We start from the raw sequence: 57258 nt of genomic DNA on the forward strand, positions 1-57258 counted from the left end.
GGACGTCGAGGCCGTCGAGGAAGGAGGCGAAGTCGGCGCGGTCGCGGGCGGTGATCGGCGGTGTCGCGTTCTCGTTCCAGAAGGCCATCGCGGCCTTGTTGCCCTCGCCGCCGAGCTCCGGCTCCAGAGTGGGATGCGTAAGGACCAGGAAGCTGCCGGAGGGGACGGCGTCCATCAGGGTCCGCACGATCGACCGGGCCTCGTCGGTGTCGAGGACGAAGTTGAGGATGCCGAGCATCATCACCGCGACCGGACGGGAGAGGTCGAGCGTCGCCCCGGCGGCCGCCAGGATCCGCTCCGGGTCGTGGGCGTCGGCGTCCACGTACTCGGTGACGCCCTCCGGCGCGCTCGTCAGGAGCGCACGGGCGTGGGTGAGGACGATCGGGTCGTTGTCGACGTAGACGATCCGGGCGTCGGGGGCGACCCGCTGGGCCACCTCATGGGTGTTGTCGGCGGTCGGCAGGCCCGTACCGATGTCGAGGAACTGCCGTACGCCGGCCTCGGCGGCCAGATGGGTCACCGCGCGCCCGAGGAACGCCCGGTCGGCGCGCGCCACTTCGCCGATGCTCGGGTAGAAGGCGGTGACCTGGTCGCCGACGGCGCGGTCCACCGGGTAGTTGTCCTTGCCGCCCAGCCAGTAGTTCCACACGCGGGCGTTGTGGGCGATGTCGGTCCGGATCCGGTCGTTCACGCGCGGGCCTTTCGCAGGACGTCGGCGAGTGTGTCGACCCGGTTCGTGGTGACGGAGTCGACCCCGTTCATGATCAGCTTACGCATGGTGCGGGTCGTGTCCGCCGTCCAGGCCGAGACGAGCAGCCCGTCCCGGTGCACCCGCTCGGTCAGCTCCCGACTGACCAGGCCGAAGCGGTAGTTGAGCCACCGCGGCCGTACCGCGTCGAGCAGCACCGGCCGGGGCGGTGCGAGCGAGGTCCACGTCAGGGCGATCTCGGCGGCCGGGTCCGCGGCGCGCACCTGGAGCATGGCGACGGCCCCGGCGCAGTAGTACACCCGCTCCCCGGCGCCGCACTCACGGACCGTGCCCACGATGGTGCGGACCGAGTTCTCGTCGCCGCCCGGCAGGTCCAGCATCAGACGGCGTTCCCCGGCGGTGAGCAGCGCCTCGCGCAGGGTCGGCACGCCGCCGTACGTCAGCTCGCGGACCTGCTCGTACGTGAGCGAGGCGAGCGGCCGGTCGTGGCGCCAGAGGCGCTTGAGCGTGTCGTCGTGGAGGAGGACGGGCACCCCGTCCTTCGTCAGCCGGACGTCGACCTCGACCGCGCCCGCCCCCCGCTCGATCGCCGAGCCGATCGAGCGGAGGGTGTTCTCGCGGACGCGGTACGGGTCGCCACGATGGCCCACGACGAGGACGGGCGGCCGCCCCGACGCTTCCCGGGCCTCCTTGGTTTCCCAAGCTTCCCGGGCTCCCCAGGCCTCCCCGGCTTCCCGGGCGGCGGTCGGGTCCATGGCGGTGTCGGAGTCCATGGCCCCCATTCTCGTCGCCGTCAGCGTCCGAGCCAGTCGTCGGTGTACGCGTCGATCTCGGCGGCGATCCGGGCCTTGCCGGGCGCGTCGAGGAACGAGGCCTCCACCGCGTTCTTCGCGAGGGCGGCGACACCGCGCTCGTCGAGGCCGAGGAGCCGGGCCGCGACCGCGTACTCGGTGTTGAGGTCCGTGCCGAACATCGGCGGGTCGTCGCTGTTGACCGTGACGAGGACGCCTGCGTCCACCATCCGCCGGATCGGGTGTTCGTCCAGGGTGGCGACGGCGCGCGTGGCGATGTTCGAGGTCGGGCAGACCTCCAGGGCGATGCGGTGCTCCGCCAGGTACGCCAGGAGCGCCGGGTCCTGGACCGAGCTGGTGCCGTGGCCGATGCGCTCGGCGCCCAGGTCGCGGATCGCGTCCCAGACCGTCTGCGGGCCGGTCGTCTCGCCCGCGTGCGGGACGGAGTGCAGACCGGCCGCCCGCGCCCGGTCGAAGAACGGCTTGAACTGCGGGCGCGGCACACCGATCTCCGGGCCGCCGAGACCGAAGGAGACGAGGCCCTCGGGGCGTAGGCCGTCGGTCGTGGCGAGGCGCGCGGTCTCCTCGGCGGAGACCAGGCCGGCCTCGCCCGGGATGTCGAAGCACCAGCGGAGGACCGTGCCGAACTCGGCCTCGGCGGACTTGCGGGCGTCCTCGATCGCCGCCATGAAGGCACGCTCGTCGATGCCGCGACGGGTCGAGGAGTAGGGGGTGATGGTCAGCTCGGCGTACCGGATGTTCTGCCGGGCCATGTCACGGGCGATCTCGAAGGTGAGCAGCCGGACGTCCTCGGGGGTGCGGACCAGGTCGACGACCGACAGGTAGACGTCGATGAAGTGCGCGAAGTCCGTGAACGTGAAGTAGTCGGTCAGCGCCTCCGGGTCCGTGGGGACCTTGGAGTCGGGGTGCCGGGCCGCCAGTTCGGCGACGATACGGGGCGAGGCGGAGCCCACGTGGTGGACGTGCAGCTCGGCCTTGGGCAGGCCCGCGATGAAGGGATGGAGGTCGGTCATCGGATCATCGTAGGCCGGGCGGTTCCCCCCGAGGGGTGAGGCCTTAGCATGGCGGGACCATGATGGGGGAGGCCCATGTCTGACAACCGAGACCAGTCGCGGGACGGGTACGACCCGACGGACCCGTGGGCTCCGCCGAACCGCGACGGGGTGGAACTGAGCAAGCCGGTGACGCCGTCGCCGGTGCACGACCAGCAGACCGTCACGTCCATGCCACTGACGCCCGACACCGGCGCGGTTCCGCCGCCGCCGGTGGCGCCCGGCGGCCCCGCGGCCACGCCCGGCGCGTACGGCTACCCGGCGGGGGGCACGTCCGGCGGGTACGGCTACCCGACGGCGCCGACGCCGCCGGTCACCGCGGCGTCCTCCGGGTACGGCTACCCCGGATACCCGTCGTCGTACGGAAGCCAGCCCGGCTGGCAGCAGGCCCCGTCCAACGGCATGGGGACGGCCTCGATGGTGCTCGGCATCATCGCGGTGGCGGGCTTCTGCCTGTACGGCCTGGGAGTGATCCTCGGCGTCCTGGCGCTGATCTTCGGCATCATCGGCCTGAAGAAGGCGGGCCGGGGCGAGGCGACCAACCGGGGCATGGCGCTCGCGGGCGTCATCCTCGGCGCCATCGGCACCCTGGTCAGCGCCGTCTTCCTGGGCTTCGTCATCTGGGCGGTGGCACAGGAGTCCTCGTCCTACGACTCGGGGGCCGACGAGGACCCGTTCGCGTCGAGCCTGGTGGTCGAGAGCGACCGCTGAGACCGCACGCCCCAGAGGGCCCCGCACCGGAACCGGTGCGGGGCCCTCCGCGTCTCACGCCCTCGCGGCTCACACGCGGGCCTCCGTGTCTCCCGCGCGGGGTCCCTCCGCTTCTCACGCGCCCCGCAGCCGCTCCCGCGCCTCCATGAGCGCGAAGCCCAGGAGGTTCAGGCCGCGCCACCGGGACGGGTCGTGGGCGCCGGAGTCGTCGGCCGCGAGGCCGATCCCCCAGACGCGGTCCAGGGGGCTCGCCTCCACCAGGACGCGGGTGCCGGTGCCCAGGAGGTACGCGCGCAGGGCCTCGTCCGAGGAGAACTTGTGGACGCTGCCCTCCACGACGATCCCGAAGCGCTCCCGCTCCCACACCGTCCCGTCGAAGTCCCTCACCAGCCGCCCGGCCTTCTTGGCCTCGGCGGGGGTACGGGCGGTCAGCGCGGCCCGCTCGGCCTCCGCGTCCCCGAAGAGGCGGGCCTTGGCGGCCATCATCCAGTGCTCCGCCGTCGCGTAGGAGACGCCGTCGACCACGAAGGGCGCGGGCCACCACTGGCTCAGACAGCTCGCGGAGAGCTGTCCCCCGGGGTGCGGACGGTGGCCCCAGAAGTGCAGCCACTTCACCTTGTCACCCCTGTTGACCTGCTGCGTCAGCTCCTCGATCTTGTTCATGCACGCGAGTCTGGCAGCCGCCACGGACACTCCGTACGGAGATATTCGGGGCGTCTCGACACATGGTCGACCGATTCCGTCGCGTAACCAAAAGGCAACAACGGAATCCCTTGTTGGCATGCCGTCCCTCTGTCAGGATCGGCACTCAATTCGAGCTGGAACAACGGAGAGCGTCATGGGCAACCGCTTCCAGGTGACGGGCCGCTTCGCGGACGGCGCACAGTACATCGGCGGTCGGCTCCGCGCCGGAACGTCCGATCAGGAACACCAGGTGATCGATCCGGCGACCGGGGAGAGCGTCTACACGTACACGCTCGCCTCCACCGCCGACGTCGACGAGGCCGTCGCCGCCGCCAGGGCCGCGTTCCCCGGCTGGGCGGGCGCCACCCCCGGCGAACGCTCCGACGCGCTGCACCGCTTCGCCGCCGTCCTCGCCGAACGGGCCGAGGACTTCGCCCGCGTGGAGTCCCTCCAGTGCGGCAAGCCGCTCAAGCTCACCACCGAGTTCGACGTGCCCGGCACCGTCGACAACACCGCTTTCTTCGCGGGTGCCGCCCGCCATCTCCAGGGCCAGTCGGCCGGCGAGTACAGCGGCGACCACACCTCGTACATCCGGCGCGAACCCCTCGGTGTCGTCGGCTCCATCGCCCCCTGGAACTACCCGCTCCAGATGGCCGCCTGGAAGATCCTCCCGGCCATCGCCGCCGGCAACACGATCGTCCTGAAGCCCGCCGAACTCACCCCGCTGACCTCCCTGATGTTCGCGCAGGCCGCGACGGACGCCGGCATCCCCGACGGCGTCGTCAACATCGTCAACGGCGCGGGCCGGACCGTCGGCGAACACCTCGTCGGCCACCCCGACGTCGTCATGACCTCCTTCACCGGCTCCACCCCGGTCGGCAAGCGGGTCGCCGAGATCGCCACCGCCACCGTGAAGCGCCTCCACCTCGAACTCGGCGGCAAGGCCCCCTTCGTGGTCTTCGATGACGCCGACCTGGAGGCCGCCGCCCACGGCGCCGTCGCCGCCTCCCTCATCAACAGCGGCCAGGACTGCACCGCCGCCACGCGCGCGTACGTCCAGCGCCCGCTCTTCGACGCCTTCGTCGCGCGCGTGGCCGAGCTCATGGAGACCGTGCGCCTCGGCGATCCCTTCGCGCCGACCACCGACCTCGGCCCCCTCGTCAGCCACCGGCACCGCGACAGCGTCGCCGCCTTCGTCGAGCGCGCCCGGGGATACGCCACCGTCGTCACCGGCGGCGAAGCACCTGGGGGAGACCTCAAGGACGGTGCGTACTATCGTCCGACCCTGATCACCGGCGCCGCGCAGGACAGCGAGGTCGTGCAGTCGGAGATCTTCGGCCCCGTCCTGGTCGCCCTGCCCTTCGACAGCGACGACGAGGGCATCCGGCTCGCCAACGACACCCCCTACGGCCTGGCCGCCTCGGCCTGGACCCGTGACGTCTACCGGGCGGGCCGCGCCACCCGGGACATCAAGGCCGGGTGCGTCTGGGTCAACGACCACATCCCGATCATCAGCGAGATGCCCCACGGCGGCACCAAGGCCTCCGGCTACGGAAAGGACATGTCGGCGTACTCCTTCGAGGAGTACACGCAGGTCAAGCACGTGATGTTCGACAACACGGCGGTGGCGGCGAAGGACTGGCACCGCACGATCTTCGGGGACCGATAGCAGACCGTCGCCCGACCAGCGGCGAACCATCCCGAAAGGGCACAGCGCATGGAGCAGTACGAGCCCGAAAGCCTGTCCGCCGCGCAGCTGGCGGCGATACGGCGCAGCATGACGAGCGGCCGGGGCGCCCTCACCCGCCGTTCGATGCTGCGCGCGGGCGGCGTCGGAGCGCTCACGGTCGGCGGCCTCGCCGGTCTGACCGCCTGCGGCATCCCGCCGGCCAAGCGGGAGGGCCAGGGCCCCGCCTCGATCGACGTCTCGGCCAAGGAGAAGAGCATCGCCTTCTCCAACTGGACCGAGTACATGGACGTCAGCGAGGACGAGAAGTCCCGCCCCACCCTGGAGGCGTTCACGAAACGCACCGGGATCACGATCAAGTACACCGAGGACATCAACGACAACGTCGAGTTCTTCGGCAAGATCAAGCCGCAGCTCGCGGCCGGCCAGGACACCGGCCGTGACCTGATCTGCGTCACCGACTGGCTCGCCGCCCGCATGATCCGGCTCGGCTGGGCGCAGAAGCTCGACCCGGCGAACCTCCCCAACGCCTACGCGAACCTCTCCAGCCAGTTCCGCCGCCCCGACTGGGACCCGGGCCGGTCCTACTCGTACCCGTGGACCGGCATCTCCACCGTCATCGCGTACAACGCGAAGGCGACCGGCGGGAAGAAGGTCGACTCGGTCACCCAGCTCCTGGACGACCCCGCCCTCAAGGGCCGCGTCGGCTTCCTCACCGAGATGCGCGACTCCGTCGGCATGACCCTGCTCGACATGGGCAAGGACCCGGGGAACTTCACCGACGCCGACTACGACGCGGCGATCGGACGCCTCCAGAAGGGCGTCGACAAGAAGCAGATCCGCCGCTTCACCGGCAACGACTACACCTCGGACCTCGACAAGGGCGACATCGCGGCCTGCCTCGCCTGGGCCGGCGACATCATCCAGCTCCAGGTGGACAACCCGGACATCAAGTTCTCGATCCCGTCCGCCGGTTACATCACCTCCAGCGACAACCTGCTCGTCCCCGCGCAGGCCCGGCACAAGACGAACGCCGAGAAGCTCATCGACTACTACTACGAGCTTCCCGTCGCCGCCCAGCTCGCCGCGTACATCAACTACGTCTGCCCCGTCGACGGGGTGAAGGACGAGCTCGCCAAGATCGACCCGGAGCTCGCGAGCAACACGCTGATCCTCCCGGACAAGGCCATGGCCAAGAAGTCGCACGCCTTCCGCTCGCTCACCAGCGCGGAGGAGACGGCGTACGAGGAGAAGTTCGCCAAGCTCATCGGCGCCTGAGGCCCCCGTCGTCCACCTCTCTCACTCCCCTGGGACCACAACCCATGACTGACAAGACTGCTCACACTGGAAAGAACACGGGCGGCGGCGACGTCCGTCTCACCGGGATCAGCAAGACGTACGGCTCCTTCACCGCCGTCCACCCGCTCGACCTGACCGTCCCGCAGGGCTCCTTCTTCGCCCTCCTCGGCGCCTCCGGCTGCGGCAAGACCACCACGCTCCGCATGATCGCCGGTCTGGAGGACCCCAGCACCGGCACCGTCTTCCTCGGCGACACGGACGTCACCGACCTCCCGCCGTACAAGCGGCCGGTCAACACCGTCTTCCAGTCCTACGCGCTCTTCCCGCACATGGACATCACCGAGAACATCGCCTTCGGTCTGCGCCGGCGCGGCATCAAGTCGGTGAAGAAGCAGGTCGACGACATGCTGGAGCTCGTCCAGCTCGGCGACAAGGCCCGGCACAAGCCGCACCAGCTCTCCGGCGGCCAGCAGCAGCGCGTCGCCGTGGCCCGCGCGCTCATCAACCACCCGCAGGTGCTGCTCCTCGACGAGCCGCTCGGCGCCCTCGACCTCAAGCTGCGCCGGCAGATGCAGCTGGAGCTCAAGCGGATCCAGACCGAGGTCGGCATCACCTTCGTGCACGTCACCCACGACCAGGAGGAGGCCATGACGATGGCCGACCAGGTCGCGGTGATGAACGGCGGCCGCGTCGAGCAGCTCGGCGCCCCCGCCGACCTCTACGAGAACCCGAGCACGACCTTCGTCGCCAACTTCCTCGGCACCTCGAACCTCATCGAGGCCGAGGTCGTCGCGACCGGTTCCGACGTCATGGTGACGGCGGGCGGCGGCACGCTCCGCCTCCCCGGCGACCGCTGTACCTCCGCCGTCCGCCAGGGCGGCAAGGTGCTTGTGGGCGTCCGCCCGGAGAAGATCTCGCTCGCGCACGCCGACGACGCGGGCTCGATCGCCGAAGGACGCAACCGGGTCACCGGCCGGATCGCCGACTCCTCGTTCATCGGCGTCTCCACGCAGTACGTGGTGAACAGCCCGGCGGGGGCTGAGCTCCAGGTCTACGAGCAGAACATCGAGAGGGACGCGCGACTCCGCCCCGGCGCCGAGGTCGTCCTGCACTGGAACCCGGCCCACACCTTCGGCCTCGACGCGGCCCAGGACATCGACGCGGGCGTGGAGACGGTGGAGGACGCCGCATGACCGCGACCCTGGTGAAGGACGCGCCCCCCACAGAAGAACCGGTCCTGCGCACGCCCTCCACCCGCAAGCGGCTCGTCCCCTACTGGCTGCTGCTCCCCGGCATCATCTGGCTGCTCGTCTTCTTCGCGCTGCCGCTGGTCTACCAGGCCTCGACCTCGGTGCAGACCGGCTCGCTGGAGAAGGGCTTCGAGGTCACCTGGCACTTCCGGACCTACTGGGACGCCTTCCAGGAGTACTGGCCGCAGTTCGTCCGCTCCCTGCTGTACGCCGGGACCGCGACCCTGCTCTGCCTGTTGCTCGGCTACCCGCTCGCGTACCTGATCGCCTTCAAGGCCGGCCGCTGGCGCAACCTGCTCCTCGTCCTCGTCATCGCGCCCTTCTTCACCAGCTTCCTCATCCGGACCCTGGCCTGGAAGACGATCCTCGCGGACGACAGCGTCGTCGTGGACGTACTGAACACCCTCCACGTCCTCGACGTGACCAGCTGGATCGGCTGGACCGAGGGCGACCGCGTCCTCGCCACCCCGATGGCCGTCGTCGCCGGCCTCACGTACAACTTCCTGCCCTTCATGATCCTGCCCCTCTACACCTCCCTGGAGCGGATCGACGGACGGCTCCACGAGGCCGCGCAGGACCTGTACGCCTCCCCGGCGACCACCTTCCGCAAGGTGACCTTCCCGCTGTCGATGCCCGGCGTCGTCTCCGGCACCCTGCTCACCTTCATCCCGGCGAGCGGTGACTACGTCAACGCCGAACTCCTCGGCTCCACCGACACCAAGATGGTCGGCAACGTGATCCAGTCGCAGTTCCTGCGGGTCCTCGACTACCCGACGGCCGCCGCGCTCTCCTTCATCCTCATGGCGATCGTGCTCGCCATGGTCACCGTCTACATCCGCCGAGCGGGAACGGAGGATCTGGTCTGATGCGCTGGATACGACGCAACCTCGTCGTCATCGCGGGCCTGCTGACGCTCGCGTACATGATCCTTCCGAACCTCGTGGTGATGGCGTTCTCCTTCAACAGGCCGAAGGGGCGCTTCAACTACTCCTGGCAGGAGTTCTCGCTCGACGCCTGGAAGGACCCCTGCGGCGTCGCCGACCTGTGCGAGTCCCTCTCGCTGTCGCTCCAGCTCGCCGCCTGGGCGACGGTCGGCGCGGTCGTCCTCGGCACGATGATCGCCTTCGCCCTGGTCCGCTACCGCTTCCGGGCGCGCGGCGCGATCAACTCGCTGATCTTCCTGCCGATGGCGATGCCCGAGGTCGTCATGGCCGCCTCGCTGCTCACCCTCTTCCTCAACATGGGGATCGAGCTGGGCTTCTGGACGGTCCTGATCGCCCACATCATGTTCTGTCTGTCGTTCGTCGTGACGGCGGTCAAGGCCCGGATCATGTCCATGGACCCGCGCCTCGAAGAGGCGGCGCGCGACCTCTACGCCGGGCCCACGCAGACCTTCCTGCGCGTGACCCTGCCCATCGCCGCACCCGGCATCGCCGCCGGCGCGCTGCTCGCCTTCGCGCTCTCGTTTGACGACTTCATCATCACCAACTTCAACGCGGGCTCCACCGTCACCTTCCCCATGTTCGTCTGGGGCTCGGCGCAGCGCGGAACCCCCGTACAGATCAACGTCATCGGCACCGCGATGTTCGTCCTCGCGGTGCTGATGGTCATGGCCGGACAGATCATCACGAACCGGCGCAAGAAAACAGCAACAGCCTGAGCGAAAGCCTGAACGAACAGGCAGCTCAGGCACCGAAGGAGTTGGAAACCATGGCCCCAGCCGCCATGCGTCTCGCTGCACGATCTCTCTCCGACGCCCAGCCCGTCCCCTTCTGGCTGGAAGACCCGGGCAAGCCCGGCGCCCTGCCCGCCCTCACCGGCACCGAGACGTGCGATCTCCTGGTCGTCGGCGGCGGTTACAGCGGACTGTGGACCGCGCTCCTCGCCAAGGAGCGCGACCCCGCCAGGGATGTCGTCCTGATCGAAGGCCGCGAGGTGGGCTGGGCCGCCTCGGGCCGCAACGGAGGCTTCTGCGCCGCCTCCCTCACCCACGGCTTCGGCAACGGGCTCGCCCGCTGGCCGGGCGAGCTGCCGAAGCTGGAGGAGCTCGGCGAGCGCAACCTCGACGCCATCGAGGAGGCGGTCGCCCGCTACTCCCTGGACTGCGACTTCGAGCGCACCGGCGAGATCGACGTCGCCACCGAGCCGCACCAGGTCGAGGAACTCACCGAGCTGTACGAGGAGATCGACCGGCTCGGCCTCGCGGACGGCATCGAACTCCTCGACCGGGACGCCGTCCGCGCCGAGGTCGACTCGCCGACCTTCCTCGGCGGCCTCTGGGACCGCCGGGGCGTCGCCATGCTGAACCCCGCCAAGCTGGCCTGGGGCCTCAAGCGGGCCTGCCTCGACCTGGGCGTCCGGATCTTCGAGAACACCCCCGGGCTCGAACTCGTCTCCGTCGGCGCCGGCATGGGCGTCCGCACCCCGTACGGCCGGGTCGTCGCCCGCCGGGTCGCGCTCGGCACCAACGTCTTCCCCTCCCTGGTCAAGCGGGTCCGCCCGTACACCGTCCCGGTCTACGACTACGCCCTGATGACCGAGCCGCTCAGCCCCGAGCAGCTCGCCTCCGTCGGCTGGAAGAACCGGCAGGGGCTCGGCGACTCCGCCAACCAGTTCCACTACTTCCGCATCACCGCCGACCACCGGATCCTCTGGGGCGGCTACGACGCGGTCTATCCCTTCGGCGGCAGGCTCAACGCCGAGATGGACCACCGCCCGGAGACGTACCTCACGCTCGCCGAGCACTTCTTCCGCTGCTTCCCGCAGCTGGAGGGCCTGCGCTTCAGCCACGCCTGGGGCGGCGCGATCGACACCTGCTCCCGCTTCTCGGCCTTCTTCGGTACGGCGTACCAGGGCAGGGTGGCGTACGCGGCCGGGTTCACCGGCCTCGGCGTCGGCGCCACCCGCTTCGGCGGGGACGTGATGCTCGACCTGCTCGCGGGGGAGCGCACCGAGCGCACCGACCTGGAGATGGTCCGCTCCAAGCCGCTGCCGTTCCCGCCCGAGCCGATCGCCTGGGCCGGCATCGGCATCACCAAGTGGTCGTTGGCGCGCGCCGACGAGCGCGGCGGGCGGCGCAACCTGTGGCTGAAGGCCATGGACCGGCTGGGCCTGGGCTTCGACAGCTGAACCGGTGATGTGACGTACGTCACAACTGTTGGGTAGCTGAAACCGCGTAAGAGGTGACGCCGTCACCGCTCTCTCCGTACGGACACCGTGTCCTACGGAAGGAGACCGTTGCGATGACTGGTACGGGGGCCTCGGGCGCCAAGAGCGCGGTGGAGTGGCTGATCTCGGTCGCACCCGATCCCGACGCCTGCCGGTGGGAGTGGGAGCGCAACCCGCACGGGGTCGCGCTGCTGCCCGCCGGCAGGCGCTGGGACGTGCTGATCCTGTCGGCGGAGCTCGGCTATCCCACGCTCGACGTGCTGACCCGCCTGGTCGACCGGCCGGGCCCGGTCCTCGCCGACTTCGGCGACGCCCGCGTCGGCTTCTTCGTCGCACCGGGCACCGCCACCCGCTGGCTCGGGACCGGCGTCCGCGGCGCGGGCGCCGGGACCTGGATCGTGGTTCCGTACCCGGGGCGTGCGACCGGCGCGGTCCGCTGGCTGGTGACACCGGACGGCGCGGGCACCCTCACCGACGCCGCCCTCCTCGAACTGGCGATGCACGAGGCGGCGGGGCAGCTGGCGAGGGGGGAGCGGGGAGCCGACGGGGGCTGAACGGAGGCCAGGTCCGTACAGAGGTCTTGACCACTTGATTGGTCTGGACCATGCTGTGGCGCGCTCGCACCTCGATTCCCCCACCCCCGGAGGCAGTTGTGGAACGCGCCAGACCTCTCACCCTGCTCCTCGCGGGCGCCCTCGCCGTCGGCGGACTCGCCGCGCTCACCCCAGCGGCCCAGGCCGCCGACACCGAACTCGCCCGCAACGGCGGCTTCGAGGCCGGCCTCGACGGCTGGACCTGCACGGCCGGCAGCGGCGCCACCGTCTCCTCACCCGTGCGCAGCGGTACGAAGGCGCTCCAGGCCACCCCCGCGGGGAGCGACAACGCCCGCTGCTCCCAGACCGTGACCGTGAAGCCCAACTCCACGTACACGCTTCAAGGCTGGGTGCGCGGCAGCTACGTCTACCTCGGCGCCTCCGGTACCGGTACCACCGACGTCTCCACCTGGACGGGCTCCGCCCCCGACTGGCAGAAGCTCGCGACCTCGTTCACGACGGGAGCCTCGACGACCTCGGTCACGATCTACACCCACGGCTGGTACGGAACCCCCGCCTACCAGGCCGACGACCTCTCCCTGTACGGCCCCGGCGGCGACGCCGTCCAGCTCCCCGCCACCCCCACCGGCCTCGCCGCGGGCTCCCCGACCTCCACCTCCGTGCCGCTGAGCTGGGCAGCGGTCCCGGGAGCCACCTCGTACAAGGTCTACAAGGGCGGTGCTCCCCTCGCGACCGTGACCGGCACCTCGTACACCGTCACCGGCCTCGCCCCCGCCACCTCCCACAGCTTCCAGATCTCGGCCGTGAACAGCGCGGGCGAATCCGCGAAGTCGACCGCCGTGACGGCGACGACGACCAGCGGCGGCGGGGGCAACCCCGGCCTCCCCGCGCACGCCCTCGTCGGCTACCTCCACGCCAGTTTCGCCAACGGCTCCGGCTACACCCGGATGGCCGACGTCCCCGACTCCTGGGACGTCATCAACCTCGCCTTCGGCGAACCGACCTCGGTGACCTCGGGCGACATCCGCTTCGGTCTCTGCCCGGCGACGGAGTGCCCGAACGTCGAGTCCCTCGCCGACTTCAAGGCGGCGATCAAGGCCAAGCAGGCCGCGGGCAAGAAGGTCCTCATCTCCATCGGCGGCCAGAACGGCCAGGTCCAGCTCGCCACCACCGCCGCCCGCGACACCTTCGTCTCCTCCGTCTCGAAGATCATCGACGAGTACGGTCTCGACGGCCTCGACATCGACTTCGAGGGCCACTCCCTCTCGCTCCAGACCGGCGACACGGACTTCCGCAGCCCGACCAGCCCGGTCATCGTGAACCTCATCCAGGCGGTCAAGACCCTCAAGGCCAGGTACGGCTCCGGCTTCGTCCTGACGATGGCCCCGGAGACCTTCTTCGTCCAGCTCGGATACCAGTACTACGGCTCCGGCCCCTGGGGCGGCCAGGACCCCCGCGCCGGCGCCTACCTCCCGGTCATCCACGCCCTGCGCGACGACCTCACCCTGCTCCACGTCCAGGACTACAACTCGGGCCCGATCATGGGCCTCGACAACCAGTACCACTCCATGGGCGGCGCCGACTTCCACATCGCCATGACCGACATGCTCCTCACCGGCTTCCCCGTCGCCGGCAACACGGACCGCTTCTTCCCTGCCCTCCGCGCCGACCAGATCGCCATCGGCCTCCCGGCCTCCACCCAGGCGGGCAACGGCCACACGAGCCCGGCCGAGGTGAACAAGGCCCTGAACTGCCTGACGAAGAAGGCGGACTGCGGCACCTACCGCACCCACGGCACCTGGCCCGCCCTGCGCGGCCTGATGACCTGGTCGATCAACTGGGACCGCTACAACGCCTGGGAGTTCAGCCGGAACTTCGACGCGTACACGTGGAGCTGACGGTCAGGACCAGCAACGAGAGGCAGAGACTGGCAAGCACGTCCAGCGGCCAGTGGTAACCCCGCAGGATCAGGCCGGTCCCCGTCAGTGCCGTCAGTGCGGCGGCGACGGGGATCAGGCGGTTCGAGACGAGGAAGGCCGCGCCGAAGTAGGCGACCGCGGCCGTGGCCGTGTGGCCCGACGGGTAGTAGCCCTGCGCCCAGGGCTCCAGGGGGCCGGGTCGGGCCGTCCACTCCTTCAGGGGGATCACCAGGAGCGGTACGGCGGCCATCGCGAGGCCCGCGTAGAGGGCGGCGCGCCGCCGGCCGCGCCACACCGCGTACGCCATCGCGCAGGCGAGGACGGGGAGGGCGACGGTCATGTTGCCGAGGTCGGCGCCGAGTTCGGAGAGGGGCCGGGGGACCGTGTCCACGAGGGCCCGGGACACCCGCTCGTCGAGCCTGGCCAAGGGGCCGTGGACGAGCACCTGCCAGGTCACGACGGCGAGGGCGACGAGCGCCGAGAAGAGAGCCGGCCGCCCTGGAACAGGGGGGGTGGTTCCAGGGCGGCCGAGGGGATCGGGCTGCCGCTCGCCCCGGGGGGTGTGGGGCGGGCGGCCATCCGATCGGTGAGGAGTTCCGGAGCACGAGGCTCCAGGGGTGTGCGCGACGGCACGGTGTGGGCGGGGCTGGGGAGGCTCCGCCCGGGGTGTTTCTCTCATCTGCAGAAACCGTACGGCAGAGAAGAGGGGACCGACAGCGGCAAACGCATCCCGCCATCGGCCCCCCACAGAGTCTTCACACGGAGTGTGAGAACCGGGCCCGCTCGTCCGAGATCGACGCGAACGTCAGATCTGGGCGAACGCGTTCTCGATGACGTCGAGGCCCTCGTTCAGCAGGTCCTCGCCGATGACCAGCGGCGGCAGGAAGCGCAGCACGTTGCCGTAGGTGCCACAGGTCAGGACCAGCACGCCCTCGGCGTGGCAGGCCTTCGCGAGGGCGCCGGCGGCCTCCGGGTTCGGCTCCTTGGTCGCGCGGTCCTTGACGAGCTCGATGGCGATCATGGCGCCGCGGCCACGGATGTCACCGATGGCGTCGAACTTCTCGGCCATCGCCGCGAGGCGGGTCTTCATGACGGACTCGATGTTCTTCGCCTTGGCGTTGAGGTCGAGCTCCTTCATGGTCTCGATGGAGCCGAGCGCACCGGCGCAGGCCACCGGGTTGCCGCCGTAGGTGCCGCCCAGACCGCCGCCGTGGACGGAGTCCATGATCTCGGCGCGGCCCGTCACGGCGGCGAGCGGCAGACCGCCCGCGATGCCCTTGGCGGTGGTGATGAGGTCCGGGACGATGCCCTCGTCCTCGCACGCGAACCACTGGCCGGTACGGCAGAAGCCGGACTGGATCTCGTCGGCGACGAAGACGATGCCGTTGTCGTTGGCGAACTTCACGATCGCCGGCAGGAAGCCCTTGGCCGGCTCGATGAAGCCGCCCTCACCGAGGACCGGCTCGATGATGATCGCGGCGACGTTGTCGGCGCCGATCTGCTTGCTGATCTGGTCGATCGCCTGGGCGGCGGCCTCGGGGCCGCAGTTCTCGGCACCGGTGGGCCAGCGGTAGCCGTACGCCACCGGCACGCGGTAGACCTCGGGCGCGAACGGACCGAAGCCCTGCTTGTACGGCATGTTCTTCGAGGTCAGCGCCATCGTGAGGTTCGTACGGCCGTGGTAGCCGTGGTCGAAGACGACGACGGCCTGGCGCTTGGTGTACGAACGGGCGATCTTGACCGCGTTCTCGACGGCCTCGGCGCCGGAGTTGAACAGCGCGGACTTCTTGGCGTGGTCACCCGGGGTCAGCTCGGCGAGGGCCTCGCAGACCTCCACGTAACCCTCGTACGGCGTCACCATGAAACAGGTGTGGGTGAAGTCCTGGAGCTGGGCGGAGGCGCGGCGCACGACCGCCTCGGCGGAGGCGCCGACCGAGGTCACGGCGATGCCGGAGCCGAAGTCGATCAGACGGTTGCCGTCGACGTCCTCGATGATGCCGCCGCCGGCCCGCTTGGTGAAGACGGGGAGCGTGGAGCCCACGCCACCGGCGACCGTGTCGAGACGGCGGGCCTGAAGCTCCTGCGACTTCGGACCGGGGATGGCGGTGACGACGCGCCGCTCCTGCGGGACAGCGTTCATGCGGGGCTCCTGGGGGTGTTCTGGACGCACTTGCGGGTTTCCTCCGCAGGCTAGGCGGGGGGAAGGGCCGGAGGCATGCGCCGATCGGGAGTGGTGGGGGCGTGTCGTTGTCCGCGTTGGACAGGGCGACGCCGTTGCGGCGGCCACGGGGCGCGGCCGCGGGACACGGCGCGCCCACGGGCGCACCGCGACGGGGCCCGGCCACACGGCTGGGCGAAACCCCTCCGGGGCGCCCCGGGGCCACTAGATTGACGGTGGCACAGAGACGGCGACCTGGCTGGTCAGGGGGCAGGGGTTCATGGAGACCGACGGCACGTACGAGTCACGCGACACGCGGGGGAGCGCGGTCCCGCGCCCGGCGGGTCCGCCCGTGCCGCCAGGCCCCCCGGCCCAGGGGCCCACCGTCCCGCCACCGCCCGCCCACGCCCCGTCGCGGACCGGGCGGCCGGGGGACGGGCCGGACCGGCGGGCGGCGGCCGTACCGCCCCTCGCCCCTCCGCCGCCCACCCGCGCGCCCACCCGCGTCGGAGTCGCCGAGTGGTTGCGCATCCCCCGCCCCGCCGCCCCCCCCGGCGTCTGGCGTCTCGGGCACCGCGAGCGGCCCGAGCGGGAACCCGACCTCGTGCCCGGCCGCCAGCTGATCACCGGCGCGTTCGTCGCGTACCTCTGCGGCTGGCTCCTCTGGTCGCTGCTGTGGAACGGCTACCTGGAGGGGTGGTGGATCTTCGTCAACGACTGGTGGCTCCTGCCCATGCTGTGGCTCGTCCCCAGTGAATGGCGGGACCCCGCACACCCCGACGTCGAGATGTACGTCGGCGCCTCCTATCTCTGGTACGGCATCCTCCTCACCCTCTTCGCCGTCGGCTTCGGCCGCGTCGGCAACTGGCGTGACGTCTGGCAGCGGTACGGCGTCCCCATCTGGCCGCTGTTCGTGCTCCTGCCGGGCGTCTGGCGCGAGATGCCCCGTACGGTCACCTGGCTCACCTGGGTCTCCAACCTCTACTACGTGCTCCTCGCCGCCGCCCTCGTCGCCGCCCTCGGCCGCGTCGGCACCTGGCCGCCGGTCCGACGGCGCCTGGATCGCGGAGGCTCCGCGACCGGTGCCCCCGCGTCCCCGCCCGCCCCGGCCGCCGACCCCGCCGAGTGGCCCGACCTGCGGGACGCCGGAGTGGCCGAGGCCGCGGCCCGGCTCGCCGAGGCCACCCGTCAGGGGACGCTCGGCGACGTCGACTACGCCCGGATCCGCCGCGCCTGGCAGGGCGTACGGGCCAGGCCCGAGCGGCTCGCCGCCTTCACCGAGGCCGTCCGCGCCCGCGGGGCCGCCGCCTGCGGCCACCCCTCCGGCCTGCGCGACCTGCCCGTCCGCACCGCCACCCACGACCTCGCCACCGGCCAGGTCCTCATCGGCACCGCCGCCGACCACCCCCGCAACCCCTACGCCCGGCGCACCACCGGCGTCGCCCTGGAACCGGACCTGCTCGGCACCTCACTGCTCGCCGTCGGGCCCGCGGGCGCCGGGAAGACCGCACGCCTCGTGCGGCCCGTCGTCGAGGCGCTCTGTCTGCAGGCGCTCGCCAACCGCGCCGCCGTCGTCGCCGTCACCGCCCAGGGCCCGGCCCTCGGCCCCGACGAGGCCTTCGACGTCGTCGTCTCGGTCGGGCGGCCGCGGTCCACCCACGACCTCGACCTGTACGGCGGCGCCGACGACCCCGACGAGGCCGCCCGCATCCTCGCCGAGGCCCTGGTCGGAGACCTCGTCGCCGACAGCCGCCGGGCCGCCACGGCGGTCGCCCAGCTCATCGGGCCCTTCCTGGCCGCGTACGGCCGCTTCCCCGGAGTGCCGGAGCTGCGCGAGCTGCTGGCCGGGACCCCCGAGGCACTCGCCGCGCTGCGGTCCGCCGTCGCGGGCGACGCCGCCCAGCTGCGTGAGCTCGACGCCCGGCAGCGTCAGGCCGAGCGCGGCGACGAGGTCGGCGTCCTGCTCGCCGAGCGCATCGCCTTCCTCGACCGGCCCGCCTTCGCCGGCTTCTTCCGCACGAGGGGCGGGAACTCCGCGGAAAAGGACACCGCCGCCGGTGCGGACCGGCGCGACGGCGACGTACGGGAACGCCCGCAGTTCTCCCTCCGCGCCGTCGAGCACCCCCTCCGCGTCCGCGTCGACCTGCCCGAGCGCGGACACGCGGAAGCCTCCCGGATCGTCTCCCGGCTGCTGCTCGCCCAGTTCGCCGAGGCCGCCCTCGGGCGCCGCGACCGGTCCCTCTTCGCCTGCCTGGTCCTCGACGACGCCACGTACACCGTCACCGGCGACTCGGTCCGGGCCGTCCAGCGGCTGCGCTCCGCCAACGCCGGCGTCGTCCTCGCCCTGCGCAGCCTGGAGGACGTGCCCGAAGCGCTGCGCGGACCGCTGCTCGGGGCCGTCGGCTGTCGGATGGCGTTCGCCGGGATCGCGCCCTGGGACGGCGGACGGTTCGCCGAGGCCTGGGGCACCGAATGGGTGCAGACCCGGGACGTCACCAACCGGCAGATCATCTCCGACGAGCCGCTCACCAAGGCCCTGCACTTCATGCGGCGCCTGGTGACGGGCAAGGCGGCGACGGCCGAGGCCGTGACCGTACGGGAGGTGGAGCGCGAGCGCTGGTCGGCCTCCGACCTCGCGCACGCCGTCCCCGCAGGGCACGCCGTCCTCTCCGTCACCCATGTGCGGGGCGACTACGTGCCCCCGCTCCTGGTCGACCTGCGCAGCTGAGAGCGACCCCGCGGACGGGCTGGCACAATCGGGGGCGCCGCTCGGCTGAGCGGCGCCCCCTCGCTCAAAGGTCCGACGGTCCCCAATGCCGCCCACCCTCGCCTCGCTCGTCCAGCACTCCTCCCTGAAGCTCGTCGTCCGCGCCGGTGAGGACCGCCTCGACACCCCCGTCCGCTGGGCGCACGTCAGCGAGCTCGCCGACCCCGTCCCGTACATGGAGGGCGGCGAACTCCTCCTCACCACCGCGCTCACGCTCGACGCGGAGGACCTCGAAGCGATGCGCCGCTACGTGCGGCGGCTGCTCGGCGCGGGGGTCGTCGGGCTTGGCTTCGCCGTCGGCGTCAACTACGACGAGATCCCGCCGGCGTTGCTCGAAGCGGCCCGCGAAGAGCATCTGCCGCTCCTCGAAGTGCCGCGCCGCACCCCCTTCCTCGCCATCAGCAAGGCGGTGTCGGCGGCCATCTCCGCCGACCAGTACCGGGCCGTCACCGCCGGCTTCGAGGCCCAGCGCGAGCTCACCCGAGCGGCGCTCGCCGAGGGCCCCGAGGCCGTCGTCGCCCGGCTCGCCGCGCACGTCGACGGCTGGGCCGCGCTCTACGACACCTCCGGCACCGTCGTCGCCGTCTCGCCCGACTGGGCGGCGCGCCGGGCCGCCCGGCTCACCCCCGACGTGGAGCGGCTGCGCGACCGTCCGGCGCCCGCGAGTGCCGTGGTCGGCGGTACGGACGACCGCGTCGAGCTCCAGTCGCTGGGCACCGGCCGGCGGGTGCGGGGCGCCCTCGCCGTCGGCACGGGCGCACCCCTCGGGACGGCCGAGCGGTACGCGGTGCACTCGGCGATCGCGCTTCTCACCCTCACGACGGAACGTTCCCGTTCGCTCCAGGCGGCCGAACAGCGCCTCGGCGCGGCGGTCCTCCGGATGATGCTCGCCGGTCAGCCCGACCACGCGCGCGCGGTGGCCGGTGACGTGTACGGCGGGCTGCTCGACGCCCCCTTCCGCCTGATCGTCGCGGAACCCGCCGGGGGCGAACCGGACGGCGAACCGCCCCTGCCGGTGCTCGCCGAGTCCCTGGAGGCGGCCGCCGCACGTGCCGGCGAGGCGGTGCTCGCCGTCCCCGAGAGCGAGCAGCGGCTCGTCGTCCTCGCCGCGGACGGCGGCGCTGTCGTCGGCGCCTGCGAGCGGTACGCGGAACGGGACGCCGAGGAGGCCGGTGTCGCCATCGGCCTCTCCGCCCCGGCCGGCCCGATCGTGGCGGCCGCGGCGTACAAGCAGGCCGAGCAGGCGCTCTCGGTGGCCAGGCGGCGCGGGAAGGCGCTCGTCGAGCACGAGGACCTCGCGGCGGGCTCGGTCCTCCCGCTCCTCGCCGACGACGCCGTACGCGCCTTCGCCGACGGAATGCTCCGCGCGCTCCGCGACCACGACGCGACGGGCCGCGGCGACCTGGTCGCCTCCCTCAGGGCCTGGCTCTCCCGCCACGGCCAGTGGGACGCGGCGGCGGCGGACCTGGGCGTCCACCGGCACACCCTGCGCTACCGGATGCGACGGGTGGAGGAGATCCTCGGCCGCTCCCTGGACGATCCGGACGTACGGATGGAACTGTGGCTGGCCCTGAAGGCGACGGGGGAGGGGACGGTGTAGGGGAGGCCGACGGAGAACCGCGGCCCTACGGGGTGTCTTGCCGATCAGGCCGGGCTCGCGACGCCTGGCACCCCCTTAGGTCGCGTCCCCGTCCCCGTCCCCGCCGCTCCGCCCGCCGCTCCGTCGCCCGCTGCCGCGTACCAGCTGCCCCGCCGCCAGCGTCACCGTGGCCACCGCGCGGACCAGGGGCGGGCCGCCCCTGGCCGCCCACACCACGCAGACGCACCCTGCGACGGCGAGTACCAGCACTCCCGTCAAGGCGAGAACGATCATGTTCTTCCCCCTTACCTTCTGTTGCGGTCGCGGCCATCCTGTCACCCCTCGGGAACGGTCCCCGGGATGCCCCGCACCCCCGCCCCGCCGTCCGAATTCCGCTATCCCTGCCCGAAAGCGGGCAATTTTCTTGGCCTTCGGGCCCCGCACTCCCTACTCTCCTGCTCATGACAAGCCCCGCCGTCGATCCGGCCCCCGAGGCACGCCAGGCCGCACCCCGACCCCGTACCGTCGCCCCCGCCACCCCGGCCGGCGGCCCCTCCCGTCGGATCACCGGTGCCGTGTGGGTCGCGCTCGGCATCGTGTACGTCGTCTGGGGCTCCACCTACCTCGGCATCCGGATCGCCGTCGAGACGATGCCGCCGTTCCTCTCCGCCGGCACCCGCTTCGTCACCGCCGGCCTGCTCCTCGCCGGGATCATCGCCTGGCGCCAGGGCCCCGCCGCCCTCAAGGTCACCCGCCGGCAGCTCGGTTCGGCGGTACTCGTCGGCCTGCTCCTGATCCTCGGCGGCAACGGCCTCGTCGTCCTCGCCGAGACGTCCATCCCGTCCGGGCTCGCCGCGCTGCTCATCTCCGTCGTCCCGGCCTGGGTCGTGGTCCTCAAGGCCGCCACGGGCCTGCGGCCGAGCGCGGGCGGGCTCGCCGGCGTGTTCCTGGGGCTCGCGGGGCTCGCCGTGCTCACCCTGCCGGGGCTCAGCGGAGACGTGAAGGCCGCCGGAGTGGTCCTCGTCGTCGTGGCCACGTTCCTGTGGTCCCTCGGCTCGTTCTCCTCCGGCCGCCTCCCGATGCCCGCGAACCCCTTCACGGCCAGCGCGTACGAGATGATCGCGGGCGGTCTCGGAGGTCTGGCCGTCGGCCTGGTCAGGGGCGAACAGCACGGCCTCGACCTCGCGGAGGTCTCCACCCGTTCCTGGGCCGCCCTCGCCTATCTGATCGTCTTCGGCTCGCTCATCGCGTTCACCGCGTACGCCTGGCTGCTCCAGGCCGCGCCGCTCTCGCTCGTCGCCACCTACGCGTACGTCAACCCCGTCGTCGCGGTCGCCCTCGGCGCCCTGGTCCTGAACGAGGCCCTGTCGTGGCCGATCGTCCTCGGCGGCGCGATCGTCGTCGGGGGCGTCTGTCTGATCGTCTCCACCGAGCGGGGAAGGTGAGCGAGCGCGTGTCCACCCAGCGGCGGGGGTGAGCGAGCGCGTCTCCACCCGGCGGCGCGGCCGAGGGAGCGCCCCGACCCGGCCCCTTCGGCCAAAGCGGACAGGAGCCCCCGCCCACCACTCCACACCGGACAAGCGCCCGTCCGCCCGCTTCGCCCTAACGTGTCACGAGAGCGCGAGAGCACCCCCTCGCACCACCCCCGAAACGGAAAGGGCCGGTACGCAATGACGACCACCCACGCCTTCTGGCTCGCCGGCCGCGAGGCCACCGGCGACGCCACCTTCGACGTCACGAACTCGTACGACGGACGTCTGGTCGGCAAGGTCAGCGTGCCCACCGAGGCCCAGGTCGAGGAAGCCGTCGCCGCCGCGCACGCGGTCGTCGACGAGTTCGCCGCGACCCCCGCGCACGTCCGCGCCGCCGCCCTCGACCACGTGTCGAAGCGGCTCGCCGAGCGCACCGAGGAGATCGCCCAGCTGATCTCCGCCGAGAACGGCAAGCCCATCAAGTGGGCCCGCGGCGAGGTCGGCCGTGCCGTCTCCGTCTTCCGTTTCGCCGCCGAGGAGGCCCGCCGCTGGAACGCCGGCGAGGCCCAGCGCCTGGACACCGAGGCCGGCGGCGCGGGCCGCCTCGCCCTGACCCGCCGGATCCCCACAGGCGTCGTCCTCGGCATCGCGCCGTTCAACTTCCCGCTGAACCTCAGCGCCCACAAGGTGGCCCCCGCCATCGCCGTCGGCGCGCCGATCATCCTCAAGCCGGCCCCGTCGACCCCGATCTCCTCCCTGATCCTGGGCGAGATCCTGGCCGAGACCGACCTGCCGGCCGGCTCCTGGTCGATCCTCACCGTGCCGAACGACCGGATGCCCGCCCTCGTCCAGGACGAGCGCCTCCCCGTCATCTCCTTCACCGGCTCCGACAAGGTCGGTTACGCCATCCAGCAGTCGGTGCCGCACAAGCACTGCACCCTGGAGCTCGGTGGCAACGCCGCGGCCGTCGTCCTCCCCGACTGGTCCTCCGAGGCCGACCTGGACTGGGCCGCGAGCCGCATCGCCACCTTCTCCAACTACCAGGGCGGCCAGTCCTGCATCTCCGTGCAGCGCGTGATCGCCGACGCCTCGGTCTACGACCGTCTGGTGCCGAAGATCGTCGCCGCCGTCGAGGCCCAGGTCACCGGTGACCCGTCCGACGCCGCCACCGACGTCGGCCCGCTCGTCGACGAGGCCGCCGCGAAGCGCGTCGAGTCCTGGGTCGACGAGGCCGTCGCGGCCGGCGCCAAGCTCCTCGCCGGCGGCAAGCGCGAGGGCGCCACCTACGCCCCGACCGTCCTCACCGACCTCCCGGCCGACGTGACCCTGGCCCGCGCCGAGGTCTTCGGCCCGGTCCTGACCGTCACCAAGGTCGACGGCGAGGCCGAGGCCTTCGCCGCGGTCAACGACTCGGACTTCGGCCTCCAGGCCGGTGTCTTCACCCACGACCTGCAGACCGCCTTCCGCGCCCACCGCGCCCTGGAGGTCGGCGGCGTGATCGTCGGCGACGTCCCCTCGTACCGCGCCGACCAGATGCCGTACGGCGGTGCCAAGCGCTCCGGCGTCGGCCGCGAGGGCGTCAAGTACGCGATGGACGACTACACCTACGAGCGCGTCCTCGTCCTGACGGGCCTCGCCCTGTAACCCGTACGCCCACGGGTCCACGAGACCAGGCGGCCTGAGCCCACTGTGCGGGGGCTCAGGCCGTCTTCTCGTCTTTCCGGACCTCCGGAAATCGGGTACGACGGACAAAGAGACCCAGGAGGTTCCATGTCCGCGCCCACCCGACAGCCCAAGGTCACCGCTCACGAGGCCCGGCAGACCGCCGAGGCCGCACGGGAGCGGGACTGGCACAAACCCAGCTTCGCCAAGGAGCTCTTCCTCGGCCGGTTCCGCCTGGACCTCGTCCATCCCCACCCGCTCCCCGCCGAGGAGGACGCCCGCCGAGGCGAGGCCTTCCTGGCGACCCTCCGCGACTTCTGCGAGACCCGGATCGACGGCGCCCGCATCGAACGCGAGGCCCGCATCCCCGACGAGACGATCACCGGACTCAAGGAGATCGGCGCGCTCGGGATGAAGATCGACCGGAAGTACGGGGGCCTCGGCCTCACCCAGCTGTACTACAACCGCGCCCTCGCCCTCGTCGGCTCAGCGAGCCCCGCCGTCGGCGCCCTGCTCTCCGCGCATCAGTCGATCGGCGTACCGCAGCCGCTGAAACTCTTCGGCACCCAGGAACAGAAGGACGCCTTCCTGCCCCGGCTCGCCAGGACCGACCTCTCCGCCTTCCTGCTCACCGAGCCGGACGTCGGCTCCGACCCGGCGCGGCTCGCCACCACGGCCGTACCCGACGGGGACGCGTACGTCCTCGACGGCGTCAAGCTCTGGACCACCAACGGGGTCGTCGCCGACCTGCTCGTCGTCATGGCCCGCGTCCCCGTCTCCGAGGGGCACCACGGCGGCATCACCGCCTTCGTCGTCGAGGCCGACTCGCCCGGCATCACCGTCGAGCACCGCAACGCCTTCATGGGCCTGCGCGGCCTGGAGAACGGCGTCACCCGCTTCCACCGCGTCCGCGTCCCCGCCGCGCACCGGATCGGCCCCGAGGGCGCCGGCCTCAAGATCGCCCTCACCACCCTCAACACCGGCCGGCTCTCGCTCCCCGCGGCCTGCGCGGGGGCGGGCAAGTGGTGTCTGAAGATCGCCCGCGAATGGGCGGGTGTCCGCGAGCAGTGGGGCGGGCCCGTCGGCCGGCACGAGGCCGTGGGCACCAAGATCTCCTTCATCGCGGCCACCACCTTCGCCCTGGAGGCCGTCGTCGACCTCGCCTCCCAGATGGCCGACGAGGACCGCAACGACATCCGCATCGAAGCCGCCCTCGCGAAGCTGTACGGCTCCGAGATGGCCTGGCGCATCGCCGACGAACTGGTCCAGATCCGGGGCGGCCGCGGGTACGAGACCGCCGACTCGCTGGCCGCCCGCGGCGAGCGCGCGGTCCCCGCCGAACAGCTCCTGCGCGACCTGCGGATCAACCGGATCTTCGAGGGCTCGACCGAGATCATGCACCTGCTCATCGCCCGCGAGGCCGTCGACGCCCACCTCTCCGTCGCCGGCGACCTCATCGACCCCGGGAAGTCGCTCGCCGACAAGGCGAGGGCCGGGGCGCGGGCCGGCGGCTTCTACGCCCGCTGGCTGCCGGGACTCGTCACGGGCCCGGGACAGCGGCCGGGGACGTACGGGGAGTTCGGCGAGCTCGCGACCCATCTCCGGTACATCGAGCGGACCTCCCGCAAGCTCGCCCGCTCCACCTTCTACGCGATGTCCCGCTGGCAGGGCCGGATGGAGCTCAAGCAGGCCTTCCTCGGCCGGATCGTCGACATCGGCGCCGAACTGTTCGCGATGAGCGCGGCGTGTGTACGGGCGGAGCTGCTCCGGACCACCGGCGAGCACGGCCGTGAGGCGCACCAGCTGGCTGACGCGTTCTGCCGGCAGGCGAGGCTGCGGGTCGAGGAGCTGTTCGGGCGGCTCTGGTCCAACACGGACTCCCTGGACAGACGGGTGGTCGACGGGGTCCTCGCGGGCCGGTACACGTGGCTGGAGGCGGGGATCGTCGACCCGAGCGGCGAGGGCCCCTGGATCGCGGACGCGACCCCGGGCCCCTCCCCGACCCCGGACGTCCACCGCCGAATCCCCTAACCCACGGGGACGGCCCCCACCCGCCCTCGTTGTGGGCAATCGTTCCGCTGGGGCGGCGCCCACCCCGTTGTGGGCAATCGTTCCGCTGGGGCGGCGCCCACCCCGTTGTGGGCAGTCGTTCCGCTGGGGCGGAACGGGTGGGCACAACGGACGGCGCCCCTTGCCGGGCCTAGGCTTCCGGGCCTGTACCCGCACCCGTTGTGCGCCGCACTTGCTTGGTGCGGTCCAGGCACAAGGGGCGGAGGCGCCGCCAAGGGCGCCGTCCCGTGTGCCCACCCGTCCCGCCCTGCGGGACGATTGCCCACACGGAGGGGGTGGGCGGGGGCGAAAGCCCACACGAGTGGGCGGGCAGGGCTGACCCGGGCGGGGCGCAGGGCTCACAACGGGCGCGCGCAGGCCCCCGCGCCGTTAGGGCGCAGGCCCGCACGAGCAGGCGCCCCCCGCCGTCGCGTCCACCTGCCGGACCCGCCCCCCGCCCGCCCCCCACCTCACGGCACCATGACCCCGTGACCGTCATGAACATCCCCGGCTCCAAGTCCGTCACCGCCCGCGCGCTCTTTCTCGCCGCCGCCGCGGAAGGCACCACCACCCTCCTCAGGCCCCTCGTCTCCGACGACACCGAGGGCTTCGCCGAGGGCCTCGCCGCCCTCGGTTACGCCGTCCGCCGTGAGACCGGCGCCTGGCACATCGAGGGCCGCCCCGCGGGGCCCGGCGCGGACACCGCCGAGGTCTACTGCCGCGACGGCGCCACCACCGCCCGGTTCCTGCCGACCCTCGCCGCCGCCGGCCACGGCACGTACCGCTTCGACGCCTCCGCCCAGATGAGGCGACGCCCCCTCGGCCCGCTCACCACCGCGCTGCGGGCCCTCGGCGTCGATCTGCGGCACGGCGAGAAGGAGGGCCACCACCCGCTCGCCGTCCATGCCCACGGCGTGAAGGGCGGCGCGCTCACCCTGGACGCCGGGCAGTCCTCGCAGTACCTGACGGCCCTGCTCATGCTGGGCCCGCTCACCGCCGAGGGCCTCGACATCACCGTCACGGACCTGGTCTCGGAGCCGTACGTGGAGATCACCCTCGCGATGATGCGGAGCTTCGGCGCCGAGATCCGTCAGGACGGCCGCACGTACCGCGTCGCTCCCACCGGCTACCGGGCCCGTACGTACGCCATCGAGCCCGACGCCTCCACCGCCAGTTACTTCTTCGCCGCGGCGGCACTCGAACCCGGCCGCTCCGTCACCGTCCCCGGCCTCGGCACCGGCGCGCTCCAGGGCGACCTCGGCTTCGTCGACGTCCTGCGCCGCATGGGCGCCGCCGTCGAGATCACCGACACCGGGACGACCGTCCGCTCCACCGGCCGGCTCCGCGGCCTCACCGTCAACATGCGGGACATCTCCGACACCATGCCGACCCTCGCCGCGATCGCCCCCTTCGCCGACGGCCCCGTCCGCATCGAGGACGTCGCCAACACCCGCGTCAAGGAGTGCGACCGTCTCGACGCCTGCGCGGAGAACCTGCGCCGTCTCGGCATCACCGTCCGCACCGGCCCCGACTGGATCGAGATCCACCCCGGCACGCCCACCGGACCGGTCGAGATCGCCACCCACGGCGACCACCGGATCGTGATGTCCTTCGCGGTCACGGCCCTGCGCACCCCCGGGATCACCTTCGACGACCCGGGCTGCGTGAAGAAGACGTTCCCCGATTTCCACCAGGCCTTCGACGGGTACGTCCACACCGCGTGAAGAGCGCACAGCGTTTGCGGCAAGAATGGGGGGCATGAGCGACCGCCCCTCTCCTCTCGCCGATCCCCATATCGCCTTCGACGTGTCCGAAGGACGCCGGGACATCGTCGTCCTCGGCTCGACCGGGTCGATCGGCACCCAGGCCATCGACCTGGTGCTGCGCAACCCCGACCGCTTCCGGGTCACCGCCCTGGCCGCCTCGGGCGGCCGGGTCGGGCTGCTCGCCGAGCAGGCGCACCGGCTGAAGGTCGCCGCGGTCGCCGTGGCCCGCGAGGAGGTGCTGCCGGAGCTGCGTGACGCGCTGAAGGCGCTGTACGGCTCCGAGCCGCTGCCCGAGCTCCTGGCCGGCCCCGACGCGGCGGCCCAGCTCGCGGCCTCCCCGTGCCACACCGTCCTCAACGGCATCACCGGCTCCATCGGCCTCGCGCCGACCCTCGCCGCCCTGGAAGCCGGCCGTACGCTCGCCCTCGCCAACAAGGAGTCGCTGATCGTCGGCGGCCCGCTGGTGAAGGCGCTCGCCAAGCCCGGCCAGATCATCCCGGTGGACTCGGAGCACGCGGCCCTCTTCCAGGCGCTCGCCGCCGGCACCCGCGCCGACGTCCGCAAGCTGGTCGTCACCGCCTCCGGCGGCCCCTTCCGTGGCCGTACGCGCGAGCAGCTGGCCGATGTGACCCGCGAGGACGCACTCGCCCACCCCACCTGGGCCATGGGCCCGGTGATCACGGTGAACAGCGCGACCCTGGTCAACAAGGGCCTGGAGGTCATCGAGGCGCATCTCCTCTACGACATCCCCTTCGACCGCATCGAGGTCGTCGTCCACCCCCAGTCGTACGTCCACTCGATGGTCGAGTTCACGGACGGTTCCACGCTCGCCCAGGCCACCCCGCCGGACATGCGCGGCCCGATCGCCATCGGCATCGGCTGGCCCGAGCGGGTCCCCGACGCGGCCCCCGCCTTCGACTGGACCAAGGCGTCCACCTGGGAGTTCTTCCCCCTCGACACCGAGGCCTTCCCGTCCGTCGGGCTCGCCCGGCACGTCGGCGGACTCGGCGGCACGGCACCCGCCGTCTTCAACGCGGCGAACGAGGAGTGCGTCGAGGCGTTCCTCGCGGGACGGCTGCCGTTCAACGGAATCATGGATACGGTCACAGCGGTCGTCACCGAGCACGGCGTTCCCGGTACGGGAACCTCGCTCACGGTGTCGGACGTCCTCGAAGCGGAGACCTGGGCGCGCGCCCGGGCCCGAGAGCTCGCAGCGAAGGCAACAGCGGAGGCCCGCGCATGACCGAAATGCTCCTGTACGCCCTGGGCATCGTGCTGTTCGCCCTCGGTCTGCTCGTCTCCATCGCCTGGCACGAGCTCGGCCACCTCTCCACGGCCAAGCTCTTCGGCATCCGCGTCCCGCAGTACATGGTCGGCTTCGGCCCCACGATCTGGTCGAAGAAACGCGGCGAGACCGAGTACGGCATCAAGGCCATCCCGGCCGGCGGCTACATCCGCATGATCGGCATGTTCCCGCCGGGCGACGACGGCCGCATCGAGGCCCGCTCCACCTCGCCCTGGCGCTCGATGATCGAGGACGCCCGCGAGGCCTCGTACGAGGAGCTCAAGCCCGGCGACGAGACCCGGCTCTTCTACACGCGCAAACCGTGGAAGCGCGTGATCGTGATGTTCGCCGGACCGTTCATGAACCTGGTCCTGGCGGCCGCGCTGTTCTTCGGCTCGATGATGACCCTCGGCATCGAGGGCCAGACGACCCAGGTCGCCGGCGTCCAGAAGTGCGTCATCAAGCAGAGCGAGAAGCGCGAGAAGTGCGCGGCGGGCGACCCCGTCTCCCCGGCGTTCCAGGCGGGCCTGAAGGACGGCGACAAGATCGTCGCCTTCAACGGCACCCCGGTGTCCGACTGGGACACGCTCTCGGACCGCATCCGCGACACCATCGGCCCCGCGACGATCACCGTCGAGCGGGCCGGGGAGCGCGTGGACCTGCACCCCACCCTCGTCTCCAACAAGGTGCCCAAGAAGGACGAGGACGGCAAGGTCGTCCAGCCGCTGACCTACATCGACGCCGGTTACCTCGGCTTCGCCTCCAAGACCGAGGTCGCGCCCCTCACCTTCGTCGAGACCACCGACCGGATGAGCGACCTCCTCGAGAACGGCGTCCACTCGGTCATCGCTCTCCCGGGCAAGATCCCCGGCCTCTGGGACGCCACCTTCGGCGACGGCGAACGCGCCGATGACTCCCCTGTCGGCGTCCTCGGCGCCGCCCGCCTCACCGGCGAACTCATGAACGTCGAGGCCCCGCCCGAGCGCATCCTCGTGTACTTCATGAACATCCTGGTGATGTTCAACGTCTCGCTGTTCCTGTTCAACATGCTCCCGCTGCTGCCGCTCGACGGCGGCCACATCGCGGGCGCCCTGTGGGAGTCCGTACGCCGTCACACGGCCCGGCTCTTCAGGCGCCCCGACCCCGGCCCGTTCGACGTGGCCAAGCTGATGCCCGCCGCCTACGTGGTGGCCGGTGTCTTCGTCTGCTTCACCCTGCTCGTCCTCGCCGCCGACATCGTCAACCCGGTGAAACTGACCTAGCTCCCAGGGGGGTCGCACCCGGTGGTGTCCGGCCCCCCGCCCCCAGGGCGGTAACCTCGGAGACCTGAGCCCGCCGACGCACAACCTTGAGGTTGCACAGAAGATGACCGCGATTGCTCTCGGTATCCCGACCGTTCCGACCCGGCTCGCCGAGCGGCGCAAGAGCCGCCAGATCCAGGTCGGCAGCGTCGCCGTCGGCGGTGACGCACCCGTCTCCGTGCAGTCGATGACCACGACCCGCACCTCCGACATCGGCGCGACGCTCCAGCAGATCGCCGAGCTGACCGCCTCCGGCTGCCAGATCGTGCGCGTGGCCTGCCCGACGCAGGACGACGCCGACGCCCTCGCGACGATCGCCCGGAAGTCGCAGATCCCCGTGATCGCCGACATCCACTTCCAGCCGAAGTACGTCTTCGCCGCTATCGACGCCGGCTGCGCGGCCGTCCGCGTCAACCCCGGCAACATCAAGCAGTTCGACGACAAGGTCAAGGAGATCGCCAAGGCGGCCTCCGACGCCCGGACGCCGATCCGGATCGGCGTCAACGCCGGCTCGCTCGACGCCCGGCTCCTGAAGAAGTACGGCAGGGCCACCCCCGAGGCACTCGTCGAGTCCGCCCTCTGGGAGGCCTCCCTCTTCGAGGAGCACGGCTTCCGCGACATCAAGATCTCGGTCAAGCACAACGACCCGGTCATCATGGTCGAGGCCTACCGCCAGCTCGCCGCCCAGTGCGACTACCCGCTGCACCTCGGCGTCACCGAGGCGGGCCCGGCCTTCCAGGGCACCATCAAGTCGGCCGTCGCCTTCGGCGCCCTGCTCTCCCAGGGCATCGGCGACACCATCCGCGTCTCGCTCTCCGCGCCGCCGGCCGAGGAGATCAAGGTCGGCATGCAGATCCTGGAGTCGCTCAACCTGCGCCAGCGGCGCCTGGAGATCGTCTCCTGCCCGTCCTGCGGCCGCGCCCAGGTCGACGTCTACAAGCTCGCGGAGGAGGTCACCGCCGGCCTCGACGGCATGACCGTCCCGCTGCGCGTCGCCGTCATGGGCTGCGTCGTCAACGGCCCCGGCGAGGCCCGCGAGGCCGACCTCGGCGTCGCCTCCGGCAACGGCAAGGGCCAGATCTTCGTGAAGGGCGAGGTCATCAAGACCGTCCCCGAGTCGAAGATCGTCGAGACGCTCATCGAAGAGGCGCTGAAGATCGCCGAGCAGATGGAGAAGGACGGGGTCGCCAGCGGCGAGCCGTCGGTCGCCATCGCAGGCTGAGGGGTACGACCTCCCGCGAAGCCCCGCCGCCCGCTCAGGGTGGCGGGGCTTCGTGCTGCCGGAGGCGTGCTCCCGAACCCTCCGGGTACAGTGCGGGAATCAGCAGAACCGCACGGTGAGGCCCCCTCGTGTTGACACACCCCGCCACCCGGGTCCTCGAACCCGCCGACCTCGGCGCCGCACTCGCCGTCCTGGAGAGCGCCCCCGTCGAGAACGCCTTCGTGGCGGCCCGCGTCCAGGTCGCCGGGCTCGACCCCTGGCGTCTCGGCGGCGAGATGTGGGGCTGGTACAGCGAGGGCAGGCTGCGTTCCCTCTGCTACTCCGGCGCCAACCTGGTGCCCCTCTGCGCCACCCCCGAGGCCGTCCGCGCCTTCGCCGACCGGGCCCGCAGGACCGGCCGCCGCTGCTCCTCGATCGTCGGCCCCGCCGAGCCCACCAGCGAGCTGTGGCGGCTCCTCGAGCCCAGCTGGGGCCCCGCGAGGGACGTCCGCGCCCACCAGCCGCTGATGGTCGCGGAGGAACCCTCCGTCACCGTCGCACCCGACCCGCTGGTCCGCCGCGTCCGCAGGGACGAGATGGACGTGATCATGCCCGCCTGCGTGGCCATGTTCACCGAGGAGGTCGGCATCTCCCCGCTCGCCAACGACGGCGGCCTGCTCTACCAGGCCCGGGTCGCCGAACTCGTCGGCGCCGGCCGCTCCTTCGCCCGCATCGAGGACGGCAAGGTCGTCTTCAAGGCCGAGATCGGCGCCGCGACCCGCCAGGCCTGCCAGATCCAGGGCGTCTGGGTAGCCCCCGAGCACCGCGGCAAGGGCCTCTCGGAGACGGGCATGGCCGCCGTCCTCCAGTACGCCCTGGCGGACATCGCACCCGTCGCGAGCCTGTACGTGAACGACTACAACACCCCCGCGAGGGCCGCGTACCGCCGCGTCGGCTTCCGGGAGACCGGCGCCTTCATGAGCGTGCTGTTCTGAGGCCCCGGCCGCTTGTAGGGTGCGCCGCATGGATGACGCAGAGGTCATGATCGGGCCGGTCAATCTCGCCGCCCGGGTGGACGAGGCCCTCGCCGTGCAGGCGCTCGCCTTCGGCCTGGACGAGGACGAGATCGCCGTACGCCGCCACATCGTGCTGCGCCACCTGCTCAGCCCGGGCGCCCGCGCCTACGGGGCCACCACCCCCGACGGGACGCTCGCCGGATTCGTGTACGGGATGCCCAACGACCGCACCCACTGGTGGTCCACCGTCGTCGAGACGTACCTCCGCGCCACCGGTACCGCCGACTGGCTCGACGACTCCTTCGTCATCACGGAACTGCACGTCCACCCGGCCCACCAGGGGCGCGGCATCGGCCGTGAGCTGATCACCACCATCACCGACACGGCGGACGAGCCGCGCTCGATCCTCTCCGCGATCGACACGGACAGCCCGGCCCGAGGCCTCTACCGCTCCCTCGGCTACACCGACCTCGCACGCCAGGTGCACTTCCCGAGCGCCGCCCGCCCGTACGCCGTGATGGGCGCGCCCCTGCCGCTCAAGCGCCGGAACTGATTTCTCCGACCCGGGGAGGCCCGGCTAACCTCCTAGCCATCACCCTTTGTCCCCGGCAGGAGTACGAGAACCATGGCCAACGCACCGGTCCAGCGCATGTCCCAGTTGATGGCGAAGACGCTGCGCGACGACCCGGCCGACGCCGAGGTCCTGAGTCACAAGCTCCTCGTCCGTGCCGGTTACGTGCGCCGCACCGCCGCCGGCATCTGGAGCTGGCTGCCCCTCGGCAAGAAGGTCCTCTCCAACGTCGAGCGCATCGTCCGTGAGGAGATGGACGCCATCGGCGCGCAGGAGGTCTCCCTCCCCGCGCTGCTGCCGCGCGAGCCGTACGAGGCGACGGGCCGCTGGGACGAGTACGGCGCCGAGCTCTTCCGCCTCCACGACCGCAAGGGCGGCGACTACCTCCTCGGGCCGACCCACGAGGAGATCTTCACCCTCCTGGTCAAGGACCAGTGCTCGTCCTACAAGGACCTGCCGGTCATCCTCTACCAGATCCAGACGAAGTTCCGTGACGAGGCCAGGCCCCGCGCCGGCATCCTGCGCGGCCGCGAGTTCCTGATGAAGGACTCGTACTCCTTCGACACGGAGGACGAGGGCCTCGCCCAGTCCTACGCCCTGCACCGCCAGGCCTACCGGCGCGTCTTCGAGCGCCTCGGCCTCGACTACCGCATCGTCGCCGCCACCGCCGGCGCGATGGGCGGCTCGAAGTCCGAGGAGTTCCTGGCCCCGGCCGAGGCCGGCGAGGACACCTTCGCCGACTGCCCGAAGTGCGACTTCGCCGCGAACACCGAGGCGGTGTACCAGGCGGTGAAGCCGGTCGACGCCACCGAGGTCCCCGCCGCCGAGGAGATCCCGACCCCCGACACCCCCACCATCGAGACACTCGCCGCCTCGCTGGGCGTCCCGGCCTCCGCGACGCTCAAGAACCTCCTGGTGAAGGTCGACGGCGAGATCGTCGCTGTGGGCGTCCCCGGCGACCGCGAGGTCGACATGGGCAAGGTCGAGGAGCACTTCGGCCCGACGGCCACGGTCGAGCTGGTGACGGAGGAGGACTTCGCGCACCGCGACGACCTGGTCCGCGGCTACGTCGGTCCGCAGGGCCTGGAGAAGGTCACGTACCTCGCCGACCCGCGTGTGGCGCCGGGCACGGCGTGGATCACGGGCGCCAACAAGGAGGGCATGCACGCGAAGAACGTCGTCGCGGGCCGTGACTTCGAGGTCTCCGAGTACGTCGACGTCGTCGTCGTCCAGGAGGGCGACCCGTGCCCCAAGTGCGGCACCGGCCTGAAGCTGGACCGCGCCATCGAGATCGGCCACATCTTCCAGCTGGGCCGCAAGTACGCCGACGCCCTCAAGCTCGACGTCCTCGGCCAGAACGGCAAGCCGGTCCGGGTGACCATGGGCTCGTACGGCATCGGCGTCTCGCGCGCGGTGGCGGCGCTGGCCGAGCAGACCGCCGACGAGAAGGGCCTGTGCTGGCCGGCCGAGGTCGCCCCGGCCGACGTCCACGTCGTCGCCGCCGGCAAGGCGCTCCAGACCGAGCTGGCGCTCGAGGTCTCCGACAAGCTGGCCGCGGCCGGGCTCCGTGTCCTGGTCGACGACCGCGCGGGCGTCTCCCCGGGCGTCAAGTTCACCGACTCGGAGCTCATGGGCGTCCCGCAGATCCTGGTGGCGGGCCGCCGCGCGGCGGAGGGCGTCCTGGAACTGAAGGACCGCCGGACGGGCGAGCGCGAGGAAGTGACGGTCGCGGAGGCGATCACCCGCCTGACGGCGTAACACAACGAGCGCGGGGCCCTCATGGCCCCGCGCTGCCGGCGCCGCCCCAGCGGAACAGATGCCCACAACCAGGCGGCAACGAGGCCGGGCCCCGCCCTTGCGGACCAGACGCCCGCAACCACCGCAATCGCGTCAGCCGCCCTCCTCCTCGCGGTGTACCGCAGGTTCCACCGACGTTCCCGTCAGGTCCTCGATCGCGTCCTCCGCGTCCGCCCGCCCCGCCAGATACGCCGCCGACCTCGGCGGCACCGGCGGCGGCATCGCGTGCGGGGGCATCATCTCGGCATGGCCCCCGTGCCCCGCCCCCGGTGTCGCCCGTTCCAGGAACCGGAGCAGCTCGACCGGGATCGGGAGCACCAGCGTCGAGTTCTTCTCGGCCGACACCGCCATCACCGTCTGCAACAGCCGCAGCTGAAGCGCCGCCGGCTGCGCGGACATGACCTCCGCCGCCTCCGACAGCTTCTTCGACGCCTGGAGCTCGGCGTCCGCGTTGATCACCCGGGCCCGCCGCTCCCGGTCCGCCTCCGCCTGCCGGGCCATCGAGCGCTTCATCGTCTCCGGCAGGGACACGTCCTTGATCTCGACCCGGTCGATCTGCACGCCCCAGCCGATGGCGGGGGAGTCCAGCATCAGTTCGAGCCCCTGGTTGAGCTTCTCCCGGTTGGACAGCAGGTCGTCGAGGTCGCTCTTGCCGATGATCGAGCGCAGCGAGGTCTGCGCCATCTGCGAGACGGCGAACTTGTAGTCCTCGACCCGGACGAGCGCCTCGGCCGCGTCGACGACCTTGAAGTAGACGACGGCGTCGACCCGGACCGTCACGTTGTCCCGGGTGATGCCCTCCTGCGCGGGCACGGGCATCGTCACGATCTGCATGTTCACCTTGTGCAGGCGGTCCACCGCGGGAACGATCATCGTGAGGCCGGGCGTGCGCACGTCGTCACGCAGCCGGCCGAAGCGGAAGACCACGCCGCGCTCGTACTGCTTCACCACGCGCATCGCGGCGCCCACGTAGACCGCGATCGCCGCGCCCGCGCCGGCCGCCGCCATCAGCAGCTCTTCGATCATCACGGCCCCCTGGAGTGTCGAGCCGCCGAACGCCGCCAACCGGCGAACGGTACAAAAAGGGTATTCCCCTACAGCCAGCTCGCGAACTCCAGGAGCAGCTCGGCGTCCTGCCGCCGCCCCGCCGTCAGCGCCCGGGTGCCCGACTCGACCGCGCGGAACAGGGTCCAGCCGCGCAGCCTCTCCCGGTCCAGGTCCAGGGAGTCGGCCAGTTTGTTGACCCGGCGCCGGGCCGCCGACGCGCCCGACGAGGCGGCCACCAGGTCCTCGACCCGGTCCCGTACGAGCCGGGCCAGGTCATACGCCCGCTCGCCCACCAGCGGCTCGGGGCCGACGGCGAGCCAGGGCGCCCGGTCCCCGGCCAGGACCTTGCCCTGCCGGAAGTTCCCGTGCAGCAGCACCGTCTCGGAGGCCCCGGCCACCAGCTCCCCGCGCGCCGCGAGCGCCGCCGCCGCCAGGTCCCCGGTCGAACCGTCCCCCAGGTGGGCCTCCATCACCGAGGCCTGCCGGGCGGTCCGCTCGGTCACCGTCTCGAAGCCGTGCTCCGCCGGCGGCTCGACCCACAGCTTGCGGACGGTCCCCGCCGCCTCCAGAAGCGCCTTGGCCTCCGGCAGCGAGCGCAGCGAGACCTCGGGATGCAGCCGTTCGAGGACGAGCGCGCCCTCCCCGGCCTCGTCGAGGAGCTGGACCGCGCCCCAGCCGTTCCAGTGCGCGAGCGCCTCCCGCTCCCGGTCCGGCCGGGCGAAGGGGGGTGCGATCTTGAGCGCGGCCGGAGTGCCGTCGGACCGCCGGACGAGCACGACGAGGCTGCTCCGCCCGCCGGGCGCCATCACCCGCTCGGCGTCGAGGGACGCCCGGTCGAGCACCTGGTCGGCGAGGGCGGGCAGGGTCCCGAGCCACTCGGTGGCGGCGGCGTCCCCGTACGTCTCACCGAGCGCCTTCGTCAGTCGCTGCGGCGGTTCGAAACCCATACGTGCGTTGTTCCTTCGGTCGGGGGCGGGGCTCATGCCCGCTCGGCGAGCCCAGGAAAGGTTACGTCGCTGCCGCGCCAGCGGACGGCCCGTACCGCCGCCTCCCTCAGCGCGGCGGCCGCCTCGCGCCGTCGCGGGCCCTCGGAGGCCCGGACCAGGTCGGAGTACACCCCGGCCACCCGGTCCTCCAGGACGGCCGCGAGACGCGCGGCACCGGCCGCGTCCGCGACCCGGAACGGCAGCCCGTACGCGGCCGCCGCCACCACCGGCGAGCCGCCGAGATCGCGTACGGCCCTGCGCAGGGCGTCCCGGCGCGCCCGGTGCGCCTCGTACGCGGCGGTGGCCTCGGCCCGTCGCTCCGTACCGATCCGGCCGCCGACGACCCCGTACCCGTACACCGCCGCGTGCTCGGCGGCCAGCGCGGCCTGGGTCGCGTCGAGGGCGCTCATGCCCGTGCTCCTTCGGTCAGCAGATAGGCGTGCGCGGCGCCGGCGGCGGCCACGGAGGCGAGCAGCCGGGCGTACTCGGGCGGGGCGGTGAGCAGGGCGGCGGTGTGCGCGTCGGAAGCAGTGCGCTCGGCCGCCGCAAGGTCCGTCAGCGCGGCCCGGGGGTCGGCCGCGACGGGTACGGGCGCCGGGGAGGGCGCGGCCTGAGTCGGCGCGGCGGTCGGGGAGGCCGTCGCGGGCCTCACCGCCGTACCGCCCTCGCCGAGGGCCTTCACGTGCGCCGCCACCGAGAGCCGCAGCGGGGTCAGCCGGGGCGCCAGGGCGGGATGGGCGGCGAGCGCCGCGTCGTACCGTTCGAGGAGGGTCCGGGAGGCGGTCACGGAGCGGAGTCGCAGCGCCGCCTCGGCGCGCGCCACCCGTTCGGCCTCCCTTTCGGCCGCGCTCGGCTTCCGGGGCCCGGGATCCTCCGAGGTGCAGCCCGCGAGGGCCGCCGCGGCGGCGGCCGAGACACCCGCTGTCAGGAGGGCGCGCCTGCCCGTCGTCGTCACGCTCTCTCCCTCAGCCGTGGTATGTCGTCGAAGATCGTCGGATCACCGCAGGCGAGCGTACCCGCGGGCCCCGGGGCGGTGGACGGCAACACCCTCCGGGACCGGATACCCTTTGGTCTGACACGCGACGAACACACAACAGCACACGCGGCCGAGGAGTCACCCGGATGAGCACCACCCAGAGCGACAGGCTGCGCGGACTCGTGGAGCCGCTGGTCCACGCGAAGGGCCTGGATCTGGAAGAGATCGAGGTCTCCCGGGCCGGCCGCCGCGGACTGCTGAGGATCGTCGTCGATGCGGACGAGGGCGTGGAACTGGACGCCTGTGCCGAGCTGAGCCGCGCGATCTCCGAGAAGCTCGACGAGACCGACGCGATGGGCGAGGGCGAGTACGTCCTCGAAGTCAGCTCCCCCGGCGCGGACCGCCCCCTGACGCAGATCCGCCACTACGAGCGGGCCACCGGCCGGCTGGTCAAGCTCCAGCTGAACGCCGACGGTGCCGACGAAGAGCTGGTCGCGCGCATCATCGCCGTGGACGAGGACGGCCTCGACCTCGAAGTGCCGGGCGTGAAGGGGCGCAAGCCCACCGCCCGCCGGGTCGCGTTCGCCGACGTCGTCAAGGCGCGTGTCGAGCTCGAGTTCAACCGCAAGGACAAGAAGGAAGAGGAGGCGTAGCCGTGGACATCGACGTGAAGCTGCTCAAGGGCTTGGCGCATGAGAAGGAGATCTCCTTCGACCTGCTGGTCGAGGCGATCGAGTCGGCCCTCCTCATCGCCTACCACCGCACCCCCGACGCCCGCCGCCACGCGCGCGTGGAGCTGGACCGGGCCACCGGTCACGTGACGGTGTGGGCGAAGGAAGACCCCTCCGATCTGGAGGAGGGCCAGGAGCCCAAGGACTTCGACGACACCCCGTCCGACTTCGGCCGGATCGCGGCGAGCACCGCCCGCCAGGTCATCCAGCAGCGGCTGCGCGACGCCGAGAACGACGTGACGTTCGGCGAGTACGCGCGCCGTGAGGGCGATGTCGTCGCCGGTGTGGTGCAGCAGGGCAAGGACCCGAAGAACGTCCTGGTCCGTCTGGACGACAAGCTGGAGGCCATCCTGCCGGTGCAGGAGCAGGTGCCGGGCGAGGAGTACACGCACGGTCTGCGGCTGCGGACGTACGTCGTCCGGGTGGCGAAGGGTGTCCGCGGTCCGTCCGTCACCCTTTCGCGCACCCACCCCAATCTGGTGAAGAAGCTCTTCGCCCTCGAGGTGCCGGAGATCGCCGACGGCTCGGTCGAGATCTCGGCCATCGCCCGTGAGGCCGGTCACCGTACGAAGATCGCCGTCCGCTCCACCCGTTCGGGCCTGAACCCCAAGGGCGCCTGCATCGGCCCGATGGGCAGCCGTGTCCGTAACGTGATGGCGGAGCTGCTCGGCGAGAAGATCGACATCGTCGACTGGTCGGACGACCCTGCCGAGATGGTGGCGAACGCGCTGTCCCCGGCGCGGGTCTCCCGGGTCGAGATCGTCGACATGGCCGCCCGCTCCGCGCGGGTGACGGTGCCGGACTACCAGCTGTCGCTCGCGATCGGCAAGGAGGGGCAGAACGCCCGTCTCGCCGCGCGCCTCACCGGCTGGCGGATCGACATCCGGCCGGACACGGAGCCGAGCGGCCCCGAGGACTGAGACCGTTTTTGGCCATCAAGTGTTCGATTCTTGCCCCGAACAGGTGAGGTCGGCGCGGGGAGGTAGACTTAATAGTGTCTGGCCGGACGCATGCCTGCGCGTGCCCTGAGCGAACCTGTGTGGGATGCCGGGAGCGAGCGGCCAAGAGCGATCTGCTGCGGATCGTGGTGAACAAGGACGAGTGCGTTCCTGATCATCGCGGTACGCTGCCCGGCCGGGGTGCGTACCTGCACCCCGCCGTGGTCTGTCTCGACCTGGCGGTCCGTCGCCGGGCGTTGCCGAGGGCCTTCAAGGTCCAGGGCCCGCTCGACACCACGGAACTGCGTCACCACGTCGAGCGGTCGGCACCGCAGTGAACAAGAAGTACGGCACGGAAAACCGTGCGGTCAGGTACCTCGCGAGTTGGAAGTAGGTCGAGATTGCGATGAGCACTCGATGAGTACGCGATGAGTACGCCCATGAAGTAGCGACGGTCCGGCGGTAACCGGACCTCACAAAGGAGCAAAGTGGCTAAGGTCCGGGTATACGAACTCGCCAAGGAGTTCGGTGTGGAGAGCAAGGTCGTCATGGCCAAGCTCCAAGAACTCGGTGAATTCGTCCGTTCGGCGTCCTCGACGATCGAGGCGCCGGTCGTGCGCAAGTTGACTGACGCTTTGCAGGGCCCCGGTGGCAACGCCGGCAAGTCCCCTGCCAAGCCCGGCGCGCCCCGCAAGGCGGCGCCCTCCCCCGCGGCGCCGTCTCCGGCCGCCGCAGCACGTCCCGCTGCTCCGAAGCCCGGCGCCCCGGCCCCCAAGCCGGCCCCCGCCGCGCCTGCGGCGCCGGCCCCGGTCACTCCGGCCGCGCCCGCGAGCAGCACCCCCTCTCCGGCTCCGGCCGCCTCGGGCCCCCGCCCGGGCCCGAAGCCCGCGCCCAAGCCGGTCACGCCGGCTCCGGCCGCCCCCGAGTTCACCGCGCCTCCGTCGGCTCCGGCCGCCGGTCAGCGCTCCGGTGGCGCCGCCCAGGGGTCCCGCCCCGCCGGCGAGCGTCCGGCCCGTCCGGGCCAGCAGGCGCCCCGCCCGCAGGGGCAGGGTGCTCCGCGACCGCAGGGTCAGGGCGCTCCCCGTCCGGGCGGTGCCCGTCCGGCCGGTCCGCGTCCCGGCAACAACCCGTTCACCTCGGGTGGCTCCACCGGCATGGCGCGTCCGCAGACGCCCCGTCCCGGTGGCGGCGCTCCTCGTCCCGGCGGCCCCGGTGCCGTTCCGGGCGCCCCGCGTCCGCAGGGTGGCCCCGGCGGCGCACAGCGTTCTGGCGGCCCCGGCGCCGGCGGCGGCGCTCGTCCCACCCCCGGTGGGATGCCTCGTCCGCAGGCTCCCCGTCCGGGCGGCGCGCCCGGCGGTAACCGTCCCAACCCGGGCATGATGCCGCAGCGTCCCGCTGCCGGCCCGCGTCCCGGTCCTGGCGGCGGTGGCCGTGGTCCCGGTGGCCCCGGTGGCCGTCCGAGTGGTCCCGGCGGTGGCGGCGGCGGTCGTCCCGGCTTCGCCGGTCGTCCGGCCGGTCCCGGCGGTGGCGGCGGCGGCTTCGCCGGTCGTCCCGGTGGTCCCGGTGGCGGCGGCGGTCGTCCGGGTGGTCCCGGCGGCGGTGGCGGCGGCTTCGGTGGTCGTCCCGGTGGCTTCGGTGGCCGTCCCGGCGGTCCCGGTGGACGTGGTGGCACGCAGGGCGCCTTCGGTCGCCCCGGCGGTCCCGCGCGTCGTGGTCGCAAGTCGAAGCGTCAGAGGCGCCAGGAGTACGAGGCCATGCAGGCCCCGTCCGTGGGCGGCGTGATGCTTCCCCGCGGTGGCGGCGAGGTCATTCGTCTGTCGCGCGGCGCCTCCCTCACCGACTTCGCCGAGAAGATCGGCGCCAACCCGGCGTCGCTCGTCGCGGTGATGATGAACCTCGGTGAGATGGTCACGGCCACGCAGTCCGTCTCCGACGACACGCTGACGATGCTCGGCGAGGAGATGAACTACACCGTTCAGATCGTCTCGCCGGAGGAAGAGGACCGCGAGCTCCTCGAGTCCTTCGACATCGAGTTCGGCGAGGACGAGGGCGGCGAAGAGGCTCTGGTCTCCCGTCCGCCGGTCGTCACCGTCATGGGTCACGTCGACCACGGTAAGACCCGACTTCTCGACGCGATCCGCAAGACGAACGTCGTCGCGGGCGAGGCCGGTGGCATCACCCAGCACATCGGTGCCTACCAGGTGGGTACCGAGGTCAACGGCGAAGAGCGTCGCATCACCTTCATCGACACCCCGGGTCACGAGGCGTTCACCGCCATGCGTGCCCGTGGTGCGAAGTCGACCGACATCGCGATCCTCGTGGTCGCGGCCAACGACGGCGTCATGCCGCAGACGATCGAGGCGCTCAACCACGCCAAGGCCGCCGGCGTCCCGATCGTCGTCGCGGTCAACAAGATCGACGTCGAGGGTGCCGACCCGACCAAGGTCCGCGGTCAGCTGACCGAGTTCGGTCTGGTGGCCGAGGAGTACGGCGGCGACACGATGTTCGTCGACATCTCCGCCAAGCAGGGTCTGCACATCGACTCCCTGCTCGAGGCCGTCGTCCTCACCGCCGACGCCTCGCTCGACCTGCGGGCCAACCCGAACCAGGACGCGCAGGGCATCGCGATCGAGTCCCACCTCGACCGTGGTCGTGGTGCCGTCTCGACCGTCCTGGTCCAGCGCGGAACGCTGCGCATCGGCGACACCGTGGTGGTCGGCGACGCGTACGGCCGCGTCCGGGCGATGCTCGACGACAAGGGCAACAACGTCGAGGAGGCGACCCCGTCGACTCCCGTCCTGGTGCTCGGTCTGACCAACGTGCCGGGTGCCGGCGACAACCTCCTGGTGGTCGACGAGGACCGTACGGCGCGCCAGATCGCCGAGAAGCGCGCTGCGCGTGAGCGCAACGCCGCCTTCGCCAAGCGCGTCCGCCGGGTGTCCCTCGAGGACCTCGACAAGGTGCTCAAGGCCGGTCTCGTCCAGGAACTCAACCTCATCATCAAGGGCGACGCGTCCGGTGCGGTCGAGGCCCTCGAGGCCTCGCTGCTCCAGCTCGACGTCGGCGAAGAGGTCGACATCCGTGTCCTGCACCGCGGTGTGGGTGCGGTCACCGAGTCGGACATCGACCTGGCCATGGGCTCCGACGCCATCGTCATCGGCTACAACGTCCGTGCGGCCGGCCGTGCCGCGCAGATGGCGGAGCGCGAGGGCGTCGACGTCCGGTACTACTCGGTCATCTACCAGGCGATCGAGGAGATCGAGGCGGCGCTCAAGGGCCTCCTCAAGCCGGAGTACGAAGAGGTCGAGCTCGGTACGGCGGAGATCCGCGAGGTCTTCCGCTCGTCCAAGCTGGGCAACATCGCCGGTGTCCTCATCCGCTCGGGCGAGGTCAAGCGCAACACCAAGGCGCGCCTCATCCGCGACGGCAAGGTTGTCGCCGAGGACCTCACGATCCACGGTCTGCGCCGCTTCAAGGACGACGTCACCGAGATCCGCGAAGGCTTCGAGGGCGGTATCAACCTCGGAAACTTCAACGACATCAAGATCGACGACGTCATCGCGACGTACGAGATGCGCGAGAAGCCGCGCGCCTGATCGCGTCCGATCGCAGCAGTGAGCCGGGGCCGGTCGGCGGAAAGTATTCCGTCGATCGGCCCCGGCCGTTGCGTGTACGGTTTCCGGTGTCCCCGCCGAGTGGTCGGCGGGCACACCGAACCCGAACCGGCGGGACATCCGGACACACATGTATGTGGGGACACTGTCCTTCGATCTGCTCCTCGGCGACGTACGTTCGTTGAAGGAGAAACGTTCCGTGGTCAAGCCGATCGTCGCGGAGCTCCAGCGGAAGTTCGCGGTGAGCGTGGCGGAGGTCAGCGGCCAGAACCTCCATCGGCGGGTCGAGATCGGCGTCGCGATGGTGTCGGGGGAGCCGGGGCACCTCAGCGACGTACTGGACCGGTGCGAGCGGCTCGTCGCCGCCCGCCCCGAGGTGGAGCTGCTGTCGGTGCGCCGCAGGCTCCACACTGATGAAGACTGATTTGAGCAAGGCGAAGAAGGAGAAGGACCAGTGGCCGACAACGCGCGGGCGAAGAAGCTGGCAGACCTCATCCGGGAGGTGGTCGCCGAGAAGCTGCAGCGCGGCATCAAGGACCCCCGCCTGGGTACGCACGTGACCATCACGGACACCCGCGTCACCGGCGACCTGCGGGAGGCCACGGTCTTCTACACGGTCTACGGCGACGACGAGGAGCGGGCCAGCGCCGCCGCCGGCCTGGAGAGCGCCAAGGGCATCCTCCGCTCGGCCGTGGGCCGTGCGGCCGGGACCAAGTTCACCCCGACGCTGGCCTTCGTGGCCGACGCCCTCCCGGAGAACGCCAAGACCATCGAGAACCTCCTCGACAAGGCGCGGGCCATCGACGCCCAGGTGCGGGAGGCGTCCTCGGGCGCCACCTTCGCGGGCGAGGCCGACCCCTACAAGAAGCCGGGCGAGGACGAAGCCGCCGAATGAGCAACGCAGCAAAGACCCCCGACGGCCTTGTCATCGTCGACAAGCCGTCGGGCTTCACCTCGCACGACGTCGTGGCCAAGATGCGCGGGATCGCGAAGACCCGCCGCGTCGGCCACGCCGGCACGCTCGACCCCATGGCCACCGGCGTCCTCGTCCTCGGCGTGGAGCGGGCGACCAAGCTTCTCGGTCACCTCGCGCTGACCGAGAAGGAGTACCTGGGCACCATCCGGCTGGGCCAGACGACGATCACCGACGACGCCGAGGGCGAGATCACGGCGTCGGTCGACGCTTCGAAGGTCACCCGTGAGGGCATCGACGCGGGCGTCGCCGAACTGACCGGCGCGATCATGCAGGTCCCGTCGAAGGTCTCGGCCATCAAGATCGACGGCAAGAGGTCGTACGCGCGGGTGCGCGGCGGCGAGGAGTTCGAGATCCCGGCCCGCCCGGTCACCGTCTCCTCCTTCCAGGTGTACGACGTCCGCGAGGCGACCGCAGAGGACGGCACCCCCGTCGTCGACCTGGTCGTCTCCGTCGTCTGCTCCTCCGGTACGTACATCCGGGCGCTCGCCCGGGACCTCGGCGCCGGGCTCGGCGTGGGCGGGCACCTGACCGCGCTGCGCCGCACCCGGGTCGGCCCGTACAAGCTGGACTCGGCGAAGACGCTCGACCAGCTCCAGGAGGAGCTCACGGTCATGCCGGTCGCCGACGCGGCCACGGCGGCGTTCCCCCGGTGGGACGTCGACGAGAAGCGGGCCAAGCTGCTGCTCAACGGCGTCCGCCTGGAGATGCCGGAGTACCCGGCGGGTCCGGTCGCGGTCTACGGACCCGACGGGACGCTTCTCGCCCTCGTCGAGGACCAGCGGGGCAAGGCCAAGAGCCTCGCCGTCTTCGGCTGATACGGGGTTTCAAGGCTCCCGGTGGGGCGGGCACGCGCGCGTGCCCGCCCCACGTCGTTCCCCCGGGAGAGCCTGTCCGGCGGAACGCCGCGGAATCACCCCATCGGGGAGGCGCTCGGAGTGAACGGGGGAGTGCCAGGGGGCGCGTTCGCCCATGAGCGCCTTCAGGTGATCACCCGCTGACCTACCGTCGACACCATGGGACGCGGGGACCTGGCGACGCTGGTACGGATCTGCGATCTGGCGGGCCGGCCGCGCGGCACCGGATTCCTCGCCGACCACCACGGAACGGTCGTCACCAGCCACGAAGCCGTCGACGGGCTCAGCCGTGTCCTGCTGCACGCCCCCGGCGACCGGAGCTGGCTCGCCGAGGCCGAGGCGGTCACGTCCCTGCCGGAGAGCGGACTCGCCCTCGTACGGACCGAGGGACTCGGCGTCCGCCCGCTGCCGCTCGCGACCCGCACCGAGATCGAACCCGGAACCTACGTACGGATCGCCGCCCACGGCTGGCGCGAGGCGCGCGTACTCGGCCCCGCCGCCGTCACGTACGCCGCGGCCGACCGGTTCCACTCCCTCGCCGACGCCCTCGAACTCGCTATCGGCACCGAGGGCGCCGAGGCCCTCCGCCGCGGCGGAGAGGCCGCAGGCGGCCCCGTCCTCGACACCGCCACCGGCACCGTCCTCGCCGTTCTCGGCACCGCCCTGCACGGCGACCGCGAAGCCGCCGGGTACGCGGTGCCGCTCCGGCCCGAAGGCCCCCTCACCGCCCTGCTCCGGCGCAACGCGGCGACCGTCCCCGCCTACGGACCCGACCTCAACCTCGCCGGAATCCTGGAACTGACCGCCACGTCCGGCGGGCCGGTACGGGAACCCGGCCCCTGGCCCGAGCCCGTCGAACGTCCCGCGTGCGTCCGCGAGTTCGCCCGGTTCACCGCGGGAGACTCGCCCGTCCTCGCGCTCGTCGGCGCCCCCGGCACCGGACGCACCACGGCGCTCGCCGCCCTCTGTGCCCGCCGGGCCCGGGGTGTCGCACCCGCCCCCACCGTCCGGCTGCGCGGCGCCGACCTGCGCGCCGACGACCGCTCGGTCGCCGACGCCGTCGGCCGCGCCCTGCACCAGGCGGGCCGTATCGTCGCGGCCTCCGGTGCACTCGGCGACACCACCGCCGTGACCCCGGAACGGGCCGCGGCCCTCGCCCACGAGGCCGGCCGGCCGCTCCTCGTCGTCCTCGACGGCCCCGAGGAGATGCCCCCGCTCCTCGCCCACCGGCTCGCCGAGTGGACGGCGGCCACCGAGGGCTGGCTCCGCGCCCACCACGTCCACCTCGTCACCGCCTGCCGCCCCGAGCACTGGGAACTGGCCGGCGCCCTCTACACCCCGGACGCACCGCACCGGCCGGCCGGCGGCTCCGGGGGCGGAGCTGCGGGCGGGCCCGGGGGCGCACCTGGGGGCGGGCCCGAGGTCGGACCGCCTCCCGCCCTCGTTCTCGGGCCGTACTCCGCGACGGAGGCGCAGGCTGTACGCGAGGGATACGGCCTCCGGGAGACGGACCTCGCCGAGGCCGACGCCCGGCACCCGCTCGCCCTGCGGCTGCTCGCCGAGGTACGGGCCGCGCTCCCGGCGGACGTACCGGGGCGGCCGGGTCGCGAGGAGATCTTCACCGCCTACCTCGACCTCCTGTGTCTGCGGATCGCCGTCCGGATCGCGGCGGGCTCCCGGCCACTCGTCCGGGGGACGGCCGTACGGCGGCTCGCCGCGCGCGTGACCGGGCAGGTCCACGAGGCGGCCCGGCGGTGCCTCGGGCCGGGGCACGGCGTCCTCGACCGCTCCTCCTTCGAGGAACTCTTCCCCTGGCGGGACGGCTGGGCCTCCGCCGTCCTCACCGAGGGCCTGCTCGTCCCTGCGGGCTCCGGCTACCGGTTCGCCCACGAGGAGCTCGCCGACTGGGTGCAGGCGGCCCACCTGGACCTGGACGCGGCGCTGCACGCGCTGGTCCACAGCCGCCACGGGGGCGCGCCGCCTCCGGAGGGCGCTCCCCGCCCGGGGCACCCGGAGCCGGACACGGGGGCCGGGCTGCGCTCACCGGTGGGGGACCACCTGTCCCTCCCTGGGCCCGGCGCCGACGTCCCCCGGCAGCGCACCGCCGGGGAACCGGCACCGGGGTCCGGCCGGCTGCCCGTTCCACGGCACCGCATCGGCCCCGTACTCCAGGCGATGCTGCGCCTCCACCGCGAACAGGGACCGGCCGCCCTGGCCCCGCACCTCGCGGCCCTCGTCGACTCCCTCGACCGCTTCGCCGACGAGGACACGAGGCCCGGGGATCCGCCCGCGTCCCACCCGTACGCCGGTGCCGTCTGGTGGGCCGCGCGGCTGTTCGGGGAGACCGTGCGGCGGGTGGGGGACCCCCGGCCGTACCTGCCCGTCCTCCGCTCGCTCGCCGACCGGATCGGCGGCAGGACCGGACGCCGTCCGGTCTTCGCCGCCTTCGGCACCGCGTTCTGGCTGGCGCTCCCGCTCGGCGAGGACGAGCGGATCGACCTGCTACGGCGACTCGTGCCGGCGGATCCGCCGCCCGGCCGTGAGACCGGCCACGAGGTCGGCGACGGGGTCGGCCGAGAGCCCGACCGTGGGACCGGCCACGCGACCGGCCACACCGGCCACCAGACCGGACGCGATCGGTTTCTCGACGCCGTCGCGCGGATGCTCGTCGCCGACCCCCGGGGCGTCCAGCCGCTCCTCTGTCGCTGGTTCGGTGACGACCGGCCCCTCCCCGCCGCGCCGCACGCCACCGTCGCCACCGCCGCCCAGGCCCTGCTGCACACCCATCGGGCGCTCGCCGTCGACGACCTGTGCGAGGCGCTCGTCTCCACCGCCCATCCGCTCGCCGAAGGTCTGCTCGCCGCCCTCGCCGAGGACGAGCCCGCCGCCGTCTGCCGGGCCGTCGACCGGTGGGCCCACGACGACGGGCGCCCGGAGCGGCGCGTCGCCGCCGCCGCGTACGGACACCTGGTCGCCGGACACACCACCACCTCCGCCGACCGGGAGCTCCTCCGCTACGCCGCTCTCGCCCTGCTCGCCCGCCCCGGTGACCAGGCCCTCCACGGAGCCGCCCTCGGCCTCCTGATCCGGGACCCGGACAGCCGCGCCCGCCATCTGCCCCGGGCCCTCGCCGAACCCGGGGTGCCGGCGAGCGCCCTCGCCGACGCGCTTCCCACCGACCCCGGACCGGTGCTCGCCGCCCTCGGGGCCCGGCTGCGCGGTGCGGGCGAGGTGCCGGCCGCCGCCCTGCGGGCCCTCGCCGAGGTCGACACGCCCGCCCTCGCCCGCCGGATCGCCGCCCTCGTCCGCGACTACGTCGCCCGCCACCCCGAGGGCGCGGGGCACGTGGCCGACTTCGTCGACCGCCGGTTCGAGGACGGCCCGGCGGCCAGGGCCGTGCTCCACCCGCTGGTCACCGGCTTGATCCGGGGCCGCCCCGCCCCCGTCCGCCGCGCGCTCGCCCCCGTCCTCGCGGCCCCCGGCACCGGCGCCTCCCGCCACCTGCGGGCCGAACTGCTCGACGTACTCCTCGCCCATGAGCGGTACGAGGCAGAGGCGGGGGAGCTGAGCGTCCTGGAGGCCCTCCTGACAGCCGCGGCCGAGGGCTCCGAGTTCCGCAGCGAGCCCCGCACGCGGGAGCTCACCCACCGGGCCGGCACCCTGTGGGCGCGTACCCCCGAGGGCGCCGGGCGGCTCGACCCGGCCCTCGCGGGACTCGCCCGCGCCCGGCCCCACTTCGCCGCGCTGCTCGCCCGCTGGACGGTCGCCTCCCCCGGCGACTGGGTGCCGCTGCTGGGTCCCGAGACCCTCCAGGCGCTGCGGACCCACGGCACTTCCATGCCGATGCGAACCGACGGCCGTGGGCATGGCAGTCTTAGACCTGCGTAATCGGCGAACAGGCGGACGAGGAGCGGTCACAGTGCAGCGCTGGCGTGGCTTGGAGGACATCCCCCAGGACTGGGGGCGCAGTGTTGTCACCATCGGCTCCTACGACGGTGTGCACCGCGGGCACCAGCTGATCATCGGGCGGGCCGTCGAGCGCGCCCGGGAACTCGGCGTCCCCGCCGTCGTGGTCACTTTCGACCCCCACCCCTCCGAGGTCGTGCGGCCCGGCAGCCACCCGCCGCTGCTCGCCCCGCACCACCGGCGCGCCGAGCTGATGGCCGGCCTCGGTGTGGACGCGGTGCTCGTACTGCCGTTCACCGCCGAGTTCTCCCAGCTGTCCCCGGCCGACTTCATCGTCAAGGTGCTCGTCGACAAGCTGCACGCCAAGGCCGTCATCGAGGGCCCCAACTTCCGCTTCGGACACCGGGCCGCCGGAGACGTCGCCTTCCTCACCGAGCTCGGCGCCACCTACGACTACGAGGTCGAGGTCATCGACCTGTTCGTCAGCGGCACGGCGGGCGGCGGCCGGCCCTTCTCCTCCACGCTCACCCGCCGGCTCGTCGCCGAGGGCGACATGGCGGGGGCGGCCGAGATCCTCGGCCGCCCGCACAGGGTCGAGGGCATCGTGGTCCGCGGCGCGCAGCGCGGCCGCGAGCTCGGCTTCCCGACGGCCAACGTCGAGACCCTGCCGCACACGGCGATCCCGGCGGACGGCGTCTACGCGGGCTGGCTGACGGCGGCGGGGGAGCGGATGCCGGCGGCGATCTCGGTCGGCACGAACCCGCAGTTCGACGGCACGGAGCGGACGGTCGAGGCGTACGCGATCGACCGCGAGGGCCTCGACCTGTACGGGCTGCACGTGGCCGTGGACTTCCTGGAGTACGTGCGGGGGATGCTGAAGTTCGACACCCTGGACGATCTGCTCCTGGCGATGGCGGGCGACGTGAAGCGCTGCCGGGAGCTCACGGAGGCGTACGACCGGGAGCACCCGGGGGCCTGAGCCCGGCCGCCGCCCTCCCCGTACCGCTCACCGGATGACGAAACCGCTCACCAGGTGACGAAGAGCTCCTTCGGACCGCGGATCAGCCCCTTCGACTGCCACACCACGTCCTCGGGGCTCCCCGCGAGCCGCAGCTCCGGATAGCGGCGCAGCAGCGTCGAAAGCATCACCTCGGACTCCATGCGGGTGAGCATGGCGCCCATGCAGTGGTGCGGTCCGTGCCCGAAGGAGACGTGCCCGATGCCCTCCCGGTCGAAGTCGAGGGTGTGCGGGTCCTCGAAGGCCTCCGGGTCGCGGTTGGCCGCGAGGTAGGAGGCGTACACCGCCTCACCCGCCCGGATCAGCACCCCGCCGATCTCGACGTCCTCCGTCGCGATCCGCGGGAGCCCGACCCCGTTCCGGTGCGGGATCCACCGCAGCAGCTCGTCCACGGCCTGGGGGAGCAGCTCGGGCTCGGCGCGCAGCCGGTCCGCGAGCTCCGGCCGGGTGAGCAGTACGTAGACCATGTTGGCGCTGTTGTTCCGTACGGCGTGGGCGCCGCTGATCAGGATGGCCATGGCCAGGGAGACGGCCTCGTCGGCGTTGATCCTGCCTTCCGCGAGGGACTCGGCGAGCACCCCCGCCAGATCGTCCTGCGGCTCGGCGAGCCGCCGGTCGAGCAGCCGGGTGACATAGCCGTGGATCTGGGCCTTGGCGGCCCGGCTGCTCTCCGGGCCGGGTCCCGAGGACAGGATGAGGTCGGGCCAGGAGGCCAGCTCCGCCCGGTCCTCCTCGGGGACGCCGAGCAGGTCGCACACCACCGCCATCGGCAGCGGGCCGTGCAGGTGCTTCATCAGGTCGGCGGGCCGGCCGGCCGCCTCCATGGCGTCCAGGAAGCGGTCGGCGCTCGCCTGGGCGAGCGGACGCAGCCGTTTGGTGCTCTGTCCGGTGAACGCCTTGGTCACGGCCTTGCGCAGCTGGGTGTGGTACGGCGGATCGGCGTAGTTGAGGGCCGCCTTCGAGGCCACCATGTGGCCGGTCATCTTGGTGACCTGCCGTTCGAGCAGCGCCGTCCGGCTGAACCGGGGGTCGGAGGTCACCGCGCGCACGTCCTCGTACCGCGTCACCAGCCAGGCCTCGTTCTCCGCGGTGAACGGCAGCCGGATGCGGGCGACGGGCTCCTTGTCGAGGAGTTCGGTGAGCAGCGGGTCGAAGGTGAGGGCGGGGAGGTCGTCGACGGCCCAGGTACGGGCGGGCGGGGGCGGCGGGGGCCCGGCGGTCGTCCGTTCGGAGGGTGTCGCTTCTGACGCTGGTTCGGCGGTCGTCTCGGAGGTCATGTGGTGGCTGTTCCCGGCGGCGGACGGCGGCGATCCGCCGAGCGCCGACAGCCCCCTGAACGGAGCACCCTCCGGAGGTCCCGCCCCTCACCCAGCGTAGGCGTCCGGTGGCGCTCGCGGTTGCGGGGTCGCGATCACCGGGTGAGTGTGGGCGGCAGTTCACGCGAACGAGACGAAGGAGCGAGTGTCGTGGTGACTTTGTGCAAGCCCGCGGTGTCCGTGCCCGAGCACGTGATCACGATGGAGGAGACCCTCGACCTCGCCCGCTCACACCATGCGGGGCATCCTCAACTGGCCCTGGCCCTACGCCTGATCGGCAACACCGGGGTGACCAGGAGACACATCGTCCAGCCCATCGAGGAGACCCTGAAGCATCCAGGCTTCGAGGAACGCAACATCCGCTACGAGGCAGAGGCCAAGGCCCGCGTCCCGGGCGTCGTCCGGGAGGCCCTGGACAACGCGGCGCTGCGCCCGGCGGACATCGACATGATCGTCTACGTCTCGTGCACGGGCTTCATGATGCCGTCCCTGACCGCCTGGATGATCAACACGATGGGCTTCCCCAGCCACACCCGCCAGCTCCCCATCGCGCAGCTCGGCTGCGCCGCCGGCGGAGCGGCGATCAACCGGGCGCACGACTTCTGCACCGCCTACCCCGACGCCAACGTCCTCATCGTGGCCTGCGAGTTCTGCTCGCTCTGCTACCAGCCCACCGACCTCGGCGTCGGCTCGCTGCTCTCCAACGGCCTCTTCGGCGACGCCGTCGCCGCCGCCGTGGTCCGCGGCCGGGGCGGCACCGGGATCGCCCTGGAGCGCAACAGCTCCCACCTCGTGCCCGACACCGAGGACTGGATCGCCTACAGCGTCCGCGCCACCGGCTTCCACTTCCTGCTCGACAAGCGGGTGCCCGGCACGATGGAGCCGCTCGCCCCGGCGCTCCGCGAGGTCGCGGGAGAGCACGGCTGGGACGCCGGGAAGCTGGACTTCTACATCATCCACGCGGGCGGGCCGCGCATCCTCGACGACCTGAGCCGCTTCCTCGAAGTGCCCCCTGAGGCCTTCCGGTTCAGCCGCGCCACGCTCACGGAGTACGGCAACATCGCCAGTGCCGTCGTCCTGGACGCCGTCCGCCGGCTCTTCGAGGAGGGCGGTCAGCCCGAGGGCGCGCGGGGCATCCTCGCCGGCTTCGGCCCCGGGATCACCGCCGAGATGTGCCTCGGGCGGTGGACGAACGCCCCGGTCACCTCCGAGCCGAACCTCGGGACCCGCCGCATCGTGGGCTACTCGCCGCCGCTCCAGCCGTCCCGTACGGCCGCCTGAGCGCCGAGCGCCGACCACCCCGTACGTGCACACGTACGCGTATGAGCCCCGTGACGACCCCGGACGCCGCGTCCGGCGAACCCACGAACCGCCCCAGCAGAGGAGAGCCATGTCCGCCACGCCACCCTCCCCCCGCAGCAGGCGCCCGAAGGCCCTGCGAGGCTCCGCCGCGCTCACCGCGCTGGTCGCCGGAGCGGCCGCCGCCTCGCTCGCCGGCGCACCCGCCCAGGCGTCCGCGCCCCACGCGGTCCGGGTGCCCATGCACCAGTGCTGGGTGAACGGCGTCGCCGCCCCGCCCGGCGAGATCGTCAGCGGCACGAACCGCGACGACAACATCTTCTGCGACAGCGACCTGGAGAACGTCACCGTCTGGGGCGGCGACGGGAACGACATGATCGAGGTGCGCGGCCTGGTCATCGACTCGGCCGTGATGGGCGGCGAGGGCGACGACGTCATCCGCGCCAAGCACCTCGTGCCCCAGAACGCCTCCAGCATGGTCCGGGGCAACCGGGGCAACGACATCATCAAGGTCGCCACCGTCTCGGGCGACGGCGCCGAGCACGGCGCGGTCGTCCACGGCGACGACGGCGACGACAAGATCACCACCGGCTCGGTCACCGGCGCGCCCGGCAAGTTCAACCGGGGCGGCGGCATCGTCACCGGCAACGACGGCGTCGACACCATCAAGGTCGGCACGATCGACTTCTCCGGCCGGGTCCTCGGCGGCAGCGAGGCCGACACCATCGAGGCGGCGGCCCTCGGCCCCGAGTCCGGCGGCATGATCCAGGCCGGACCCGGCGACGACAGCATCAGCGGACCCGGCGGCGCGGTCCTGACCGTCGGCCCGCACTGGGGCTCCGTCGACGCCGGTGTCGGCAAGGACACCTGCACGGTGAAGTCGGTCTCCACCCGTACGTCCATCAGCGCGTGCGAGATCCTGCCGAAGGCGGCACCCGAGGACGGCGCGGCCAAGCCCTCGGGGCCCGGCAAGCCCGGCAAGCCCGAGGGGCCCACGGAAGCCAAGCCCGAGGGGCCCACGGAGGCCAAGCCGGCCGGGCAGGACGGCGTCCCGGCCGAGCCCGCCGAGCCGGGGTACGCCGTCGGCCGGCCCGCACCGGTGGACGCGGCCGCCGAGCCCGCCGAGGAGCCCGGCGTCCGCTGAGCCCGACCGGCTCAGACCACGGCCTGCCGCGTCACCCAGTGGCAGGCCACCTCCTGTGTCCCGCCGCCGCCCAGGACCGGCAGGCCCTCGCCCCGGCAGCGGTCCGCGACCGCCGCCGCCTCGCCGGAGGCGAGGACCTGACAGCGGGCGTGGAAGCGGCACCCGGAAGGGATGCGGGACGGATCCGGGGGCTCACCGGTCAGCACCACCGGAGCGCCCCCGGACTCCGGCAGCACCGACAACAGCGCGCGGGTGTACGGGTGTTGGGGCCGGGTCAGTACGGACTCGACCGTGCCGGTCTCCACGACCCGCCCCAGGTACATCACCGCCACCCGGTCCGCGATGTTCCACGCGAGCCCCAGATCATGGGTCACCACGAGCGCGGAGAGCCCGAGTTCGTCGCGCAGGCGAAGCAGCAGCGCCAGGATCTCGCCCCGTACGGACGCGTCGAGGGAGGCCACCGGCTCGTCCGCGACGATGAGTTCGGGCTCCAGGACCAGCGCCCCCGCGATGACCACCCGCTGCCGCTGGCCACCGGACAGCTCGTGCGGATAGCGCAGGAAGAATCGCTCCGGGGGTCGCAGCCCGGCCCGCGCGAGCGCCCCGGCGACCGCCTCCCGCTCGTCGCGCTCCGACCGGTGGACCCCGTGGATCCGCAGCCCCTCCGCCACCGCGTCGTACACGGTGTGCCGGGGGTTCAGCGAACCGCTCGGGTCCTGGAGCACCAGCTGCGCCCGCTTCCGGTAGGCCCTGAGGGCCCCGGAGGAGTACCCGAGCGGCTGCCCGTCGAAGGCGACCGTCCCCGACGTGGGCCGCACGAGGCCGAGCAGCGAACGCGCGAGCGTCGTCTTGCCGCACCCCGACTCCCCGACGAGCGCCACGATCTCACCCGCGCCGATGTCCAGGTCCACCCCGTCGACCGCGCGCGCGGTCGGCGCGCCCCGCCGCCCGGGGAAGGCGACGTGCAGCCCGCGCGCCGAGAGCAGCGGCCCCGCGGATGTCTCCGTACTCATGACGTACTCCCCACATGGACGCAGGCGGCCCGGTGACCCGCGCCCGCCTCCCGCAGTTCCTGGTCGCTCGTCCCGCAGGCGTCCACCGCCACCGGGCAGCGCGGATGGAAGGCGCAGCCCCCGGGCAGCTCCGCCGGGTCCGGCGGGTCACCCGGCAGGCCGCGCGGAGCCCGCCGGGACGCGAGGTCCCCGACGCGCGGGAACGCCGAGGACAGCGCGCGCCCGTAGGGGTGGTGGGCGGCCTCGTACACCGCCCGCGCGGGACCCTCCTCGACGACCCGGCCCGCGTACATCACGGCGAGCCGGTCGCAGGTGTCGGCGAGGACCGCGAGGTCGTGGCTGATCATCAGCAGGCTGATGGACTGCTCGGCGACGAGCCGCTCGATCAGCCGCAGGATCTGCGCCTGGATCATCACGTCGAGCGCGGTCGTCGGCTCGTCCGCGACGATCAGCCGGGGATCGCAGGCGAGGGCCATCGCGATCATCACGCGCTGCCGCTGCCCGCCGGAGAGCTCGTGCGGATAGGCGGCCGCCCGCGCGGCGGGCAGACCGACGTGTTCGAGCAGCTCGCCCGCGCGCCTGCGGGCCGCCGCCGGGGTCGCGTGGCCGTGGACGAGCAGCGGTTCGGCGATCTGGTCCCCGATCCGGTGCACCGCGTTGAGCGAGTGCATCGCGCCCTGGAAGACGATCGAGGTGCCCGCCCAGCGCACGGCCCTGAGGCGCCCCCAGGTCATGGCGAGGACGTCGTCGCCGTCGAGCAGGATCCGGCCCTCGATCCGCGCGGAGGCCGGGAGCAGCCGGAGCAGCGCGAGCGCGAGCGTGGACTTGCCGCATCCGGACTCGCCCGCCACGCCCAGCTTGCTGCCCGCCTCCAGGGTCAGGTCGACCCCGCGCACGGCGGGCACGGCGGCCGCGCCGGACCCGTACGTCACTCTGAGGTCCCGTACTTCCAGGAGGCTCATCGCCCCACCCCCAGCTTCGGGTTGAGCACGGACTCCACCGCGCGGCCGCACAGCGTGAAGGCGAGCGCGACCAGGGCGATGGCGATGCCGGGCGGGGCCAGGTACCACCAGTGCCCGGAGGAGACGGCACCCGCCTCGCGCGCGTCCTGGAGCATCCCGCCCCAGGAGACCACCGTCGGATCGCCGAGCCCCAGGAAGGCGAGGGTCGCCTCGGTGAGGATGGCCGTGGAGATGCCGAGCGTGGTCTGCGCGAGGACGAGCGGCATCACGTTGGGCAGCACGTGCTTGCTCATGATGTGCCCGTGTCCGCCGCCGAGCGCGGTCGCCCGCTCGATGTACGGGCGGGACTCGACCGCGATCGTCTGGGCCCGGACCAGGCGGGCGGTGGTCGGCCAGGAGGTCACGCCGATCGCCAGGACCACCGTCCACATCGACCGGGACATGACGGTGGCGAGCACGATCGCGAGGACGAGGGCCGGCATCACCAGGAACCAGTCGGTGATCCGCATGACGACGGTCGAGAACCAGCCGCCGTAGTGTCCGGCGATGATGCCCACGAGGGTGCCGATGGCGACCGAGAGGCCCGCCGCGAGCAGCCCCACGAGCAGCGAGATCCGCGCTCCCCAGATCAGCAGGCCGAGCAGCGAGCGCCCGAACTGGTCGGTGCCGAGCGGGAATTCGAGGCTGGGCGCCTCCAGGGCCGTGCCGGGGGCCTTCGTCACCGACTGCACGTCGGCGCCGACGAGCAGCGGGGCGGCGAGCGCGAGCAGCGCGATCAGGGCGAGGCCCGCGAGGCCGAGGAGCCCGGCCCGGTGCGTGCGGTACGCCTTCCAGAAGCGGGCCATCGTGTTCCGGCGGCGTTCCCAGGTCAGTGACGACGTCGACCGGCCGCCCGTCGGTTGCGTGGAGGTCATCGGCCCACCCGGGGGTCGAGCAGCGGATAGAGCAGGTCGGCGATCAGGTTCATCACGATCATCGCTCCGGCGAAGACCACGAAAAGGCCCTGGACCAGCGGCAGATCGGGCACGCTCAGCGCCTGGTAGAACAGCCCGCCGAGCCCCGGCCAGGAGAACACCGTCTCCACCAGGATCGAACCGGCGGCCACGTGGCCCAGGTTGATGAAGAACATGGTGACGGTCGGCAGGAGCGCGTTCGGCACGGCGTGCCGGCGGCGCACGGCGTCGTCGCGCAGCCCCTTCGCCCGCGCGGTGGTCAGATAGTCGCCGCCCATCTCGTCGAGCAGCGAGGACCGCATCACGAGCAGGGTCTGCGCGTAGCCGACGGCCACGAGCGTGACGACGGGCAGCACCAGATGGTGGGCGACGTCGAGGACGTACGCGAAACCGGTCTCGCCGGTCCCCGACTCCATGCCGCCGGTCGGGAAGAGTCCCGGGATCGGACCCATGCCCACGGAGAACACGATGATCAGCAGCAGCCCGAGCCAGAAGGAGGGCACCGACCACAGGGTCAGCGCGATTCCGGTGTTCAGCCTGTCGCCGAGACCGCCGTGCCGCCAGGCCGAGCGGGTGCCGAGCCAGAGCCCGAGCGCCGAGTAGATCACCACGGCGACCCCGGTGAGCAGCAGGGTCGCCGGGAGCTTCTCCGCGATCAGCTCGCCGACGGGGGCACGGAACTGGAACGAGGTGCCCAGGTCGCCGCTGAGCGCCTTGGCGCAGTAGTCGGTGAACTGCTGCCACAGCGGCAGATCGAGCCCGAACTGACGCCTCAGGGTGGCGAGCTGTTCGGCGGACGTGGGCACGCCGTGCGTCATCGCCTTCACCGGGTCACCGGGGATGATCCGGAAGAGGAAGAAGCTGGTGACCAGGACGGCGAAGAGGGAGACGAGCGCGCCGCCCAGCTTCCCCGCCGCGTGACGGAGATAGCCGAGGGAGGAACCGGTGCGGGACGCGCCGTCCGTGGCGGGGGCCTTCTCGGCCCGCGCCACGTCGGCTGCGGTGCTTGCCGTCGTCACGTCCTACTCGCGGTCGTCGGCGGTGGAGCGGCGGCGC

General features: G+C 72.3%; 49 protein-coding genes (2 of these 49 running past the window's edge). 32 read left to right on the forward strand and 17 right to left on the reverse strand.

Annotated features, from left to right (window positions below):
* The 3 genes in view from ACZ4VK_RS31050 to ACZ4VK_RS31060 are tightly spaced (at most 20 nt apart) and all read right to left on the reverse strand, a layout consistent with a single transcriptional unit that may run on beyond the window.
* Positions 1-691, reverse strand: partial view of an SAM-dependent methyltransferase gene (locus ACZ4VK_RS31050; protein ID WP_468359324.1) — the 5' portion only. Its footprint begins 95 nt before the window's first position; 691 of the gene's 786 nt are visible here — the first part of the coding sequence; the start codon lies at positions 689-691; its stop codon lies off the left edge, out of view.
* Entirely contained in the window at positions 688-1482 is a 795-nt protein-coding gene (locus ACZ4VK_RS31055; protein WP_468359327.1) for a glycerophosphodiester phosphodiesterase, read from the reverse strand. Before ACZ4VK_RS31055 ends, ACZ4VK_RS31050 begins: the two co-directional genes overlap by 4 nt.
* A gap of 20 nt (positions 1483-1502) precedes the next feature.
* Positions 1503-2534, reverse strand: coding sequence for an adenosine deaminase (locus ACZ4VK_RS31060; RefSeq protein WP_468359330.1), 1032 nt, complete (start codon positions 2532-2534; stop codon positions 1503-1505).
* A 75-nt stretch (positions 2535-2609) separates the two neighbouring features.
* Here ACZ4VK_RS31060 and ACZ4VK_RS31065 point away from each other — a divergent pair, with 75 nt between their 5' ends.
* Positions 2610-3284, forward strand: coding sequence for a DUF4190 domain-containing protein (locus ACZ4VK_RS31065; RefSeq protein WP_468359332.1), 675 nt, complete (start codon positions 2610-2612; stop codon positions 3282-3284).
* Positions 3285-3398: 114 nt separating this feature from the next.
* Here the strand turns inward: ACZ4VK_RS31065 and ACZ4VK_RS31070 are convergent, their stop codons facing one another.
* Complete coding sequence (locus tag ACZ4VK_RS31070; protein WP_468359335.1) at positions 3399-3947, reverse strand: NADAR family protein; 549 nt, start codon at positions 3945-3947, stop codon at positions 3399-3401.
* A gap of 175 nt (positions 3948-4122) precedes the next feature.
* Between ACZ4VK_RS31070 and ACZ4VK_RS31075 the strand changes: the two genes are divergently transcribed.
* The 8 genes from ACZ4VK_RS31075 (at position 4123) to ACZ4VK_RS31110 (ending at position 13824) form a co-directional block, all read left to right on the forward strand.
* Entirely contained in the window at positions 4123-5637 is a 1515-nt protein-coding gene (locus tag ACZ4VK_RS31075; protein WP_468359338.1) for a gamma-aminobutyraldehyde dehydrogenase, read from the forward strand.
* 48 nt (positions 5638-5685) lie between these two features.
* Entirely contained in the window at positions 5686-6933 is a 1248-nt protein-coding gene (locus ACZ4VK_RS31080; protein WP_468359341.1) for an ABC transporter substrate-binding protein, read from the forward strand.
* Positions 6934-6977: 44 nt separating this feature from the next.
* A complete protein-coding gene (locus ACZ4VK_RS31085) occupies positions 6978-8147 on the forward strand; it encodes an ABC transporter ATP-binding protein (protein ID WP_468359343.1) in 1170 nt (389 codons plus the stop codon).
* Positions 8144-9070: an ABC transporter permease gene (locus tag ACZ4VK_RS31090; RefSeq protein WP_468359346.1), complete on the forward strand. Its 927-nt coding sequence runs from the start codon at positions 8144-8146 to the stop codon at positions 9068-9070. The genes ACZ4VK_RS31085 and ACZ4VK_RS31090 overlap by 4 nt, the downstream gene beginning before the upstream one ends.
* Complete coding sequence (locus ACZ4VK_RS31095; RefSeq protein WP_468359349.1) at positions 9070-9864, forward strand: ABC transporter permease; 795 nt, start codon at positions 9070-9072, stop codon at positions 9862-9864. Before ACZ4VK_RS31090 ends, ACZ4VK_RS31095 begins: the two co-directional genes overlap by 1 nt.
* A gap of 50 nt (positions 9865-9914) precedes the next feature.
* Complete coding sequence (locus ACZ4VK_RS31100) at positions 9915-11333, forward strand: NAD(P)/FAD-dependent oxidoreductase (protein ID WP_468359352.1); 1419 nt, start codon at positions 9915-9917, stop codon at positions 11331-11333.
* Between the two features lie 113 nt (positions 11334-11446).
* Complete coding sequence (locus tag ACZ4VK_RS31105; protein ID WP_468359355.1) at positions 11447-11926, forward strand: hypothetical protein; 480 nt, start codon at positions 11447-11449, stop codon at positions 11924-11926.
* Between the two features lie 98 nt (positions 11927-12024).
* On the forward strand, positions 12025-13824 hold the full coding sequence (locus ACZ4VK_RS31110) for a chitinase (RefSeq protein ID WP_468359358.1): 1800 nt from the start codon (positions 12025-12027) through the stop codon (positions 13822-13824).
* Here ACZ4VK_RS31110 and ACZ4VK_RS31115 read toward each other — a convergent pair.
* On the reverse strand, positions 13790-14524 hold the full coding sequence (locus tag ACZ4VK_RS31115; RefSeq protein WP_468359361.1) for a phosphatase PAP2 family protein: 735 nt from the start codon (positions 14522-14524) through the stop codon (positions 13790-13792). The two genes, ACZ4VK_RS31110 and ACZ4VK_RS31115, sit on opposite strands and share 35 nt — an antisense overlap.
* A gap of 126 nt (positions 14525-14650) precedes the next feature.
* Positions 14651-15985 (reverse strand): 4-aminobutyrate--2-oxoglutarate transaminase, encoded by a 1335-nt coding sequence (gabT, locus tag ACZ4VK_RS31120; RefSeq protein WP_468359364.1) that lies wholly within the window; start codon positions 15983-15985, stop codon positions 14651-14653.
* A gap of 298 nt (positions 15986-16283) precedes the next feature.
* Between gabT and ACZ4VK_RS31125 the strand changes: the two genes are divergently transcribed.
* Positions 16284-18731, forward strand: coding sequence for an ATP/GTP-binding protein (locus ACZ4VK_RS31125; protein WP_468359367.1), 2448 nt, complete (start codon positions 16284-16286; stop codon positions 18729-18731).
* A gap of 85 nt (positions 18732-18816) precedes the next feature.
* Complete coding sequence (locus ACZ4VK_RS31130) at positions 18817-20370, forward strand: PucR family transcriptional regulator (RefSeq protein ID WP_468359370.1); 1554 nt, start codon at positions 18817-18819, stop codon at positions 20368-20370.
* 75 nt (positions 20371-20445) lie between these two features.
* Here ACZ4VK_RS31130 and ACZ4VK_RS31135 read toward each other — a convergent pair whose 3' ends face one another.
* A complete protein-coding gene (locus tag ACZ4VK_RS31135; RefSeq protein WP_468359373.1) occupies positions 20446-20643 on the reverse strand; it encodes a hypothetical protein in 198 nt (65 codons plus the stop codon).
* A 167-nt stretch (positions 20644-20810) separates the two neighbouring features.
* Between ACZ4VK_RS31135 and ACZ4VK_RS31140 the strand changes: the two genes are divergently transcribed.
* From ACZ4VK_RS31140 to ACZ4VK_RS31185, 10 genes are all read left to right on the forward strand, one after another.
* Positions 20811-21794 carry an EamA family transporter gene (locus ACZ4VK_RS31140; RefSeq protein ID WP_468359376.1) on the forward strand — a complete coding sequence of 328 codons (984 nt, stop codon included), beginning with the start codon at positions 20811-20813 and terminating at the stop codon, positions 21792-21794.
* Between the two features lie 225 nt (positions 21795-22019).
* Entirely contained in the window at positions 22020-23465 is a 1446-nt protein-coding gene (locus tag ACZ4VK_RS31145; RefSeq protein ID WP_468359379.1) for an aldehyde dehydrogenase family protein, read from the forward strand.
* 126 nt (positions 23466-23591) lie between these two features.
* The gene (locus tag ACZ4VK_RS31150; protein WP_468359381.1) at positions 23592-25514 is read left to right on the forward strand and encodes an acyl-CoA dehydrogenase family protein; all 1923 of its coding nucleotides are present in this window, start codon (positions 23592-23594) and stop codon (positions 25512-25514) included.
* Between the two features lie 506 nt (positions 25515-26020).
* Entirely contained in the window at positions 26021-27256 is a 1236-nt protein-coding gene (gene aroA / locus ACZ4VK_RS31155) for a 3-phosphoshikimate 1-carboxyvinyltransferase (protein WP_468359383.1), read from the forward strand.
* A gap of 34 nt (positions 27257-27290) precedes the next feature.
* Positions 27291-28541: a 1-deoxy-D-xylulose-5-phosphate reductoisomerase gene (gene dxr, locus ACZ4VK_RS31160; protein WP_468359386.1), complete on the forward strand. Its 1251-nt coding sequence runs from the start codon at positions 27291-27293 to the stop codon at positions 28539-28541.
* A complete protein-coding gene (locus ACZ4VK_RS31165) occupies positions 28538-29845 on the forward strand; it encodes a M50 family metallopeptidase (protein WP_468359389.1) in 1308 nt (435 codons plus the stop codon). Before dxr ends, ACZ4VK_RS31165 begins: the two co-directional genes overlap by 4 nt.
* Before the next feature lie 103 nt (positions 29846-29948).
* Positions 29949-31106, forward strand: a complete 1158-nt coding sequence (gene ispG, locus ACZ4VK_RS31170; protein WP_468359392.1) for a flavodoxin-dependent (E)-4-hydroxy-3-methylbut-2-enyl-diphosphate synthase — start codon at positions 29949-29951, stop codon at positions 31104-31106.
* 128 nt (positions 31107-31234) lie between these two features.
* The gene (locus ACZ4VK_RS31175) at positions 31235-32080 is read left to right on the forward strand and encodes a GNAT family N-acetyltransferase (RefSeq protein ID WP_468359395.1); all 846 of its coding nucleotides are present in this window, start codon (positions 31235-31237) and stop codon (positions 32078-32080) included.
* Between the two features lie 28 nt (positions 32081-32108).
* Positions 32109-32654, forward strand: a complete 546-nt coding sequence (locus ACZ4VK_RS31180) for a GNAT family N-acetyltransferase (protein ID WP_468359398.1) — start codon at positions 32109-32111, stop codon at positions 32652-32654.
* 72 nt (positions 32655-32726) lie between these two features.
* Positions 32727-34430: a proline--tRNA ligase gene (locus ACZ4VK_RS31185; protein WP_468359401.1), complete on the forward strand. Its 1704-nt coding sequence runs from the start codon at positions 32727-32729 to the stop codon at positions 34428-34430.
* A 132-nt stretch (positions 34431-34562) separates the two neighbouring features.
* Here the strand turns inward: ACZ4VK_RS31185 and ACZ4VK_RS31190 are convergent, their stop codons facing one another.
* The 4 genes from ACZ4VK_RS31190 to ACZ4VK_RS31205 all read right to left on the reverse strand — a co-directional run bounded on the left by ACZ4VK_RS31190 (position 34563) and on the right by ACZ4VK_RS31205 (position 37457).
* Positions 34563-35495: a slipin family protein gene (locus ACZ4VK_RS31190; RefSeq protein WP_468359404.1), complete on the reverse strand. Its 933-nt coding sequence runs from the start codon at positions 35493-35495 to the stop codon at positions 34563-34565.
* A 68-nt stretch (positions 35496-35563) separates the two neighbouring features.
* Positions 35564-36463, reverse strand: a complete 900-nt coding sequence (locus ACZ4VK_RS31195) for an aminoglycoside phosphotransferase family protein (protein ID WP_468359407.1) — start codon at positions 36461-36463, stop codon at positions 35564-35566.
* Positions 36464-36495: 32 nt separating this feature from the next.
* Positions 36496-36912, reverse strand: a complete 417-nt coding sequence (locus ACZ4VK_RS31200; RefSeq protein WP_468359409.1) for a DUF4439 domain-containing protein — start codon at positions 36910-36912, stop codon at positions 36496-36498.
* On the reverse strand, positions 36909-37457 hold the full coding sequence (locus ACZ4VK_RS31205) for a hypothetical protein (RefSeq protein WP_468359412.1): 549 nt from the start codon (positions 37455-37457) through the stop codon (positions 36909-36911). Before ACZ4VK_RS31205 ends, ACZ4VK_RS31200 begins: the two co-directional genes overlap by 4 nt.
* A 167-nt stretch (positions 37458-37624) precedes the next feature.
* Here ACZ4VK_RS31205 and rimP point away from each other — a divergent pair, with 167 nt between their 5' ends.
* The 9 genes from rimP to ACZ4VK_RS31250 all read left to right on the forward strand — a co-directional run bounded on the left by rimP (position 37625) and on the right by ACZ4VK_RS31250 (position 49476).
* Positions 37625-38131 (forward strand): ribosome maturation factor RimP, encoded by a 507-nt coding sequence (gene rimP / locus ACZ4VK_RS31210; protein ID WP_468359414.1) that lies wholly within the window; start codon positions 37625-37627, stop codon positions 38129-38131.
* 2 nt (positions 38132-38133) lie between these two features.
* Entirely contained in the window at positions 38134-39129 is a 996-nt protein-coding gene (gene nusA / locus ACZ4VK_RS31215; RefSeq protein ID WP_468359416.1) for a transcription termination factor NusA, read from the forward strand.
* Positions 39130-39203: 74 nt separating this feature from the next.
* A complete protein-coding gene (locus ACZ4VK_RS31220; RefSeq protein WP_468359419.1) occupies positions 39204-39485 on the forward strand; it encodes a YlxR family protein in 282 nt (93 codons plus the stop codon).
* A 150-nt stretch (positions 39486-39635) separates the two neighbouring features.
* A complete protein-coding gene (gene infB / locus ACZ4VK_RS31225) occupies positions 39636-42743 on the forward strand; it encodes a translation initiation factor IF-2 (protein WP_468359421.1) in 3108 nt (1035 codons plus the stop codon).
* Positions 42744-42891: 148 nt separating this feature from the next.
* Positions 42892-43185, forward strand: a complete 294-nt coding sequence (locus tag ACZ4VK_RS31230; RefSeq protein ID WP_389684098.1) for a DUF503 domain-containing protein — start codon at positions 42892-42894, stop codon at positions 43183-43185.
* A gap of 30 nt (positions 43186-43215) precedes the next feature.
* On the forward strand, positions 43216-43656 hold the full coding sequence (gene rbfA / locus ACZ4VK_RS31235; RefSeq protein ID WP_403606069.1) for a 30S ribosome-binding factor RbfA: 441 nt from the start codon (positions 43216-43218) through the stop codon (positions 43654-43656).
* Entirely contained in the window at positions 43653-44552 is a 900-nt protein-coding gene (gene truB, locus ACZ4VK_RS31240; protein ID WP_468359426.1) for a tRNA pseudouridine(55) synthase TruB, read from the forward strand. Before rbfA ends, truB begins: the two co-directional genes overlap by 4 nt.
* 198 nt (positions 44553-44750) lie before the next feature.
* A complete protein-coding gene (locus ACZ4VK_RS31245; protein ID WP_468359429.1) occupies positions 44751-48479 on the forward strand; it encodes a trypsin-like peptidase domain-containing protein in 3729 nt (1242 codons plus the stop codon).
* A gap of 31 nt (positions 48480-48510) precedes the next feature.
* Positions 48511-49476 carry a bifunctional riboflavin kinase/FAD synthetase gene (locus ACZ4VK_RS31250; RefSeq protein WP_468359432.1) on the forward strand — a complete coding sequence of 322 codons (966 nt, stop codon included), beginning with the start codon at positions 48511-48513 and terminating at the stop codon, positions 49474-49476.
* 47 nt (positions 49477-49523) lie between these two features.
* On the opposite strand, the gene ACZ4VK_RS31255 is transcribed toward ACZ4VK_RS31250, so the two are convergent.
* Complete coding sequence (locus ACZ4VK_RS31255; protein WP_468359435.1) at positions 49524-50792, reverse strand: cytochrome P450; 1269 nt, start codon at positions 50790-50792, stop codon at positions 49524-49526.
* Between the two features lie 189 nt (positions 50793-50981).
* Between ACZ4VK_RS31255 and ACZ4VK_RS31260 the strand changes: the two genes are divergently transcribed.
* Positions 50982-52112: a type III polyketide synthase gene (locus ACZ4VK_RS31260; RefSeq protein WP_468359438.1), complete on the forward strand. Its 1131-nt coding sequence runs from the start codon at positions 50982-50984 to the stop codon at positions 52110-52112.
* A gap of 109 nt (positions 52113-52221) precedes the next feature.
* The gene (locus tag ACZ4VK_RS31265; RefSeq protein WP_468359441.1) at positions 52222-53274 is read left to right on the forward strand and encodes a hypothetical protein; all 1053 of its coding nucleotides are present in this window, start codon (positions 52222-52224) and stop codon (positions 53272-53274) included.
* 11 nt (positions 53275-53285) lie between these two features.
* Here ACZ4VK_RS31265 and ACZ4VK_RS31270 read toward each other — a convergent pair whose 3' ends face one another.
* The 5 genes in view from ACZ4VK_RS31270 to ACZ4VK_RS31290 are tightly spaced (at most 3 nt apart) and all read right to left on the reverse strand, a layout consistent with a single transcriptional unit that may run on beyond the window.
* Entirely contained in the window at positions 53286-54287 is a 1002-nt protein-coding gene (locus ACZ4VK_RS31270) for an ABC transporter ATP-binding protein (protein ID WP_468359444.1), read from the reverse strand.
* Entirely contained in the window at positions 54284-55249 is a 966-nt protein-coding gene (locus ACZ4VK_RS31275; RefSeq protein ID WP_468359446.1) for an ABC transporter ATP-binding protein, read from the reverse strand. Before ACZ4VK_RS31275 ends, ACZ4VK_RS31270 begins: the two co-directional genes overlap by 4 nt.
* Positions 55246-56163, reverse strand: a complete 918-nt coding sequence (locus ACZ4VK_RS31280) for an ABC transporter permease (RefSeq protein ID WP_468359449.1) — start codon at positions 56161-56163, stop codon at positions 55246-55248. Before ACZ4VK_RS31280 ends, ACZ4VK_RS31275 begins: the two co-directional genes overlap by 4 nt.
* Positions 56160-57221, reverse strand: a complete 1062-nt coding sequence (locus tag ACZ4VK_RS31285; RefSeq protein WP_468359452.1) for an ABC transporter permease — start codon at positions 57219-57221, stop codon at positions 56160-56162. Before ACZ4VK_RS31285 ends, ACZ4VK_RS31280 begins: the two co-directional genes overlap by 4 nt.
* Before the next feature lie 3 nt (positions 57222-57224).
* A protein-coding gene (locus ACZ4VK_RS31290) for an ABC transporter substrate-binding protein (protein WP_468359533.1) crosses the window boundary here: on the reverse strand, positions 57225-57258 show its 3' portion. It continues 1802 nt past the right edge of the window; the window shows 34 of its 1836 coding nt (coding positions 1803-1836); the start codon falls outside the window, past its right edge; it ends in the stop codon at positions 57225-57227.

The organism is Streptomyces sp. NPDC028711, from assembly GCF_055565415.1.

Excerpts from the sequence above, each read along its gene's own strand:
- ACZ4VK_RS31055 (WP_468359327.1), bottom strand. The coding sequence starts at position 1,482 with ATGGACTCCGACACCGCCATGGACCCGACCGCCGCCCGGGAAGCCGGG.
- ACZ4VK_RS31060 (WP_468359330.1), bottom strand. The coding sequence starts at position 2,534 with ATGACCGACCTCCATCCCTTCATCGCGGGCCTGCCCAAGGCCGAGCTG.
- ACZ4VK_RS31065 (WP_468359332.1), top strand. The coding sequence starts at position 2,610 with ATGTCTGACAACCGAGACCAGTCGCGGGACGGGTACGACCCGACGGAC.
- ACZ4VK_RS31070 (WP_468359335.1), bottom strand. The coding sequence starts at position 3,947 with ATGAACAAGATCGAGGAGCTGACGCAGCAGGTCAACAGGGGTGACAAG.
- ACZ4VK_RS31075 (WP_468359338.1), top strand. The coding sequence starts at position 4,123 with ATGGGCAACCGCTTCCAGGTGACGGGCCGCTTCGCGGACGGCGCACAG.
- ACZ4VK_RS31080 (WP_468359341.1), top strand. The coding sequence starts at position 5,686 with ATGGAGCAGTACGAGCCCGAAAGCCTGTCCGCCGCGCAGCTGGCGGCG.
- ACZ4VK_RS31085 (WP_468359343.1), top strand. The coding sequence starts at position 6,978 with ATGACTGACAAGACTGCTCACACTGGAAAGAACACGGGCGGCGGCGAC.
- ACZ4VK_RS31090 (WP_468359346.1), top strand. The coding sequence starts at position 8,144 with ATGACCGCGACCCTGGTGAAGGACGCGCCCCCCACAGAAGAACCGGTC.
- ACZ4VK_RS31095 (WP_468359349.1), top strand. The coding sequence starts at position 9,070 with ATGCGCTGGATACGACGCAACCTCGTCGTCATCGCGGGCCTGCTGACG.
- ACZ4VK_RS31100 (WP_468359352.1), top strand. The coding sequence starts at position 9,915 with ATGGCCCCAGCCGCCATGCGTCTCGCTGCACGATCTCTCTCCGACGCC.
- ACZ4VK_RS31105 (WP_468359355.1), top strand. The coding sequence starts at position 11,447 with ATGACTGGTACGGGGGCCTCGGGCGCCAAGAGCGCGGTGGAGTGGCTG.
- ACZ4VK_RS31115 (WP_468359361.1), bottom strand. The coding sequence starts at position 14,524 with ATGAGAGAAACACCCCGGGCGGAGCCTCCCCAGCCCCGCCCACACCGT.
- gabT (WP_468359364.1), bottom strand. The coding sequence starts at position 15,985 with ATGAACGCTGTCCCGCAGGAGCGGCGCGTCGTCACCGCCATCCCCGGT.
- ACZ4VK_RS31125 (WP_468359367.1), top strand. The coding sequence starts at position 16,284 with ATGGAGACCGACGGCACGTACGAGTCACGCGACACGCGGGGGAGCGCG.
- ACZ4VK_RS31130 (WP_468359370.1), top strand. The coding sequence starts at position 18,817 with ATGCCGCCCACCCTCGCCTCGCTCGTCCAGCACTCCTCCCTGAAGCTC.
- ACZ4VK_RS31135 (WP_468359373.1), bottom strand. The coding sequence starts at position 20,643 with ATGATCGTTCTCGCCTTGACGGGAGTGCTGGTACTCGCCGTCGCAGGG.
- ACZ4VK_RS31140 (WP_468359376.1), top strand. The coding sequence starts at position 20,811 with ATGACAAGCCCCGCCGTCGATCCGGCCCCCGAGGCACGCCAGGCCGCA.
- ACZ4VK_RS31145 (WP_468359379.1), top strand. The coding sequence starts at position 22,020 with ATGACGACCACCCACGCCTTCTGGCTCGCCGGCCGCGAGGCCACCGGC.
- ACZ4VK_RS31150 (WP_468359381.1), top strand. The coding sequence starts at position 23,592 with ATGTCCGCGCCCACCCGACAGCCCAAGGTCACCGCTCACGAGGCCCGG.
- dxr (WP_468359386.1), top strand. The coding sequence starts at position 27,291 with ATGAGCGACCGCCCCTCTCCTCTCGCCGATCCCCATATCGCCTTCGAC.
- ACZ4VK_RS31165 (WP_468359389.1), top strand. The coding sequence starts at position 28,538 with ATGACCGAAATGCTCCTGTACGCCCTGGGCATCGTGCTGTTCGCCCTC.
- ispG (WP_468359392.1), top strand. The coding sequence starts at position 29,949 with ATGACCGCGATTGCTCTCGGTATCCCGACCGTTCCGACCCGGCTCGCC.
- ACZ4VK_RS31180 (WP_468359398.1), top strand. The coding sequence starts at position 32,109 with ATGGATGACGCAGAGGTCATGATCGGGCCGGTCAATCTCGCCGCCCGG.
- ACZ4VK_RS31185 (WP_468359401.1), top strand. The coding sequence starts at position 32,727 with ATGGCCAACGCACCGGTCCAGCGCATGTCCCAGTTGATGGCGAAGACG.
- ACZ4VK_RS31190 (WP_468359404.1), bottom strand. The coding sequence starts at position 35,495 with ATGATCGAAGAGCTGCTGATGGCGGCGGCCGGCGCGGGCGCGGCGATC.
- ACZ4VK_RS31195 (WP_468359407.1), bottom strand. The coding sequence starts at position 36,463 with ATGGGTTTCGAACCGCCGCAGCGACTGACGAAGGCGCTCGGTGAGACG.
- ACZ4VK_RS31200 (WP_468359409.1), bottom strand. The coding sequence starts at position 36,912 with ATGAGCGCCCTCGACGCGACCCAGGCCGCGCTGGCCGCCGAGCACGCG.
- rimP (WP_468359414.1), top strand. The coding sequence starts at position 37,625 with ATGAGCACCACCCAGAGCGACAGGCTGCGCGGACTCGTGGAGCCGCTG.
- ACZ4VK_RS31230 (WP_389684098.1), top strand. The coding sequence starts at position 42,892 with ATGTATGTGGGGACACTGTCCTTCGATCTGCTCCTCGGCGACGTACGT.
- truB (WP_468359426.1), top strand. The coding sequence starts at position 43,653 with ATGAGCAACGCAGCAAAGACCCCCGACGGCCTTGTCATCGTCGACAAG.
- ACZ4VK_RS31245 (WP_468359429.1), top strand. The coding sequence starts at position 44,751 with ATGGGACGCGGGGACCTGGCGACGCTGGTACGGATCTGCGATCTGGCG.
- ACZ4VK_RS31255 (WP_468359435.1), bottom strand. The coding sequence starts at position 50,792 with ATGACCTCCGAGACGACCGCCGAACCAGCGTCAGAAGCGACACCCTCC.
- ACZ4VK_RS31265 (WP_468359441.1), top strand. The coding sequence starts at position 52,222 with ATGTCCGCCACGCCACCCTCCCCCCGCAGCAGGCGCCCGAAGGCCCTG.
- ACZ4VK_RS31270 (WP_468359444.1), bottom strand. The coding sequence starts at position 54,287 with ATGAGTACGGAGACATCCGCGGGGCCGCTGCTCTCGGCGCGCGGGCTG.
- ACZ4VK_RS31275 (WP_468359446.1), bottom strand. The coding sequence starts at position 55,249 with ATGAGCCTCCTGGAAGTACGGGACCTCAGAGTGACGTACGGGTCCGGC.
- ACZ4VK_RS31280 (WP_468359449.1), bottom strand. The coding sequence starts at position 56,163 with ATGACCTCCACGCAACCGACGGGCGGCCGGTCGACGTCGTCACTGACC.